The 54,590-nt window shown below is 62.8% G+C and carries 54 protein-coding genes, 1 tRNA gene and 2 pseudogenes; 21 read left to right on the top strand and 36 right to left on the bottom strand.

The genetic code is table 11. The features are described from left to right. Positions 1-78 precede the first annotated feature (78 nt). Positions 79-1,650: a recombinase family protein gene (locus tag NKI22_RS07705; RefSeq protein ID WP_352642751.1), complete on the top strand. Its 1,572-nt coding sequence runs from the start codon at positions 79-81 to the stop codon at positions 1,648-1,650. Here NKI22_RS07705 and NKI22_RS07700 read toward each other — a convergent pair. Next, positions 1,645-1,721, bottom strand: a tRNA-Met gene (locus NKI22_RS07700). The two genes, NKI22_RS07705 and NKI22_RS07700, sit on opposite strands and share 6 nt — an antisense overlap. A 236-nt stretch (positions 1,722-1,957) precedes the next feature. On the opposite strand from NKI22_RS07700, the gene NKI22_RS07695 reads away from it, so the two are divergent. After that, the gene (locus tag NKI22_RS07695) at positions 1,958-2,917 is read left to right on the top strand and encodes a Gfo/Idh/MocA family protein (protein WP_352482033.1); all 960 of its coding nucleotides are present in this window, start codon (positions 1,958-1,960) and stop codon (positions 2,915-2,917) included. 14 nt (positions 2,918-2,931) lie between these two features. Here NKI22_RS07695 and mnmA read toward each other — a convergent pair whose 3' ends face one another. Then, complete coding sequence (gene mnmA / locus NKI22_RS07690; RefSeq protein WP_023719279.1) at positions 2,932-4,122, bottom strand: tRNA 2-thiouridine(34) synthase MnmA; 1,191 nt, start codon at positions 4,120-4,122, stop codon at positions 2,932-2,934. A gap of 260 nt (positions 4,123-4,382) precedes the next feature. Between mnmA and sciP the strand changes: the two genes are divergently transcribed. After that, positions 4,383-4,658 (top strand): CtrA inhibitor SciP, encoded by a 276-nt coding sequence (sciP, locus tag NKI22_RS07685; protein ID WP_023679563.1) that lies wholly within the window; start codon positions 4,383-4,385, stop codon positions 4,656-4,658. Between the two features lie 57 nt (positions 4,659-4,715). On the opposite strand, the gene NKI22_RS07680 is transcribed toward sciP, so the two are convergent. Next, positions 4,716-5,642 carry an NADP-dependent oxidoreductase gene (locus tag NKI22_RS07680; protein WP_023719277.1) on the bottom strand — a complete coding sequence of 309 codons (927 nt, stop codon included), beginning with the start codon at positions 5,640-5,642 and terminating at the stop codon, positions 4,716-4,718. 94 nt (positions 5,643-5,736) lie between these two features. Between NKI22_RS07680 and NKI22_RS07675 the strand changes: the two genes are divergently transcribed. Then, positions 5,737-6,132 carry a winged helix-turn-helix transcriptional regulator gene (locus NKI22_RS07675; RefSeq protein ID WP_023719276.1) on the top strand — a complete coding sequence of 132 codons (396 nt, stop codon included), beginning with the start codon at positions 5,737-5,739 and terminating at the stop codon, positions 6,130-6,132. A 62-nt stretch (positions 6,133-6,194) separates the two neighbouring features. Here the strand turns inward: NKI22_RS07675 and NKI22_RS07670 are convergent, their stop codons facing one another. Further along, positions 6,195-6,572 (bottom strand): flagellar export protein FliJ, encoded by a 378-nt coding sequence (locus tag NKI22_RS07670; protein ID WP_023719275.1) that lies wholly within the window; start codon positions 6,570-6,572, stop codon positions 6,195-6,197. A gap of 450 nt (positions 6,573-7,022) precedes the next feature. On the opposite strand from NKI22_RS07670, the gene ctrA reads away from it, so the two are divergent. Further along, a complete protein-coding gene (gene ctrA, locus NKI22_RS07665) occupies positions 7,023-7,718 on the top strand; it encodes a response regulator transcription factor CtrA (RefSeq protein ID WP_006203583.1) in 696 nt (231 codons plus the stop codon). Positions 7,719-7,812: 94 nt separating this feature from the next. Here the strand turns inward: ctrA and NKI22_RS07660 are convergent, their stop codons facing one another. Continuing rightward, a complete protein-coding gene (locus NKI22_RS07660; protein WP_352817924.1) occupies positions 7,813-8,181 on the bottom strand; it encodes a response regulator in 369 nt (122 codons plus the stop codon). A 236-nt stretch (positions 8,182-8,417) separates the two neighbouring features. Then, positions 8,418-9,047, bottom strand: a complete 630-nt coding sequence (gene chpT, locus NKI22_RS07655; RefSeq protein WP_023719273.1) for a histidine phosphotransferase ChpT — start codon at positions 9,045-9,047, stop codon at positions 8,418-8,420. Between the two features lie 385 nt (positions 9,048-9,432). On the opposite strand from chpT, the gene NKI22_RS07650 reads away from it, so the two are divergent. Together NKI22_RS07650 and NKI22_RS07645 are read left to right on the top strand one after the other, a co-directional pair. Then, positions 9,433-9,969: a DUF1134 domain-containing protein gene (locus NKI22_RS07650; RefSeq protein ID WP_245278600.1), complete on the top strand. Its 537-nt coding sequence runs from the start codon at positions 9,433-9,435 to the stop codon at positions 9,967-9,969. Positions 9,970-10,137: 168 nt separating this feature from the next. After that, positions 10,138-11,301: a coiled-coil domain-containing protein gene (locus NKI22_RS07645; RefSeq protein ID WP_352817927.1), complete on the top strand. Its 1,164-nt coding sequence runs from the start codon at positions 10,138-10,140 to the stop codon at positions 11,299-11,301. A gap of 137 nt (positions 11,302-11,438) precedes the next feature. On the opposite strand, the gene NKI22_RS07640 is transcribed toward NKI22_RS07645, so the two are convergent. Continuing rightward, positions 11,439-12,236, bottom strand: coding sequence for a TrmH family RNA methyltransferase (locus NKI22_RS07640; protein ID WP_023719270.1), 798 nt, complete (start codon positions 12,234-12,236; stop codon positions 11,439-11,441). Positions 12,237-12,536: 300 nt separating this feature from the next. On the opposite strand from NKI22_RS07640, the gene NKI22_RS07635 reads away from it, so the two are divergent. Next, on the top strand, positions 12,537-13,541 hold the full coding sequence (locus NKI22_RS07635; protein WP_352817930.1) for a L,D-transpeptidase family protein: 1,005 nt from the start codon (positions 12,537-12,539) through the stop codon (positions 13,539-13,541). Between the two features lie 122 nt (positions 13,542-13,663). On the opposite strand, the gene NKI22_RS07630 is transcribed toward NKI22_RS07635, so the two are convergent. The 4 genes from NKI22_RS07630 to NKI22_RS07615 all read right to left on the bottom strand — a co-directional run bounded on the left by NKI22_RS07630 (position 13,664) and on the right by NKI22_RS07615 (position 16,315). Then, on the bottom strand, positions 13,664-14,002 hold the full coding sequence (locus NKI22_RS07630) for an ArsR/SmtB family transcription factor (protein ID WP_023719268.1): 339 nt from the start codon (positions 14,000-14,002) through the stop codon (positions 13,664-13,666). A 173-nt stretch (positions 14,003-14,175) separates the two neighbouring features. Continuing rightward, positions 14,176-14,982, bottom strand: a complete 807-nt coding sequence (locus NKI22_RS07625) for a HugZ family pyridoxamine 5'-phosphate oxidase (protein ID WP_198030492.1) — start codon at positions 14,980-14,982, stop codon at positions 14,176-14,178. Then, complete coding sequence (locus NKI22_RS07620) at positions 14,954-15,715, bottom strand: 3-hydroxyacyl-CoA dehydrogenase (RefSeq protein WP_352642757.1); 762 nt, start codon at positions 15,713-15,715, stop codon at positions 14,954-14,956. The genes NKI22_RS07625 and NKI22_RS07620 overlap by 29 nt, the downstream gene beginning before the upstream one ends. A 63-nt stretch (positions 15,716-15,778) precedes the next feature. Continuing rightward, positions 15,779-16,315 (bottom strand): GNAT family N-acetyltransferase, encoded by a 537-nt coding sequence (locus tag NKI22_RS07615; protein ID WP_352642759.1) that lies wholly within the window; start codon positions 16,313-16,315, stop codon positions 15,779-15,781. 272 nt (positions 16,316-16,587) lie between these two features. On the opposite strand from NKI22_RS07615, the gene NKI22_RS07610 reads away from it, so the two are divergent. Further along, on the top strand, positions 16,588-17,577 hold the full coding sequence (locus NKI22_RS07610) for a glutathione S-transferase family protein (RefSeq protein ID WP_352642761.1): 990 nt from the start codon (positions 16,588-16,590) through the stop codon (positions 17,575-17,577). A gap of 10 nt (positions 17,578-17,587) precedes the next feature. On the opposite strand, the gene NKI22_RS07605 is transcribed toward NKI22_RS07610, so the two are convergent. Next, positions 17,588-18,061: an ABZJ_00895 family protein gene (locus tag NKI22_RS07605; RefSeq protein WP_352642763.1), complete on the bottom strand. Its 474-nt coding sequence runs from the start codon at positions 18,059-18,061 to the stop codon at positions 17,588-17,590. Positions 18,062-18,154: 93 nt separating this feature from the next. After that, positions 18,155-18,652, bottom strand: a complete 498-nt coding sequence (locus tag NKI22_RS07600; RefSeq protein ID WP_352642764.1) for an NUDIX domain-containing protein — start codon at positions 18,650-18,652, stop codon at positions 18,155-18,157. A gap of 53 nt (positions 18,653-18,705) precedes the next feature. Here NKI22_RS07600 and NKI22_RS07595 point away from each other — a divergent pair, with 53 nt between their 5' ends. After that, positions 18,706-19,650: a metallophosphoesterase family protein gene (locus tag NKI22_RS07595; RefSeq protein ID WP_352494797.1), complete on the top strand. Its 945-nt coding sequence runs from the start codon at positions 18,706-18,708 to the stop codon at positions 19,648-19,650. A 76-nt stretch (positions 19,651-19,726) separates the two neighbouring features. On the opposite strand, the gene NKI22_RS07590 is transcribed toward NKI22_RS07595, so the two are convergent. The 4 genes from NKI22_RS07590 to leuA all read right to left on the bottom strand — a co-directional run bounded on the left by NKI22_RS07590 (position 19,727) and on the right by leuA (position 25,076). Continuing rightward, positions 19,727-20,344: a hypothetical protein gene (locus tag NKI22_RS07590; protein ID WP_352494772.1), complete on the bottom strand. Its 618-nt coding sequence runs from the start codon at positions 20,342-20,344 to the stop codon at positions 19,727-19,729. A 133-nt stretch (positions 20,345-20,477) separates the two neighbouring features. Then, on the bottom strand, positions 20,478-21,281 hold the full coding sequence (locus NKI22_RS07585; RefSeq protein ID WP_352817932.1) for an alpha/beta fold hydrolase: 804 nt from the start codon (positions 21,279-21,281) through the stop codon (positions 20,478-20,480). Between the two features lie 185 nt (positions 21,282-21,466). Then, the gene (locus NKI22_RS07580; protein WP_352640741.1) at positions 21,467-23,257 is read right to left on the bottom strand and encodes a tetratricopeptide repeat protein; all 1,791 of its coding nucleotides are present in this window, start codon (positions 23,255-23,257) and stop codon (positions 21,467-21,469) included. Between the two features lie 142 nt (positions 23,258-23,399). Beyond that, positions 23,400-25,076, bottom strand: coding sequence for a 2-isopropylmalate synthase (gene leuA / locus NKI22_RS07575; RefSeq protein ID WP_352640817.1), 1,677 nt, complete (start codon positions 25,074-25,076; stop codon positions 23,400-23,402). Between the two features lie 591 nt (positions 25,077-25,667). Between leuA and NKI22_RS07570 the strand changes: the two genes are divergently transcribed. Then, positions 25,668-25,982, top strand: coding sequence for a nuclear transport factor 2 family protein (locus NKI22_RS07570; RefSeq protein WP_352640743.1), 315 nt, complete (start codon positions 25,668-25,670; stop codon positions 25,980-25,982). A 19-nt stretch (positions 25,983-26,001) separates the two neighbouring features. Here NKI22_RS07570 and NKI22_RS07565 read toward each other — a convergent pair whose 3' ends face one another. The 4 genes from NKI22_RS07565 to NKI22_RS07550 form a co-directional block, all read right to left on the bottom strand. After that, positions 26,002-27,090, bottom strand: coding sequence for an AbrB family transcriptional regulator (locus tag NKI22_RS07565; protein ID WP_352640745.1), 1,089 nt, complete (start codon positions 27,088-27,090; stop codon positions 26,002-26,004). A 166-nt stretch (positions 27,091-27,256) separates the two neighbouring features. Beyond that, positions 27,257-27,562, bottom strand: a complete 306-nt coding sequence (locus NKI22_RS07560) for a putative quinol monooxygenase (RefSeq protein WP_352640747.1) — start codon at positions 27,560-27,562, stop codon at positions 27,257-27,259. Between the two features lie 49 nt (positions 27,563-27,611). After that, a complete protein-coding gene (locus tag NKI22_RS07555; protein WP_023719253.1) occupies positions 27,612-28,409 on the bottom strand; it encodes an SDR family NAD(P)-dependent oxidoreductase in 798 nt (265 codons plus the stop codon). A gap of 72 nt (positions 28,410-28,481) precedes the next feature. After that, positions 28,482-28,934, bottom strand: a complete 453-nt coding sequence (locus NKI22_RS07550; protein ID WP_023719252.1) for a DsrE family protein — start codon at positions 28,932-28,934, stop codon at positions 28,482-28,484. A gap of 102 nt (positions 28,935-29,036) precedes the next feature. On the opposite strand from NKI22_RS07550, the gene NKI22_RS07545 reads away from it, so the two are divergent. Further along, positions 29,037-30,137: a hypothetical protein gene (locus NKI22_RS07545; protein WP_352817936.1), complete on the top strand. Its 1,101-nt coding sequence runs from the start codon at positions 29,037-29,039 to the stop codon at positions 30,135-30,137. 24 nt (positions 30,138-30,161) lie between these two features. Further along, positions 30,162-30,410 (top strand): antitoxin, encoded by a 249-nt coding sequence (locus NKI22_RS07540; protein WP_023719250.1) that lies wholly within the window; start codon positions 30,162-30,164, stop codon positions 30,408-30,410. Positions 30,411-30,626: 216 nt separating this feature from the next. Here the strand turns inward: NKI22_RS07540 and NKI22_RS07535 are convergent, their stop codons facing one another. Beyond that, positions 30,627-31,556, bottom strand: a complete 930-nt coding sequence (locus tag NKI22_RS07535; RefSeq protein ID WP_502897685.1) for a cation diffusion facilitator family transporter — start codon at positions 31,554-31,556, stop codon at positions 30,627-30,629. A 32-nt stretch (positions 31,557-31,588) separates the two neighbouring features. Then, entirely contained in the window at positions 31,589-33,778 is a 2,190-nt protein-coding gene (locus tag NKI22_RS07530; protein WP_352494779.1) for an anthranilate synthase, read from the bottom strand. A 319-nt stretch (positions 33,779-34,097) separates the two neighbouring features. Between NKI22_RS07530 and NKI22_RS07525 the strand changes: the two genes are divergently transcribed. Further along, positions 34,098-34,868, top strand: coding sequence for an isocitrate lyase/PEP mutase family protein (locus NKI22_RS07525; protein WP_023719246.1), 771 nt, complete (start codon positions 34,098-34,100; stop codon positions 34,866-34,868). 14 nt (positions 34,869-34,882) lie between these two features. Here NKI22_RS07525 and NKI22_RS07520 read toward each other — a convergent pair whose 3' ends face one another. The 3 genes from NKI22_RS07520 to NKI22_RS07510 all read right to left on the bottom strand — a co-directional run bounded on the left by NKI22_RS07520 (position 34,883) and on the right by NKI22_RS07510 (position 37,907). Continuing rightward, on the bottom strand, positions 34,883-35,932 hold the full coding sequence (locus NKI22_RS07520; RefSeq protein ID WP_352817939.1) for a M14 family metallopeptidase: 1,050 nt from the start codon (positions 35,930-35,932) through the stop codon (positions 34,883-34,885). Positions 35,933-36,072: 140 nt separating this feature from the next. After that, positions 36,073-37,449: an FAD-containing oxidoreductase gene (locus NKI22_RS07515; RefSeq protein WP_352494781.1), complete on the bottom strand. Its 1,377-nt coding sequence runs from the start codon at positions 37,447-37,449 to the stop codon at positions 36,073-36,075. Then, positions 37,446-37,907 carry a DUF4126 domain-containing protein gene (locus tag NKI22_RS07510; protein ID WP_352482058.1) on the bottom strand — a complete coding sequence of 154 codons (462 nt, stop codon included), beginning with the start codon at positions 37,905-37,907 and terminating at the stop codon, positions 37,446-37,448. Before NKI22_RS07510 ends, NKI22_RS07515 begins: the two co-directional genes overlap by 4 nt. 146 nt (positions 37,908-38,053) lie before the next feature. On the opposite strand from NKI22_RS07510, the pseudogene NKI22_RS31440 reads away from it, so the two are divergent. Together NKI22_RS31440 and NKI22_RS31435 are read left to right on the top strand one after the other, a co-directional pair. Continuing rightward, positions 38,054-38,131, top strand: a pseudogene (locus tag NKI22_RS31440) (maltose acetyltransferase domain-containing protein); the annotation flags it as partial. Positions 38,132-38,490: 359 nt separating this feature from the next. Further along, positions 38,491-38,598 (top strand): annotated as a pseudogene (locus NKI22_RS31435) (sugar O-acetyltransferase); the annotation flags it as partial. An 18-nt stretch (positions 38,599-38,616) separates the two neighbouring features. Here the strand turns inward: NKI22_RS31435 and NKI22_RS07500 are convergent. Continuing rightward, positions 38,617-39,603 (bottom strand): helix-turn-helix domain-containing protein, encoded by a 987-nt coding sequence (locus tag NKI22_RS07500; protein ID WP_352817941.1) that lies wholly within the window; start codon positions 39,601-39,603, stop codon positions 38,617-38,619. Between the two features lie 128 nt (positions 39,604-39,731). Between NKI22_RS07500 and NKI22_RS07495 the strand changes: the two genes are divergently transcribed. Continuing rightward, positions 39,732-40,379 carry a cysteine hydrolase family protein gene (locus tag NKI22_RS07495; RefSeq protein ID WP_352958336.1) on the top strand — a complete coding sequence of 216 codons (648 nt, stop codon included), beginning with the start codon at positions 39,732-39,734 and terminating at the stop codon, positions 40,377-40,379. Positions 40,380-40,450: 71 nt separating this feature from the next. On the opposite strand, the gene NKI22_RS07490 is transcribed toward NKI22_RS07495, so the two are convergent. From NKI22_RS07490 to NKI22_RS07450, 9 genes are all read right to left on the bottom strand, one after another. Continuing rightward, positions 40,451-42,130, bottom strand: a complete 1,680-nt coding sequence (locus tag NKI22_RS07490) for a formate--tetrahydrofolate ligase (RefSeq protein ID WP_352494783.1) — start codon at positions 42,128-42,130, stop codon at positions 40,451-40,453. A gap of 303 nt (positions 42,131-42,433) precedes the next feature. After that, entirely contained in the window at positions 42,434-43,558 is a 1,125-nt protein-coding gene (locus NKI22_RS07485; RefSeq protein ID WP_023719239.1) for a DUF2333 family protein, read from the bottom strand. A 15-nt stretch (positions 43,559-43,573) separates the two neighbouring features. Further along, a complete protein-coding gene (locus NKI22_RS07480) occupies positions 43,574-44,878 on the bottom strand; it encodes a DUF6638 family protein (protein WP_023719238.1) in 1,305 nt (434 codons plus the stop codon). Positions 44,879-44,987: 109 nt separating this feature from the next. Further along, positions 44,988-45,404, bottom strand: coding sequence for an endonuclease domain-containing protein (locus NKI22_RS07475; RefSeq protein ID WP_084642682.1), 417 nt, complete (start codon positions 45,402-45,404; stop codon positions 44,988-44,990). 137 nt (positions 45,405-45,541) lie between these two features. Further along, on the bottom strand, positions 45,542-47,452 hold the full coding sequence (locus NKI22_RS07470; protein WP_352591707.1) for an AAA family ATPase: 1,911 nt from the start codon (positions 47,450-47,452) through the stop codon (positions 45,542-45,544). A 24-nt stretch (positions 47,453-47,476) separates the two neighbouring features. Then, a complete protein-coding gene (locus NKI22_RS07465; RefSeq protein ID WP_352591710.1) occupies positions 47,477-48,622 on the bottom strand; it encodes a hypothetical protein in 1,146 nt (381 codons plus the stop codon). A 35-nt stretch (positions 48,623-48,657) separates the two neighbouring features. Then, positions 48,658-49,746, bottom strand: coding sequence for a hypothetical protein (locus NKI22_RS07460; RefSeq protein WP_352715467.1), 1,089 nt, complete (start codon positions 49,744-49,746; stop codon positions 48,658-48,660). A 213-nt stretch (positions 49,747-49,959) separates the two neighbouring features. Next, positions 49,960-50,349, bottom strand: a complete 390-nt coding sequence (locus NKI22_RS07455) for a c-type cytochrome (protein ID WP_352640760.1) — start codon at positions 50,347-50,349, stop codon at positions 49,960-49,962. 120 nt (positions 50,350-50,469) lie between these two features. After that, complete coding sequence (locus tag NKI22_RS07450) at positions 50,470-51,081, bottom strand: thymidine kinase (protein ID WP_023719232.1); 612 nt, start codon at positions 51,079-51,081, stop codon at positions 50,470-50,472. A gap of 93 nt (positions 51,082-51,174) precedes the next feature. On the opposite strand from NKI22_RS07450, the gene NKI22_RS07445 reads away from it, so the two are divergent. From NKI22_RS07445 to choV, 4 genes are all read left to right on the top strand, one after another. Next, positions 51,175-51,303, top strand: coding sequence for a hypothetical protein (locus tag NKI22_RS07445; protein WP_280940418.1), 129 nt, complete (start codon positions 51,175-51,177; stop codon positions 51,301-51,303). Positions 51,304-51,318: 15 nt separating this feature from the next. Continuing rightward, positions 51,319-52,254, top strand: coding sequence for a choline ABC transporter substrate-binding protein (choX, locus tag NKI22_RS07440; RefSeq protein ID WP_352591725.1), 936 nt, complete (start codon positions 51,319-51,321; stop codon positions 52,252-52,254). Positions 52,255-52,371: 117 nt separating this feature from the next. Then, positions 52,372-53,226 carry a choline ABC transporter permease subunit gene (gene choW, locus NKI22_RS07435; protein WP_352640762.1) on the top strand — a complete coding sequence of 285 codons (855 nt, stop codon included), beginning with the start codon at positions 52,372-52,374 and terminating at the stop codon, positions 53,224-53,226. Next, the gene (gene choV, locus NKI22_RS07430) at positions 53,223-54,404 is read left to right on the top strand and encodes a choline ABC transporter ATP-binding protein (RefSeq protein ID WP_023719229.1); all 1,182 of its coding nucleotides are present in this window, start codon (positions 53,223-53,225) and stop codon (positions 54,402-54,404) included. The genes choW and choV overlap by 4 nt, the downstream gene beginning before the upstream one ends. Positions 54,405-54,590 lie beyond the last annotated feature (186 nt).

Raw genomic sequence — 54,590 nt, 5'->3', positions numbered from 1 at the left:
CGGCGCTGGCGCGCCTCGTCGAGGCCCTTGCGCGTCAGGCGGCGCGCGACGCTTATGAGCGCCGCCAGGAGAACACCCATGAAACGAGCGGCACTCTATGCCCGCTATTCAAGCGACCTGCAGACCGACAGGTCGATTGAGGACCAGGTAGCGCTCTGCTCGGACTATGCCGCCAAGCAGCAGCTGACCGTCGCCACCGTCTTTCACGACCGCGCCCGCTCCGGCGCCTCGATCATGGGCCGCGACGGCGTGCTGTCGATGATGGACGCCGCGCGCGACGGACTGTTCGACGTCCCCATCGTCGAGGCGCTTGACCGCCTGTCGCGCGACCAGGAAGACCTCGCCGGCATCTACAAGCGGCTCACCCATCTCGGCATCGAAATCCGCGCCGTGCATGACGGCCGGGCAGACATCGTGCAGATCGGCATCCGCGGCCTGGTCGGCGCGCTATATCTACAGGATCTTGCGCAGAAGGTGCGGCGCGGCATGGCCGGCGTGGTGCGCGACGGCCGCAGCGCCGGCGGCAAGGCCTATGGCTATGCGCCGGTGCCGGGAAAGCTTGGCGAACTGTCGATCTTGCCGGAAGAAGCGGCGATCGTGCTGCGCATCTTCGAGGAGTATGCGGCCGGCCGAACGCCGCGCGACATCGCCGGCGGGTTGAACGATGACAACATTGCCCCGCCGCGCGGTCGCTACTGGTCGGGTGGGACTATCAACGGCAACCCAAAGCGAGGCTACGGCATTCTGCAGAATGCCATCTATGACGGCCGCATCGTCTGGAACCGTGTCCACATGGTCAAGGATCCGGATAGCGGCCGGCGCCAGTCGCGCGTCAATCCGAAGTCCGAGTGGCAGGAGCATGCCGCCGAGCATCTGCGCATCGTGCCGGCCGAGCTGTTCGCCGCGGTCAACAACCGCAAGCCGCGCAATCGTTGCGAGACGCCGCAGCGCAAGAACACGCGGCTGCTTTCAGGTCTGCTTCGCTGTGGCGCCTGCGGCTCGGGCATGTCGGTGAAGGACAAGATGGGACGGCTGACCCGCATCGTCTGCACGCGCGCCAAGGAATCGCGCTCGTGCACCAACACGCGGCCCTATGCCGTCGATCATATCGAGGCGACGGTGCTGGACGGTTTGCGCGCCAGGCTGAACGACAAGGCGCTGATCGACCACTATGTCGCCGCCTACAATGATGAGCATCAAAAGCTCTATTCGGGGCAGGGCGCCTCGCGCGAAAAGGCAGCGCAACGGCTTGACGCTGCCAAGCGCGAATATGGCCGGGTGCTGAACGCCTACGTCAAAGGTATGATCTCCGAAGCCGAGGCCGAGCAGCGCCTGCCCGAGCTGCGCGCTGAGCGCCAGCGCCTCGAGGGCGAGCTCGCGGTGACGCCGCAGCCGCCCAAGGTCGTTACGCTGAAGCCGGCGCTGGTCACCCGCTATATCAGAGATCTCGAAGCGCTCGCCGCGGCGATCGGCGACAACGGTTTCGTCTCTGAAGAGGCCAAGAAGATCGTCCGCGACGTCGTGACCACAGTGACGGTCTACCCGCCAAAGGCGGGTGAGCAGCCGTCGATCCTGATCGATGGATATCTGTCCAACATGGTCGACCAGGGCCTGAGCCACCGCGTCTCCGTTCGGGGGGAGCGATGGTAGCGGGAGAGGGACTTGAACCCCCGACCCCAGGATTATGATTCCCGTGCTCTAACCAACTGAGCTACCCCGCCAGGGCGGCGAAGGCCCGAAATCCAGCTTAAATCGGCAGGCATATCGGCGCGTTCGCCAAGGTCGCGCGGATATAAGGTTGCGAGGCCAAGCCTGTCAAGCATCGAAGTGGCTGCCGCGCCGGCATATTGCTGGCGCCTAAAGCTTTGCCGGGCAGACATTTGGGCGCACAGGCCGGGGTTGAGTTCGGCGAGGCACGTCGCTATGTCTCGCCCACGAAAGCCATGGTCAGAAATTGATGAAACCGCGCATTGCAGTCCTGGGTTGCGGATACTGGGGAAGCAACCACATCCGCACCCTCAAGGCGCTCGGCGCGCTGCACGCGGTTTCGGACGTCAACCCTGCGCGTGCGGAAGGTTTTGCCAGCGAGCAGGATTGCCTGGCGATCGAGCCGGAGGCGCTGTTTGCCCGCGACGATGTCGACGCCATTGTCATGGCGCTGCCGCCGCAGTTCCATGCCGACATGGCGGTGCGCGCCGTGCTCGGCGGCAAGGACGTGCTGGTGGAGAAGCCGATCGCGCTGACGGTGCCCGACGCCGAGCGCTCGGTGCAGGCTGCCGCCGACAATGGCCGTGTCTTCATGGTCGGCCATGTGCTGCGCTTCCATCCCGCATTCGAGACGCTGAAGGCGCTGATCGACAATGGCGAGCTCGGCGAGGTCCGCTACATCCATTCGCACCGGCTCGGCCTCGGCAAGTTCCACACCGAAAACGATGCGTTGTGGGATCTGGCGCCGCACGATCTGTCGATGATCCTCGCCATCACCGGCACCGAGCCGGTCGAGGTGCGCGGCGAAGGCGCTGCCCTTCTCGACAATCTCAGCGACTTTGCGCATCTGCACATGCGCTTTCCCAACGGCCTGCGCGGCCATCTGTTCGCCTCGCGGCTCAACCCTTACCGCGAACGGCGGCTGACCGTGGTCGGCACCAAGGCGATGGCGGTGTTCGACGATGTCGAGCCGTGGGAGCGCAAGCTTGCCGTCTACCGCCACGCGGTGTGGCAGGACAGCGGCCAATGGGCGTTCACCGCCAACGAGCCGTCCTATGTGGCGGTCGGCGAGGGCATGCCGCTGACGCGCGAGCTGGAGCATTTCATCCACTGCATCGAGACGCGGGCCGAACCGCGCACCAGCGGCGAGGAAGCCATCCGAGTGCTGCGCATCCTGACCGCCGGCACCGTCGCCCACACCAGGCCCTAAGCGAAAAACGCCGTCTATTCGGCGGGAACCCGCGCCGGCTGGACGGCAAGCCGCGTCAGCATCGCCTCGGCTTCGGCGCCGCGCTCGGAGCGCTCGATGAAGCCGCCGCCGAACACGCGCGCCTCGTTGCCGTCGTCGGAATAGAGCACGCAGGCCTGACCGGGCGCGATGCCGGACTCGCCGTCGACCAGCTCCACCGAAGTGACGCCCGCGCGGTGATGCAGCACGGCCGGGCGCGGCGGCCGCGTCGAGCGCACCTTGGCGAAAAGCTCGAGCCCGGCCGCCAGGATCTCGGTCAGCGGGCCATCGCCCAGCCAGTTCATGTTGCGCAAGAAGATCTTGTGGGTTTCCAGCGCCTCGCGCGGGCCGACGACGACGCGGGCCCGGTCGGCGTCGAGATGGACGACGTAGAGCGGCTCGCCGGAGGCGATGCCGATGCCGCGGCGCTGACCGACGGTGTAGCGCAAAATGCCTTCGTGGCGGCCAAGCACGCGCCCGTCTATATGGACGATGTCGCCCGGATTGGCGGCAGCCGGCTTCAGCTTGGCGATGATGTCGGAATATTTGCCCTGCGGCACGAAACAGATGTCCTGGCTGTCCTGCTTGGCGGCGACCGTCAGTCCCATCTCCTCGGCGATGGCGCGAACCTCAGGCTTCGACAGGCCGCCGAGCGGAAAACGCAGATAGTCGATCTGCGCCTGGGTGGTGGCGAACAGGAAGTAGCTCTGGTCGCGGTCGGCGTCGACCGGCCGGTAAAGCGCGCGGTGGGCGCCATTGGCGCCGGAACGGATGTAGTGACCGGTGGCCAGCGCGTCGGCGCCGAGTTCCTTGGCGGTCGCGAGAAGATCGGCGAATTTCACCGTCTGATTGCAGGAGACGCAAGGGATCGGCGTTTCGCCGGCGACATAGCTCTCGGCGAACGGGTCAATCACCGCCTTGCGGAAGCGCTCCTCGTAATCGAGCACGTAATGCGGGATGGCGAGCGTCTCGGAGACGCGGCGGGCATCGTCGATGTCCTGGCCGGCGCAGCATGAGCCGGCCCGGTGCGTTGCCGCGCCGTGGTCGTAAAGCTGCAGCGTGACGCCGACGACGTCGTAGCCCTCGTGCTTTAAGAGACCGGCAACAACCGACGAATCGACACCGCCCGACATGGCGACGACGACACGGGTGTTTTCGGGGCGTCCGGGAAGATCGAGGCTGTTCATGGTTCTTTCGTTCTGCGCGGCGCTTCAATGCCAATGGCCGGAATATAGGTCAAGCGTCCCGGCCGCGCCAGCTTTGCAGGCCGGCTCATTTTTCCAGCCGGGTTCAATGCGCGTGCCGGCAGATATCTCAAATGCCGATGAAAAGACTAACGCGGCGTTCATGATCCTTACCTATCCATTAGGGTCTGCTTAGCCAAATTTTAAAGCTGTGGCGGTAATGTGGTGGGGATTGGGTCTTTGAGTTTTTTGTAGAGAGTACGATGACCGATCTAATTAGACCGCGAGTCAAATACGTTATCGGGCCTGACGGCAGCCCACTTACCATCGCCGATCTGCCGCCGACGAACACACGTCGCTGGGTTATCCGGCGCAAGGCGGAAGTGGTGGCGGCGGTGCGTGGCGGGCTTTTGAGCCTGGAAGAGGCGTGCCAGCGCTACAAGCTCACCACCGAGGAATTCCTGTCCTGGCAGGCGTCGATCGACGAATACGGCCTTGCCGGGCTGCGCACCACGCGCATCCAGCAATACCGGCATTAGTCCGATAAGGGCGCTGATCCGCGCCCTTAAAGTTTGCCGGAGCGACGATCTGGGATTTCAGACCGTCAGCACCACCTTGCCGATCGGCCTGGTGGCGAGAAAGGCATGGGCGGCACCGGCCTGTTCGAGCGGAAACGCCTTTGCCACGTGGACGGCCAGCTTTTTCGCGTCGATCAATTTGCCGAGTTCCACCAGAGCGGCACGGTCGGGCACCACGGACATGCGCTCGACGCGGATGCCTTGCGTCCTGGCCTTTGCCTTGGTGGCATCGCTGACATCGAGCAGCGACACCAGAACACCGCCGGCCTTGAGCACTTTTAGCGATTGCTCCGCATGCTCGCCGCCGAACGGCTCCAGAACGAGATCGATGTCGCGAGCCTTTCCGGTGAAATCATCCTCTGTGTAGTCGATCACCTCGTCGGCGCCGAGCGAGCGGACGAAATCGAGCTTTTCCGGGCTGGCGGTCGCGACGACGTAAGCACCGCGCGCCTTGGCGATCTGCACCGCCAGATGGCCGACGCCGCCGGCTCCGGCGTGGATCAGCACGCGCTGGCCAGGATTGAGCCGGCCATGGCGGACAAGGCCTTGCCAGGCCGTCAGGCCGGCCAGCGGCAGCGCGGCGGCTTGGGCGTGGTCTATGCCTTCAGGTTTCGGCGCAAGCTCATCAGCCGGGACAGTGGCGAGTTCGGCGTAAGCTGCCGCCTGTTTGGGAAAGCGCGACATGCCAAAGACGGCATCGCCGACCTTAAGGCCGGACAGGCCGGAGCCCAGCGCCTCGACAGTTCCCGAAACGTCCCAACCAAGGATGAAGGGCGGCTCGCCAAGCAGCGGATAGTGGCCGCCGCGCACTGCGCCGTCGACCGGATTGATGCCGGCCGCCTCGATGCGGACCAGCACTTCGCCGGCCTCGGGTGATGGCGCGGGACGATCGGCAATGACGAGGACGTTGGGTGCGCCGAAGGAATTCTGGATAATGGCACGCATGGGAGGCTCTCTCCTGCTGGTTTGATATGCCACTATCATTTGGATAGTAATATTCTCTTGTCTAGTATGTACCTTTTTGATATATACGCACCTCATGGATAGCGAAGATTGTTTCCCTTCCGGTTATGACGCGTTCCGACGGACGTGCCCCTCGCACGCGGTGCTTGAGACGCTCGCCAGCAAATGGGTCCACCTGGTGATTTGTGCGTTGCGCCGGGGCCGGCTCCGCAACGGCGAATTGGCGCGCAAGCTCGAAGGCATCACCCCGAAAATGCTGACGCAGACGCTGCGTATCCTGGAACGCGACGGCCTGGTGCGGCGCGAGGTGTTCCCGGTCATTCCCCCGCGGGTCGAATACGAGCTGACCGAACTTGGCCAGAACCTGGCAGGACTGCTCAATCAGATCAGGGCCTGGTCGGAGCAGCATGTGCCCGACATCAAGGACGCCCGCGCGCGGGCGGCCGAACAGCAAGAAGATCTGGATGCCTGAGGCCGGCACCGTTCGGTGCACAGCAATAGCGCTCAAGCGCGACGCGCGTTAAAGCCTTGTTTTCAGCCGATCATGGCGCTGCGGCCGCCGGCTTCCGTGTCGCGCGCCTTGGTGTCGCGCGATTCGAGCATCTCGGCCTTGGAAAGCTCCGCTTCGGCTTCGCTCAGCAATGATTCGGCGACATTTCGCTGCTGGGCGAGGTCGCTTTGCGAATTTCTGAGGTTGTCGCGGCGCAGGCGTGCCGCCTTGGCGAAGGTCGGATAGGCAAAATGATTGATGTCGGTGATGCCGGCCTTCTTCTCTTCGGCCGCGATCTGAAGTTCCAGCTCGACGGCCATGCGCTCGAACTCGGCGATCATCATGTCGAGCTGCAGCAGCTGCCGCCGCTTCTCGCTCACCTGAAATTGCTTCAGCCGAACGAGGTTTTCACGTGACTTCATGATTCGGTACTCCCGGAAACGCACACCTGCACATATCGTCCAATTCACCCGGCAAGGCCCAGGCTTCACCCGTTTCCACCGGCTTTCCCGGAACTATGGGAAACAAACTCCTAAAGTTTTTTGCCGGCGGTAACCATTCGTTTACGGGCATTGTTAATCATACGGCTCAGGACTTAAGGGCGGGTAAAAATTCTGCTACTCGTCGCGAAACCCGGCCAACGAGTCCGAAGAGTCACTTAGTCTGGCTTATTAATGTGCTGCATTAATGGTTTGGGTCTGTGATTCATTATTGGATTCAACAAGGTGTAGAAAGGGGTTAAAAAATCTGATACCGTCATGGACGGGGAATTAGGTTTTATTAACCATTCGATGGCAGCCTCTGCTCAGGCAATCACTGCTCCGGTCCTGGACGGGTCGTGAAATGGTCCGGCAGCAGAAAAGGGGAATGAAATGCGCGTTCTGCTGATAGAAGACGACAGTGCAACCGCACAAAGCATCGAGCTGATGCTGAAATCGGAAAGTTTCAATGTCTATACGACCGACCTTGGTGAAGAGGGTGTCGATCTAGGCAAGCTTTACGATTACGACATCATTCTCCTCGACCTCAATCTCCCCGACATGTCGGGTTATGAAGTTTTGAGGACACTTCGCCTGTCCAAGGTGAAGACGCCGATCCTCATCCTCTCCGGCATGGCCGGTATCGAGGACAAGGTGCGCGGCCTCGGCTTCGGCGCCGACGATTACATGACCAAGCCCTTCCACAAGGACGAACTGGTCGCCCGCATCCATGCCATCGTGCGGCGTTCCAAGGGCCATGCCCAGTCGGTCATCACCACCGGCGACCTGGTGGTCAATCTCGATGCCAAGACCGTTGAAGTCGGTGGCCAGCGCGTGCATCTGACCGGCAAGGAATATCAGATGCTGGAGCTGCTCTCGCTGCGCAAGGGTACCACGCTGACCAAGGAAATGTTCCTCAACCATCTCTATGGCGGCATGGACGAACCGGAGCTGAAGATCATCGACGTCTTCATCTGCAAGCTGCGCAAGAAGCTCGACGCCGCGTCGGGCGGGCAGAATTACATCGAGACCGTCTGGGGCCGCGGCTATGTGCTGCGTGAGCCGGAAGATATCCGCGTCAGCGCCTGATCCCGAAAAGTGGATGCCGGTTTTCGGAAAAGAACACAGTAAAACAATAAGATAGAGCCTCATCCCGATTTCATCGGAATGGAACGACCCCTGGTCAGGCGGCAATCTTCAAGGCGCGGAAGCACTCGAGCAATTGCGGCCGGTTGAACGGCTTCAGCAGGTAACCCTGGGCGCCGGCGCGTTTTGCCCGCATGATCGCCCCGACGTCGACCTCGACCAGCGAAATCAGAACTTGCGGCAATACCGGGCTTTCCATGGAGCGCACGCGGCGGATGAGGTCCTGCGCCTGCATGTCCGGCAAGGCGCCGTCGACGACGATGATGTCCGGCATGTCGGCACTGCACATCTCGATCGCCTCATGGCCGCTGGCGGCTTCGATCACCATCATGCCGGAGCCGCCCAGGATACGCTTTGCAACCTTCCTGATGACGCTCGAATTGTCGACGAACATGCAGCGTTTCATTCCCGGACCCTCTTTGCCATGCGGCGAACCGGCAGCGTCGTGGCATCTGCAGGGGAACATAGGCCGATCTGGTAAAGAAGCCGAAAAGCCGTTAGGTAAAATTTTCCTGAAGGTGTTGTAAGCGAAATCTTCTTTCGCAATGCTTCATCCAATCAATCTGCAAGCCCGTCTGACAGATGTTAGGACGGCGCCGCAAATATGACCTGGAGAAATACTTCGCGCTCTTTTGGAGAACTTCAGGCTACGGAAAGGACGATCTCGTCGGCGGTCGCATGGATCGATATCGTCATGTTGGCTTCGCGGGCCAAAAGCAGCGTGTAATAGGGTTGCACCGAATGCGCGTCGATCGGCTCTTCCGGTCTGTGGCCGGAATGCAATTCCAGGAATTTGGGCGGCACGCGCAGCATCGGGCCGCTCGCCGCGAGCGCAAAGCGCGGCTCGGTCTCGAGGTTCTCCAGCGTGACCACCAGCCTGCCGCCGCGCGGAATGGCGGCGTTGGCGACGAGGATGAGGTTGAGCAGCAGCTTGACCTTGTTCTTGGGCAATAGGGCGCGGGTTCCGTTCCAGACCAGTTCCGGCTTCTCGTTCTTCAGGAAGGCGATGGCCACGGCCTCGGCGTCCCCGGTGTCGATCAGCATGCCGGCCGAACCGGCGGCGCCGAAGGCGATGCGGGCGAATTGCAGGCGGGCGGAGGCGTTTTTGGCGCTTTGGCGGATCAGCTTCATGGCGTCTTCGTCGGCGCCGCCTTCGTCGAGCAGCTCAAGCCCGTTGTTTATGGCGCCGACCGGCGAAATGATGTCGTGGCAGACCCGGCTGCACAGCAGCGCTGCCAGGTCGGGTGCGGAAAGGGTGAAAAGCTCGGCCATCGGCAAAAATCCCTGCAAATTTCACAACAAAATGACCGGGCGATCATGATCACGCCTGTCCACACGAATCACCCTCTCTCCCAAGCATTGTGAATACACAGCGCTTGTGCGTGCAGCAACAAATCCAAAATTATCATTGTCGAAAATGGTGTGTTCACGCAGCCTGGGTGCTGCGCGGGCATGCGAAAACAGCCTTCGAACCGCCATGTTCATGTGAGAGTTTAATGGTTGAAAAAGGATTACGGCATAGTTTGCCCCTAACAGTCATCCTTAACGGCCGCCAAAGAGCCGTACGGGTGCGAGGCGTCGGCGAAAGTGCTCCCTGACGGAGATTGGAAGCATGGTTTCCCGATTCTACGACCGGACTTTTTTCCGTGTCATCTCAATGACGATCGCGCTCATCGGCCTTGTCGCCTTTTCGACATCGGCCGCGCGGGCGCAAGAGTACACCGCCCAGGAGATCGTTGATTCCGGTCATAAATTCTTCGGCGCGACATCGGGTGGGCTGGCCACGGTCGTCGAGAAGATTTTCGCCACCTATGGCCTGCCGAACGGCTATCTGCTCGGCGAAGAGGGGTCCGGGGCGCTGATCGGTGGCCTGACCTATGGCGAAGGCACGCTCTACACCAAGAATGCCGGCGATCACAAAGTGTTCTGGCAAGGCCCGTCGCTCGGCTGGGATTTCGGCGGCGAGGGCTCGCGCGTGATGATGCTGGTCTACAATCTCGACGATGTGAGCAGCCTCTATAACCGCTTTGGCGGCGTCGCCGGCTCTGCCTATGTCATCGCCGGCGTCGGTTTCAACGTGCTGAAGAACAACAATGTGCTGCTCGTGCCGATCCGTACCGGCGTCGGCGCCCGTCTTGGCGTCAATCTCGGCTACCTCAAGCTCACCCAACGCGCGACCTGGAATCCGTTCTGACCTGCACGATGGCGCCACTGCGGTTGGCCCTGTGATCCCACGGTCTGAGCTTTGCCGCGGCAGACCCTTGCCGCGGCGCCGGATTTCCGTCATGCGAAGATGGCAAAGTCGAACTTTGACCATTGCCTGCCGCCCATAACGGCCGGCCATGCATAACGGATAGTCATCTTGGTCCAGTCGATCCTGTTCTTTGTCCTCGGCTTTCTCTGCGCGGGCTTTCTGGCGCTGATGATTGCCCCGGCCGTCTGGCGGCGGGCGGTGGCGCTGACGCGCAGGCGCGTCGAGGGTTCGATGCCGCTGACGCTGGCCGAGATCCAGGCGGACAAGGATCGCGTCCGCGCCGAGTTCGCCGTTTCGGCGCGCCGGCTCGAAATGACCATCAAGTCATTGCGCGAGAAAGCCGCCGAACAGCTGGTCGAGATCGGCCGCGACCGCGAAGCCCTGAAGGAATTGGCGGCCGAGCGGCAGGACAAGAACCGGGTCGTCGCCGACCTCACAACCAGGAGCGAGGAGCTTCGCAAGCGCGATGGGCAGCTGCAGCAGCTGTCGGAGAGGCTTGCGGAGACCGAGCGCGCGCTCGAAAAGCGCGGGCTCGAACTGCGAAAACTGGAGCACATGTATGACGACGCCAGTTTTTCGTCCAGCAGCCGGCAGATCGAGTTGGTGGCGCGCGAATCCGAGCTGCAGAAGCTGGCAAGCGACATTTCGCTGCTGCGCGGCCAGCGCAAGGAGGCGGACAGGCGCAGCCAGGAATTGACAGCCGAAAGCAAGGTTTTGCGGGACGCGCTGAAGGCCGAGAAGAAAAGAACCGGCGACTTGGAAAAGAAGGTCGAACGCCTGCTCGCCACGTTGGCCGATCGCGAGGACAGGCTGGAGCGCCGCGAAAAGGAACTGGTGCGCCTTCGCGAAAGGGCGAAAGGCGCTGAAAGCCCGCCTGCGGCGGCCCTTGCCGGCATGCCAGGAAGCCAGGTCAATGCGACCGCCAACGGCGACATCGAAAAGGCAAGCGCCAAGCTCGATGCCGACCGCGAGCGGCTGGAGGCCAGGCTGACATCGCTGGCACGCGAGAACAGGAGGCTGAAGACAGATCTTGCTGCCGTCGAAACATCGAAATCACACGCCGGAGACGATACCGGCAGCGCCAGCGCGGCATTGCGCGAAGAGATGAACGATCTGGCAGCGCAAGTCGTCGCCTTGACGGCCAAGCTCGACGGCCCGGATTCGCCGATCGCCCAGGCGCTTGCAGCGCCTGAGGATGCGCGGCCGGAGAGCGGCGGACGCAGCCTTGCCGATCGCGTGCGGGCGCTGCAGAAGGCCGCATCGACCAACTGAGACGCCGCAAGCGCAAGAGCGAGACGCCCGGCTCTAAAGCGCGTCGTGTTCGACCGGCCTCATGCGACGCGCTTTATGTTCTTGTTTTGATGCATGTCGTTACCGCAAAACCGCTGCACACTTTTGCGCGACATGCATCAGGCCCCGGAAAAATGATGAAGTGCGATGGCTGACGCCGCTGCGACATTCAGGCTGTCGAAATCCTGCGCCATACCGATCCGCAGCGTCTGCAGGCGAGCAAGCAGGCTTTCCGGCAGGCCTTCGCCCTCGGTGCCGAGATAGAGAGCCAGCCGCTCGTTTCTCTTGGCATCGCGAATGTCGATTTGCCCGTGCGGCGACAACGCGAATTGGCTGAAGCCTTGCTGGTCGAGTATGGCGATGCAGCCGGCGGCGTCGGCAAAGGAGGCGAAGGGGACTTTCAAGGCGGCGCCCACCGAGACGCGGATTGCCTTGCGGTACAGCGGATCGCAGCAGGTCGGATCGAGAAGCACGGCATCCGCGCCAAAGGCGGCGGCATTGCGGAAGATCGAGCCCATATTGTCATGATTGGCGATGCCGACCAGCACAACGATCAGCGCGCGGGCGGGCAGCGCGCCGAGCAAGGCCTCAGCGGAGATGGCCGCACCTTTGCGGCCGATCGCCAATATGCCGCGATGCATGTGGAATCCGGCGATCCTGTCCATGATTTCGCTGGATGCGACATAGATCGGGAGCCCGGCAGGCGCCTTGCGCAGGACGTCATCGAGGCCGGCCAGCCGGTTTTCGAGTACCAGCACCGATTCTGCCTCGAAGCGCCGGGCGGCGAGCAGCGTGTCGAGCACCACCTTGCCTTCGGCGACGAAACGGCCTTGCCGGCCGGCAAGATCTCGCTCCCGGATGTCGAGATAGGCGGCGACGCGGGGATCCTGCGGGTCGTCTATGCGGATCGGATTCATGGCTTCCTCGGCCGACCATGGCATCGGCCGCGAATCGGGATTCGGTTTCGGAAGGCATGATGCCGGATCCGAAGCTCGGACCGTATCTCAGCGTCCAAATGGATGCACGCCGTTCGAACGGTCAAGCCCAATCACTGGACGCCGGGCCGAGGCCCCCTGGCGACGAGAAATACTTGATTCCCGCGGCACGGCCCTTCGGCCAAGCCGCTTCAATTCAGAATTTCGATCGGGCGAAGGAACCACACAGGGCCATGCCGCGTCATAGAAGCGGGCTCCTGCTGCAGTCCTGGGAGGACATCGATGATCAGGCTCCTCCTCGTCTTCGCCGCCACGCTTGCCCTCGCATGCGGCGTGGCTCGCGCAGCCAAGCTCGATCCAGCCACCGTCAATCAGGCCCAATTCACTATCGGCGAACCGAAGGGTGTCGATCCGATGCTGCTGAAGGCGCAGATCCTTCTGGATCGCGCCCGCTTCTCGCCGGGCCTGATCGACGGTCGTCTTTCCCAGAACTTCGCCAAGGCCGTCGCCGCGTTTCAGGCGGCAAACGGACTTCCGCCCGACGGCAAGCTCGATCCACAGACCTGGAGCAAACTCATCGCAACCTCCGCCAGGCCGGTGCTGGTGACCTATGAGGTGATGCGCAAGGACGTGCGCGGACCTTTCACCAAGCGTATTCCGGCCCGCTTGGAGAGGATGGCCCGCTTGCGGCGGCTCGGTTACCGCAATGCGGTGGAGAAGTTGGCCGAGCGCTTCCATATCAGCGAACAATTGTTGAGAATGCTTAATCCTGGCACCAGTCTCAGGAAACCAGGCAGGACGTTGGTGGTGCCTGATGTCGGCAGGGGCGACCCTGCCGCCGGGGTTGCCGCCGTCGAGATCGACAAGGGCGCTCGCCTGGTGCGTGTGCTCGACCGTGCCGGCAAATGGCTGGCGGTCTACCCCGCCTCGATTGGGAGCGACCAGAAACCGGCGCCAAGCGGCACGGCAGAGGTCAAGCGCGTGGTGCACAACCCTACCTATCACTATGATCCGGACTTCGCTTTCAAGGGGGTCAAGACCAAGCGGCCCTTCACTATCGCTGCCGGGCCGAATAATCCGGTGGGATCGGTCTGGATCGATCTTTCCATCGAAAGCTACGGCATCCACGGCACGCCGGAACCGGGCAAGATCGGCACGACCTTTTCCCATGGCTGCATCCGGTTGACCAATTGGGATGCCGAAGACCTCGCCTCCATGGTGCAGCCTGGCACGAAGGTCGAGTTCAAGGACGAGATTGCGCAGGCCGCCGAAGAGCGCGCTCAGTAGCAGGCGGACTTGGCAGCAAAGCGGACTTGCCGGCCAAACGGACTTGCCGGCCAAACGGACTTGCCGGCCAAACGGACTTGGCGACCAAACGGACTTGGCGGGGCGTTCTCCGCCCCGGCCAATCAGGTCCCGGCGCGACGCAGCCGGTGAGCCATCTGCGACAGTTCACCTTCGCCGAAAATGCCGTCCAGCATGTGCAGCAGTTCGCGTACCGCGCCGGATTTGCAGGAATAATAGATCATTTGCCGGTCGCGACGGGTCTCGACAAGGTCGGAAGCCCTGAGCTTGGCCAGATGCTGCGACAAAGCGGATTGGCTGAGCGACACTTTCTCGGCTATGGCGCCGACCGACATTTCGCCCTCGGCCAGATAGCTCATGATCAACAAACGTTTTTCGTTGCCCATCAGCGTCAGAAACGCGGCCGCGGCTCCGGCGTTGGCGACTAGCTTGTTCGAGACCATAGATCCCCCATGCCTTCCTGCTCATCCGCCGCTATGGGGGCAATAGCGTCGGATTCCATAGACTTTCCCTATAGATGCACGCCAGCGATTCAGCGTCACTCGCAAAGGTAGAACATTTCGCTCAAATCTCAAGGCTTGCTTTCCATGCAAGCCGATTAACTGTGCGGCTGTGATCAATTTGCCGATCGGGCAGCCTTTGCCATGTCGACCAGGACAGGCCTGAGGTCGCGTGCCGCCTGCAGCGGATTGGGAAAAAAGACCCGGCAGACATTGTCGCCGGATACGAGATCCATCCCGTCGGCGTCGAAGCCGGTGACGATCCAGCCGTCGCGCTCGGCCCCGCCGAAATGACTTGCGTAGAGGGCAATCGCATCGAGATGGTCGGCGTTCATGTGGTCGAGTGCCGATTGCTCGCCGGCGGCAAGCTCTTCAACGATTGCTCCCGTCGCGACCAGATCGGCGCGTTCGAGCAGATAGGCCTTGCCGAAGCCGCCGTTCAGGCTGGCGCGCTCCGGTTCGAGCCGGAAGATCGAGAAGTCGCCGAGCCCGGCATAGAGCTTCGCCTTGGGATTGCGGTTGAGGTAGCGCCGCTCGGCGCGGGCGTGTTCGTTCGATCCGCGTTCGAGCCGTACGGCGCGGCAGACGAGCGTCAATCGCGGATGCGCCAGCGGATCGCCCTTGCCGGGTTCGCCGACGAGCAGCGAGCAGCGCGGGTCGGCAAGGATAGCGCCGGTATGGGCGGACAGCATCGACACCAGGATCAATGGCGTGCCGTCGATGTCGGTGGCGACACCGACCCTGCTGGCCAGCGGCGAACCGGTTCCTGGCTCGAGCACTGCCAGCGCGCCGAAACGGGCGCTGCGGATCAGCGTCTTTGCCAGCCTGATCGCCTCGGCGTCGGTCGCGCGGATCACGTCTTTCCTGGGTTCGTCCAAAGCACCACCGTCGCGTTTACTTCGGCGCCATGCGGATGGCGCCATCGAGGCGAATGGTCTCGCCGTTGAGCATCTGGTTCTCGATGATGTGCAAGGCAAGTGCGGCATATTCCGAAGGCTCGCCCAAACGGGAAGGGAAGGGCACTGCCGCACCGAGCGAATCCTGCACCTCCTGCGGCATGCCGGCCATCATCGGCGTCCTGAAGATGCCGGGCGCGATGGTGCAGACGCGAATGCCGGAGCGGGCGAGATCGCGCGCCACCGGCAGCGTCATGCCGACGACGCCGCTTTTGGATGCCGAATAGGCCGCCTGGCCGATCTGGCCGTCATAGGCGGCGACCGATGCGGTGTTGACGATGACGCCGCGCTCGCCGCCCTGCAGCGGCTCGAGCTTCGCGGTCCGGTCGGCAACCAGGCGGATCATGTTGAAGGTGCCGATCAGATTGACCTCGATCACCTTGCGGTATTGGTCGAGCGGATGTGGTCCGTCCTTGCCGATCGTCTTCATGCCGATAACGATGCCGGCGCAATTGACCAGGATGCGCGGCTCGCCGAGCGTCTCAGCCACTTCCGCGACAGCAGCGGCACCGCTTTCCGCGTCGCTCACATCACATCGGACGGCGATGCCGCCGATGTCGGCCGCCACCTTGGCCGCCCGCTCGATGCCGAGATCGAGGACGGCAACCCTGGCGCCGCCGGCGGCAAGTGCGCGCGCCGTCGCCTCGCCAAGGCCGGAGCCGCCACCGGTGACGATCGCAATCTGGCCGTTCGGGTTCATCTCGACATCCTCCTCCGTGCCCAGACTATGCTGCCAAGCCACCGTGCGACAGCACCGGCATGGTCACGCCATCGCCACGATGTGCCCGCCAATCCTTGCCTGGTCGGCGTGGCAAACCTCGCCCACCAGCCTTGCCACTGCGCCCGGCACGATCTCGTGCGCCAAAAGCCGGTCGGGGTCGACCGGACGCGGCATCGAGATCTGCCCGCGCGGCAGCCTCTTGAAGCCGAGCGGGCCGTAATAGGGTTCGTCGCCGACCAGCATCACGGCCGGCGCGCCGGCGCTGGCGGCGGCTTCCAGCGCGATTGCCACCAGCCGGCGGCCGATGCCGAGGTTCTTGAAGGCCGGCTGCACGGCGAGCGGCCCGAGCATCAGCGCGCGGCCGGCGCCCGCGGCGATGCGTGTCATCCGTACCGAGGCGACGACGGTTGCGCCGTCGACGGCCACGAAGGACAAAGCCCGTTCATGCGGGCCACCTTGGCGGATCCTGTAGGCAGCAAGCACGAAACGGCCCGGCCCGAAGGCTTCGTCATTGATGGCTTCGATTTCAGGATCATGCGCCGGAGTTTCCGGCAGGTATTTCACGTCGGCAAGGCTCATGGTCTTTGCGTTCCGGTATGCGAGGAAAGGTTTGCTGCAAGCGGCAGCGTTCGCCAGTCAGCGCTTCATCAAGCGCGGGCGCTCTTTCGTCGTCGGTCGAACCGGATCAGGGCAAAGTCGAACATGCGGATTGTCCGCTAGCACCAATTTTCAGCCGCCGCAATCGGCCGGTTGCGCTCGACGACGCAGCTGTTGACGATCTGTTCAGCGCTGGCGATTTCGGCAGGTCCATTTCATGCCCTACATCAGGCAGGAACGCGAAAGGACATTTCATGGGATTGCTAGTCGAAGGCCAATGGCAGGACCGCTGGTACGATACCGGGGAGAGCGGCGGCAAATTCGTGCGGGCGCGGTCGCAGTGGCGCGACTGGGTGACCCGCCACGGCTTCCCGGCCGAAGGGCGAAAACGTGGCTTCAAGGCCGAGCCCGGCCGCTACCACCTCTATGTCTCGCTCGCCTGCCCGTGGGCGCATCGGACGTTGATCTTTCGCGTGCTCAAAAAACTCGAGGACGTGATTTCCGTCGCGGTCGTCCATCATTTCATGGGAACCGACGGCTGGACGTTCCTGGCCGAGGACGGCGCCACCGGCGACACGCTCTACGGCCTCGATTTCCTGCACCAGATCTACACCAGGGCCGATCCCGGCTATTCGGGCCGGGTCACCGTTCCCGTGCTGTGGGACAAACGCGAGCAGACCATCGTTTCCAACGAATCCTCCGAGATTATCCGCATGCTCAATTCGGCCTTCGACGAATGGGGCGATGCCAAGCTCGATTTCTATCCGCAACCGTTGCGCGGCGAGATCGATGCGGTCAATGCGCTGGTCTATCCCGCGGTCAACAACGGCGTTTACCGTGCCGGCTTCGCCACCACGCAGGCAGCCTACGAGGAGGCGTTCGGCGAATTGTTCTCGACCCTCGACATGCTGGAGGACCGTCTGTCAAGGCAGCGCTATCTCGTCGGCGGCCGCATCACCGAGGCGGATTGGCGGCTGTTCACGACATTGGTCCGCTTCGACCCGGTCTATGTCGGCCATTTCAAGTGCAATCTGCGCCGCATCGCCGACTATCCGAACCTGTCGAATTATCTGCGCGACCTCTACCAGGTGCCAGGCGTCGCCGGCACGGTGAATTTGCACCACATCAAGTCGCACTATTACGGCAGCCACGAGACCATCAACCCGACACGCATCGTGCCGGTCGGGCCTGAGCTCGACTATGGCGCGCTGCACGACCGCGACAGGTTCAGGAAGGCGGCGTGAGACCGGCGCCCTAGCGGGAGGTTTCTGAGTCCATCTTTGCCCTTCTGACGAGATCAGCTTTCAATGTGGTATTTCCAAATCGATTGGAGTAGCCGAGCGACGTTGCCAGGAACGCCACGATGCCGCCGATCATGACGATCTGGACCGACATCTGGAGCGGGATTGCGCGAAACGATCCCGACAGCAGAAGCACGGCCATTCCCAAACCCATTTCTATCAGGCTTGAGAAGCCGACCATTTTCCAGAATTCAGTGCGAGTAAAAAGCCGAGCATGTCGCTTTATAAAAACGAAATATGTCACGAATGCCGCAAAAAGTTGTATTGCGAACTGGATGCCTCTTCCACTTTTTTCCAACCTTGATGGATCTATCCCAAGGACCATTGTCGAAATTAAGGCTGTAGCAAGAATTGTTGTCACAGTAATTACCGTGTAAAGTGAGATATATAGTACGATTCTAAACCTGTCGTTTTGGCTATGTTTCATTTTTCTCTTATCGCCTAATATATATATTTCTCTCGGAGAACAATGGATGTTGCCGGCCTAAACCGAAGCAGCCAAAGCTGTTGGAGAGATGATCTACCAGTAAGGCGATGCCGAATTCCCCTCAAAAACTTCGGCAATCCGCCGCAGCGTCGCCGGTGTCGTGCCTTCCGGCAAGCGGTCGAGCGGAAAGAAGCCGGCTTCGGCGATCTCGCGGTCGGGCAGCTTGGGTGCTGGCTGGTCGAACTCCTCGACCAGATAAAGGCCGACATGATCGCGGCGGCTGGCGCGGCGGTTGAAATGCAGCGATTTCAGCACCGGCGGTCCGGTCAGCGCGATGTTGCCTTCCTCGAAGACTTCGCGCGTCAGCGCCTCGATCATCGTCTCGCCCAACTCGACGCCACCGCCGGGCAGGTGCCAGCCAGGGACATAGGTGTGGCGGATGAGGAAGACGGAATTGGAAGGGCGGTCGTGGATCAAGCCGCGCACGCCGAGCGTCATCGGCCGCCGCAGTACGAAGTACAGGTGAAACAGCCTTGCCCTGAAGCCCGGCCAGCCGGTCTGGCGCAGGGCTTGCTCCGGATCCGGCGTCATCGTCCGCGAAACCGTGAGTGGAAAGCCGCGCGCGCCTCGCCTATGAAGAAAAGATGTTCAGGCTCGCGCATATTTCCGATGTCCACCTGGGGCCGCTTCCCGATGTAACCTATCGCGATCTCGCCTCCAAGCGCGTGGTCGGTTACGTCAATTGGCAGCGTAACCGCCGCCGCCACATGCACGACGCCGTCATCGACACGATCGTCGCCGACATGAAGGCCAGCGGGCCGGACCATCTCGCCATCACCGGCGACCTGGTCAATCTGGCGCTCGACGGAGAGATCGAGATGGCCAAGCACTGGCTGGAGACGCTGGGCTCGCCCAATGACGTGTCGGTCGTGCCGGGAAATCATGATGCCTATGTGCCGGGCGCCTTCGACAAGACCTGCCGGTCCTGGGCAGCATGGATGACCGGCGACGGCGTCAATACGCCGGTCGACCGCAACACCTTTCCCTATCTGCGCGTGCGCGGCGATGCTGCGCTGATCGGCGTCTCCACGGCGCGCGCCACGGCTCCGTTCATGGCCAACGGCTTCTTTCTGGAAGGCCAGGCGGAAAGGCTGCGCGACATGCTCGACGCCACAGGCAAGCGCGGCCTGTTCCGGGTGATCATGATCCACCACCCGCCGGTGCGCGGCGCCGTTTCGCAGAACAAGCGGCTGTTTGGCATCTCGCGCTTCCACAAGGTTCTTCACCGGCACGGCGCCGAGCTTGTGCTGCACGGCCATTCGCATGTGCCGTCGCTCTTCTTCATCGGCGCCCGCAAGGCCAAAATCCCGGTGGTCGGGGTCGCCGCCGCCGGGCAGGCCCCCGGCAGTTCGCATGCGCCGGCGCAATACAATCTGCTCGACATCGACGGTGAAAAGGACAATTGGCGGATCAAGCTGACGCGCCGCGGCCTGACCGGGCCGGCATTGCCGCCCAGCGACCTGCAGACAATGGAGCTTGGCGTCGAGGCCGAGGCGTCGATGGCTAGAGTAATTCCAGGAAAAGTGTGAAACGGTTTTCCGTCCGGAATTGCGTCAAAACAAAGAGATAGAGCCGTTCAGCGTTTCCGTGAAACGCTGAACGGCTCTAGAAGCTGATTTTCATTGCGACGATGCGGTCCCAGAACAGCACGAGCGAAATCGCCAGGCCGACCAGGGCGCCGGCGGCGATCAGGCCCAGGCCCGAGAAGAAGGCCGACCAGCCGTTGCTGCGCGCAGGGACATGCAGCGGCGGCTCGGCCTCCGCCACCAGGGCGCGTTTCAGGCCGGCGACGGCCTGCTCGATGCCGCCTTCCATCATCCTCTGGCGTTCGACGACGCGCTCGGCGACATAGCGCGTCACCTGATCGGCAACGACCTTCATCTCGGTCGACTCGGCGAGCACGACGCGGCCGATGCGCGTGTCCTTGAGAAAGCGGTAGGTGCGGCGGTCGCGTCCCATGGCGACATGGCTGACGGCGTCGATCCACAGCCTTGGCTGCAGGCCGGACGAGACGGCGAAGTCGAAACTGTCCATGTCGGTGGGTACGTCGCCGAACACCGGGGCGAGTTCGGCGGCAAGCAAATCGAGCCGCATGCGATGCGCTTCGCGCATGTCGACGACGACGTCGTCGCGGTCGGCGAAGGCGTTCTTGACGTCGCGAATGGCATCGGACAGTTTTCGCGACTGATCGATCTGAGTGATGTTCTCGCCTGCATCCTTCATCGGCGTTGCCTCGCGGGTTTGGTTAACACCGAATTAACACAGCCGCCGGCAAAATGCACTTGCGAGATCGATGGGTGGGCAAGGGTTCGCTGGAGCAGCACCAGCGCCGCCGCCGTGCCTGTGCGAAGACCGATCAGCTCGCCGCAGCGGCGAATCCCGGACGAAGCCGCCTGCTGCGGCGTCGCATATTGCGACGGATGGCCTCGGCGATCAGGCCGGGCGCTTCCTCGACCAGCATATGGCCGGCTTCCAGCACGTGGTGCAGATGAAAACGCTTCGGCAGGCCGTCCGCTTGGCTGACAGGCAGCACCGCGTCGTCCGTCCCCCAAACCACCATCACCGGCATGTTCAGCGTTTCAAGCCGCTCGCTCGGGATGACACCTTGCCGATCATCCCTGGTCATTGCAGCTGCGAGCTCGACAAGTGTCCCCAACTGGCCGGGACGCTGGCGCATCTCGTTGAGGAGATCGACCCGGTGCTGCGGGGGGTGGCTTTGCGGTCCCGACATGGCGGCAAGGCAGGCGCGGATTTCGTCGGTGCCGGCAGCGGCGGCGTAGCGGCGCAGCAGCGGGCCATTGATCTCAGGACCAAGACCGCCCGGTGCCAACAGCGTCAGCGAGGCCATTCTTTCGGGCTCGCTCAATGCCATCAGGGCGGCCACGGCGCCGCCCATCGAATGGCCGACGAGATGGGCCCGCTTTATCCCGCGTGCGGAAAGGTCCGCAAGGACGGCACTGGCTGCGATCCTGGCCGGACCGCTGTCCGGAAAATCGAGCGACAGCCCGTGAGCCGGCAGATCATAGGCCAAGGTCCGCGCGCCGGGCGCCAGGGACGCGACCACATCGCGCCAGTCGTCGTGGCAGCCACCGAAGCCATGCAGGAAGACAATCGTCGTCGGGCCGGTGCCCCGTTCGGCAGCGTAAAGGGATCGGGTCATGCAAACTTAATGGGTTTGTGCCGGGATCAGTCCGGATGCCGGGGGGATCAGTCTTTGTGCCGCGATTGGTCTTTATGCCGCGATGGGTTTGGGCCGGTTCAATCGTGTCTGAATTGCGCTTTGGCCGTGCGGATGGCCAGTAAAATTTTCGCGATCAGCTGACGTCGTTCGCGCGCCGGAAGACGTCAGCTGGCACCGCCAAGCCCGGCGGCGCGCAGGGCCTCTACCAGCCGGTTGGTCAGATCGGCGGGATATCTTCGCTCGACGAACGTTGCACGCGGATCGGCTGCGAATTTCGGGAATTTGGTCGTCAGTTCCTGCAGCAGCCTGCTTGCCAGCTTTTCGCGGCCGGCAGCGTTGGCACCGATCAGCCGCGCCGCCAGATAATGCGATTTCATTTCCGTCGTTCGCAAGCCGTCGCTGGCAAGCGTCGCCTTGTTCATGTCGCCCATCATGAACTCTCCTGCGAACAGCCCGTAATCCCACCATGTCGGATGGGCGCTGGCGATATCCACCGCGTGAGCAAGGATCGGGGTGCCCTCGCTGTACCTGCCGGCGAAAACGAGCCCGTAGCCATAGGCGGCGGCCATTGCGAGATCGTAAGGATTGAGTTCGTAGGCCTTGCGCATCCAGCGGATCGATTCCTCGGAATTGCCGATGCGCGAATTGAGATAACCAAGGGCGCGGTGCGCATAGGGGCTGGTGGGGCCCATCTGGATGGCGCGATGGGCAAACATCATCGCCTTTTCCATTGTCGCGTCGGCGGGGTAGGGGTAATGGTCGGTGACCGCCTCCAGATGCAAGGACGCGAGTTCCGAATAGACGAGCGACGACTTCGCCTCCCGGTTGGCAAGATCTTCGAGGCAGCGGTAGGCGGCTTCGTGCGTCTGCGCGTTCTGGTCGAGATAATATTTGCCGTTGAGCACCAGACACGCCGTCAGCCCGGTCTGGATGCCGCTCTGCTCGATGTAATTGTAGATCGTGCCCGAGGCGGGAAGAGCCGAGCTCAAAATGCCGGAGATTTGGTCCTCGATAGCGGTGTTTGCGCTGTCGCCGGCGGTCAGGTTGCGTGACAGCAGCACGCGGCCGGTCGCCACGCTCTGCAGCTCGAGCATAGTGTCGCCGCTGCGCGGCCCGGGCAGGACATCGAACACGAAGCTGGCGGCGTCGGTAAGTGGATCGGGCGGGCTGTCGGCATCACGACCGATGAAGTTGATGGTATCGAAGCCGCTAAGGCCGGCGCGCAGCGATGCGGCAACGCGGCGAGCCAGGTCGCTGTCGGCCTTGATGGTGATGTAGATTTGGGGGAGGTTTTCAACTGGAGGGGCCGCTATGCTGCCGGTCGCCACCGCGGTCTCGACCGCCGTGTCGCCGCCGGTCAGCAATACCACGCTGCCCTGGCGAAGGATCAGCACACCCAGCATGAGGATGACCAGCGCGATCGCCAGCCAGAAGAACTGCAAATGGCGCTGCAGTGACGGTGCGGCGGGGGTGAGCGCTGGAACGCTCAGCAACGCAGCCGGATGTGCCCGGTTGCGGGCATCCTCGAGCGATCCGGGCGGGGCGGTTGTCGCCGCGTCCTCTGTCGCCGGCTGCGGCTTGCTCTCTGCCTCGGCCTCCGCCGGCAAGCGAATGGCATTGAGTTCGTAGGATGGAACATAGCCGCCGCGCGGAATGGCGATGCGAACCGGTTCGGCAACGCCCTCGTTGGCGAAGTACTGCTGCAGCAGCTCGCGCAGCCTGCCGGCCTGCACCCGCACCACCGCATCGGTCGACGGATCGAAATCGCCGTCCTTGCCGAAGACGTCCATCGCTATAGAGAAGCCCTTGAGCCTATCGGCTTCGCCTGCCTGCTCGCGCTCGACCAGGTAGCGGAGCAGCTTGCGCGCGCGCTCGGATCGTCCGAACGTTTCGCTGGCAAGCAATCGCTCCAACGTTTCGCGCACTGCGGGGGCGGCAGGCGTGGTATGCTGCAAGTGTCGATCCCTTCGAATTCGGCACAGGTTGAGGTACGATCATATAGCGCTGGCGCCGCCTTACAAGCATGTGCTTATGGTGCGATAGCGTACCCACCGGATAAATATCCGGTGGCTGATGGCGCGGGCCTGGCAGTTTCGGCTAGCCGCCCTTCCGGCCGACGATGCGGTTGGCGGCCGAAACCACGGCTTCGAGCGAGGCGGCGACGATATTGGTGTTGATGCCGGCGCCGAACAGCTTGCCGCCCGGATGTTCCATCTCGACATAGGAAATGGCCGAGGCATTCGAGCCGCGCTGCATGGAATGCTCGGAATAATCGAGCACCGACATCGGCACCCCGACGTGGCGCGACAGCGCATCGACGAAGCCGTCGATCGGGCCAGTACCGGTGCCGGATATGGTCACCTCCTTGCCCCCGTCGAGGATCACCGCTTCGACCACACGCCGGCCCTTGACCTCGGTGTCGGGGTAGGTGTGGTGGTCGAGGAACTTCAGCCGCGCGCCGGGCTGGTCGACATAGGTGTCGAGAAAGCGCTCGTAGATGCGCTTGGCCGGCACCTCCTTGCCTTCGGCGTCGGTGATCGCCTGGATGGCCTGGCTGAACTCGATCTGCAGGTTGCGCGGCAGGTTGAGGCCGTAATCCGCATGCAGCACATAGGCGATACCGCCCTTGCCGGACTGCGAGTTGATGCGGATGATGGCTTCGTAGCTGCGGCCGACATCGGCCGGGTCGATCGGCAGGTAGGGCACCTCCCAGTGCGGCGTGTTGGCCTTGCGCAGCGCCTTCATGCCCTTGTTGATGGCGTCCTGGTGCGAGCCGGAAAAGGCGGTGTAGACGAGCTCGCCGACATAGGGATGGCGCTCGGGGATCTTCAGCTGGTTGGAGTATTCGTAGACGTCCTTCATGCGGTTGATGTCAGAGCAGTCGAGCCCGGGATCGACGCCTTGCGTGTACATGTTGAGCGCCAGCGTGACGATGTCGACATTGCCGGTGCGCTCGCCATTGCCGAACAGCGTGCCTTCGACGCGGTCGGCGCCCGCCATCAGGCCGAGTTCGGTGGTGGCGATGCCGGTGCCGCGGTCGTTGTGCGGATGCAGCGAGATCAACAGGTTCTCGCGGTTGTCGAGATTGCGGCACATCCATTCGATGCGGTCGGCATAGATGTTGGGCGTCGACATCTCGACCGTGGAGGGCAGGTTGATGATCAGCTTGTTTTCCGCCGTCGGCTGGACGATTTCGGTGACGGCGTTGCAGATCTCCAGCGCCACTTCGAGCTCGGTGCCGGTAAAACTCTCCGGCGAATATTCAAAACGATAGCCGCCGCCGGCCTTCGCCGCCATGTCGGTGATCATCTTGGCCGCATCGGTGGCGATCCGCTTGATGCCGGCGACGTCTTTCTCGAAGACGACGCGGCGCTGCAGCTCGCTGGTCGAATTGTAGAAATGGACGATCGGGTTGGTGGCACCCTTGAGCGCCTCGAAAGTGCGGGTGATCAGTTCCGGCCGGCACTGCACCAGCACCTGCAGCGAGACGTCGGTGGGCACGTTGCCTTGTTCGATGCACCAGCGGGCGAAATCGAAGTCGGTCTGCGAGGCCGACGGGAAGCCGATCTCGATCTCCTTGAAGCCCATGTCGAGCAGCAGGGCGAACATGCGCGCCTTGCGTTCCTGGCCCATCGGATCGATCAGCGCCTGGTTGCCGTCGCGCAGGTCGACCGAGCACCAGATCGGCGCCTTGTCGATCACTCTCGAAGGCCAGGTGCGATCGGCAAGGCCGACGGTCGGATAGGGCTGGTATTTGCGGGCGGCGTCCGGCATGCCCTTTACCGCAGGCTTGCTGATTTCCTCTACATTCAGGCGGATATCTTCTCGTGCGTTCATCGTCGTTTCTCCCGGCGGCTCGCGGATCCAGCTTCAGGCGGATTGGTGGCGAGCGGCGCCTTTACCAGAATTTCGTTCGCTTGATGTGACGTGCCAATTTGTGACTGGCCAAGGAGCGTGCGCGTGAGCGGCAATTCGACCGCCGGGCGCTCCTTCAGCGAACCCGGCGATCGCCGATAAGGCCGAGAAGCAGCAGGGTGGAGGCAAGCGCGCGAACGGTCTGGCCGGCAATGCCGGTCGGGCGGGACGCAAAAGAGGTGGCGCGCGGGCTCATGGCGGATTTCATACAGGAGCGGGCAAAGCGAGGCAAGTGGGAGCCTCGCCGTCGCAGAAGCTGCCGATCTCCCCCCGCAAGGGGGAGATTGGATGTCGCCTTGGTTTTCGCCAACATTCAAAGTTGAGGGTGGGGCAACTTTGTTCTTGCTTTGTGCCGGCAGCTATGCTACTAATCTGGCTATGGTGCTGATTGGCGCCGAGGACCCGCCGTCGAGGCGGGTTTTTTATTTCCGGCACCTCCCAGGAGGAAACATGACCACACCCGATCCGATCCGCCGCTTTGTCGAAGCCACCAATGCCGGCGATAGCGAAGCCTTCCTGGACAGTTTCACGCCCGACGCCTTCCTGAGCGACTGGGGCCGGTCGTTCAAGGGCCGCGAGCAGATTGCGCGCTGGAACCAGTCGGACAATATCGGCGTGCAGTCCAGGCTCAGCATCGTTCGCGTTGCTCCGGCGGGCGAGAGCTATCACGTGCGCATTGCCGTCACAGGCAACGGCTTCAACGGCGAGGGCGACATGGCGTTCACCCTGGACGGCGAGCGCATCTCCAGCCTGGTGATCAGCTGACGCGCTGCCCGGCTGGTCTTTACTCCCGAAGGCTTCTCGCCACCAGCCGCGCCACGCTTGGGCCGACCAGAAGCACAATCAGGAAGCGTGCCGATTGCAGCGCCATGACGAAGGAGATGTCGACATGCTGCGCGGCGGCGGCGATGATAGCGACGCTGTCCATGCCGCCGGGGCTGGTCGCCAGATAGGCGGTCAGCGGATCGATGCCGAGCAGGCGGCTGATCAGGAAGGCGAGGCCGCCGCAAAAGACGATCAGGGCAATGATCGAGCCGACGATCTGCGGCAGCGCGCGGGCCGCGTGGCGCAAGATGGCTCTGGTGAAATTCAGGCCGATGCTCCAGCCGATTATCGTATAGCTCAAGGCGAGCAGCCAGGGCGGCAGCTGCATGGTCACGCCGAGCCCGAGATGGATCACGGTGCCGAAAATGAAGGTGCCGAGGAAAAACGGCGACGGCAGCCGGAAAAGCTTTCCGGCGAGGCCGCCGACCAGCGCCACGCCGAATGTTGCGGCCAAGCCCTGCGGGTCGACCGGCGGGAACCAGACGATGGCCGGCACCTCGATGCCTGAGGTGTCGACCCAAAGCTTGGCCACCAGGGCTGCCGTCATCGAGACGCAGATGACGCGCAGATAGAGCATGAAGGCGACGAGGCGCTGGTCGGCGTCGAAGGCACCGGCCATCAGCACCATGGCGGTGGCGGCGCCCGGCGACGAGCCCCAGACCGCGGTGGTGCCGGGCAGGATGCGCCAGCGGCTGATCAGCCAGCCGAGCAGGCTGGATGCCGCGACGGTCGCCATCACGACGCCGAGGAATAGCGGCCATTCCTTGTAGAAGACGGGAAAGATATCGGCCGAGATGGAACTGGCGATCAGGCAGCCGACGACCGCCTGGGCGGAGCCGAACAGAACCCGCGGCACGCGCACCGTGGCGCCGTTGGTGCCGGCAGCGATGGCAGCCAGCATCGGCCCGATCAGCAGTGCGGCGGGCAGGTTGGCGAGTTCCAGCGCGCCGGCAAACAGCACCGAGACCACCACCAGGACCGGCCACTGCCAGCCCTTGTGGATCCGCGCCAGATGCTCGATGGCCGGCGGGTTCGGGGAAGAATCCATAGATCGGCTCTTAGACCGGTCGCGAAAAAATGCGAACCCTTTTTGCGGGGGGAAAAGGGCTTGGGTGGTAATAGGACCACGAAGGCCGAAGTGACATTCAATCTCCCACTTGAGGGGGAGATGGCCGGCAGGCCAGAGGGGGGCGCTGTCCCGCCGGCCTCTCCCTCTATTCCGCCTTCGCCGGCAACCCAAACCCACCAACAGGATGCGTCTCCACCTGGAACTCGAACCCGGCGATGATCGGCCGTGCCTTGGCGATTGCCGCCTGGACTTCGGGCAGCTGCAGCGAAGCCTTGTGGCTTTCGGCGTCGGTCCACACTTCGGTCACCCAGATCGCGTCGGCGTCGGCCGGGTCGGTGGCGATGATGTAGTTCAGGCAGCCGGGCATGGCGCCGGTGCTGGCGAGCAGGACCTCCATGACCGCGTCGCGCTGGCCGCGCGTCGCCCGCATCTTGCCGATCAGTCCGTACATTCGCTTTGCTCCGTTGAGATTACGCAACCAGGAGTATGCAGTTCGCCGTCTACGGCATCAACTGGCCGCCATTCACCTCGATCACCTGGCCGGTGATGTAGCCGCTCAACAGATCGGAGGAGAGGAACAGATAGGCGCCAACGCAGTCCTCGGCGGTGCCGGCGCGGCCCTGCGGGATGGTGGCGATCATGCCTTTCATCTGGTCGTCGGTCGAGTAGCGCTCGTGGAAAGGTGTCGCGATCGTGCCGGGCGCCACCGCGTTGACGCGGATGTTGAAACCGATCAGCTCCTTGGCCATGCCGCGCGTGACGTTGGAGACGAAGGCCTTGGCGGAGCCGTAAAGGCCGGCGCCGCCACCGGCGCCGTTGCGCGCGGCGATCGACGAGGTGTTGACGATGAAGCCGCCCTGCCGCTTCAGCCATGGGATTGCCTTGCGCGAAGCTGTCAGCACGGAACGCGCGTTGAGGTCCATCACCGCGTCGTAATGCGCCTCGGTCTGCTCGGCATAGGGCACGCGGCCGAGCATGCCGCCGGCATTGTTGACGAGGCCGTCGAGCCGGCCGAAATGTTGCGCACTGTCCTCGACGACGCGCTCGACATCGGCGGGGATCGAGAAATCGCCCTGGGTCAGGAACACGTCGCCGCCACCGTTGCGAATGGTCGCCGCCAGGTTTTCGGCAGCCACCCGGCTCGAATTGTAGTGCAGTGCGACGCGACATTTCTGCGCGGCGTAGGCAAGTGCAAGCGCCGCGCCGATGCCGGTCGACGCGCCGGTGACCAGCACCGCCTTTCCGGCAAGGTCGGGGATGACCAGAGAGGGGCTGACAAGGGTGGTGGTGGCTGGCACGTCTATTCCTCCGGGGGACTCGGCCTGCTCTTCGTAGGCCCTCGCAGTCCTCGCGTTCAAGTCCGTAAAAGCCTATGGCCTGAGATAGGCGTAGCCCTGGCGCTGCAATTCGGCGAGCTTGACGACACCGCCTCTGTCGGCGGCATGGAAGCCGTCGAGCAGGTCGGCCAGGCCGATATCCATGCCGTGCATGGTGTTGGCGCAAGCGTGCGGGCTGAGCCCATCCTGGACAAGGCCGGCGAAACGCCCGGAAATGGCGGCGGATATGCCCTTCGACTTGAAGGCGGCAAGTGCTGGGCCGTGCACGACAAGCGCGATGTCGACCTTGCCGTCGGTGCCTTCGAAGTGGTTCTTGATGTTGCCGAGCACGAAATTGACCTTGTCGAGATCGCTGAGGTGATAGGCGACCTTTTGCCTTTCCTCTTCGACGGGCTTGACTTCAATGGCTGCCGCCTTGGTGGGGCGCAGCCCAAAAAGCCCGGCGGCCCCGGCAAGACCGACGCGGAAAATATCGCGGCGTCGCATGGCTTCATCTCCCATTTAGCCGGCCCGCGCAAATTGCGTGGCCTCGGCCTCGATCCTAGCATAAATTGAAGCCACGTCTTGTCGGGGCAATGGAGGGGTAGCATGACGTCGAGAACCATAATGGGGACCATTGTGGGCGCCGGGCTTGGGGTTGCCTTGCTTGCCGCCGTCGCCGGCACTGCTTTCGCCGACGACACGCTCAAACTCACCGAGCTCAGCCCCGACGGCAAGGACGCCTGTTTCGGCCGCGTCTACGACGCCGCGCATCTCAAGTCGCATCCGCACCAGAAGGTGGCGCGCATCTTCTTCTATTACGGCCGCGATCCGGTCAGCCGGCCAAACGAGGAGCCAAGCACCGGCATCGATTCCTCCTACAATGGCTTCATGGCGACGACGGTACGCGGCGCCGAGGCGCCGGAATGGCTCGGCGGCTGGTGCAGTCATGAGTCGGAGGACGGCAAGACCGGCCCGATCCGCTGCGGCATGGACTGCGATCGCACCATGGCTTCGCTGAAGGTCGACGACAAGGGCCGGCTGATCGTCTCGGACGTGCAGCCCGACCTCTATCTCGACGCCGGATCGGAAGACGAGCTCGGGGAGGCGGAGTACGAACGGCAGGCGTTGGGCAAGGACGACAACGGCTTCAGGCTCGATCCGATGCCGGCCGCGACCTGCAAGGCGGAGTTCGCCCGCATCGACCCGATCGATCCGGCACTTGGCCCGCCATTGCGCGAGCGGCTGAAGCCGGACCAGGCCTTCTGCTACGGGCGTGACTACGATGCCGCGCATCTCGGCTCGCATCCCGATCAGCTGACCCAGACGATCCGGGTTTTCCGCGGACCGGTCGAGCTGGCATCCTTCGCCAAGGGCGGCGACCTCGCCAATTGGCCGAGCGGCGCAGACATCGCCGTTTCGGTTACCACGCGGCAGAAATCGGCCAAGGTCACGCAGGTCTATAACTGCCAGGGCGAGGGCGACCAGTGGCGCTGCGCGGCGAGCGCGAAGACGGGTGGTGCCTCCTGCGATATCGCGCAAAAGGAGATTTTCCTCCGCCGCGGCGCCAACGGCACGATGATGCTGGCCAACCCAAACAGCGGCCTGCCGATCGTCGATCTGTGCTCGAAGGCGGCGGAAGGCGACACCAGCTCCGACGACAAGGTCTACCGGCTGGAGCCGATGCCGCAGGCCGCCTGCGGGCCTTGATCATGTGACGAGGAGGTGGATGCCATGCGCAAGACAAGGGTGTTTTGGTCCGGCCGCTCGCAGGCGGTGCGCTTGCCAAAGGAGTACCGTTTCGACACCAAAGAGGTTTTCATCAGCCGCCACGGCCAGAGCGTCATTATCGAGCCTCTTGCGCAGGATTGGGCTTGGCTGGACAGAGTGATCGGTCCGCTTGATGACGATTTCGCGGAGGCGGCTCTGGAAAGTCCGTCGGATCAGATCCTCGAATCCATGGCGCGCAGCGGCTCGGAATGAGGGCTACAGCGATCCTTCGCGCCCCCCTCTGTCCTGCCGGACATCTCCCCCACTTGGGGGGAGATCGGTAGCTTCCTCGCGTCACTCACTCCTGCGACTATGGCTATTGGCAAAAGCCGCGGTGACGGCCAATCTCCCCACTTGTGGGGGAGATGTCCGGCAGGACAGAGGGGGCGCGAAGGATCACGACTGAGCGATTTTTCTGCGCGAATTGCTTCACGCGAACGGCACGGCCGTCGTGCCCTTGGGCAGTTTCGCTTCGTCGTCGGGCTCGACATGGATGATGACGCGAAGGGAAGGGATCTCTGCCCGCAGCGCGTCCTCGATGCGGTCGCAGATGACGTGGCTGGCGCCGACCGACATGTCGGCGTCGACGACCAGATGGAACTCGATGAAGGTGGCGCGGCCGGCGATGCGCGTCTTCAGGTCGTGGACCTCGAGCGCGCCCTTGCAATTGGCAGAGATGATGTCGCGGATACGGATATGTTCCTGGGTGTCGACGGCGCGGTCCATCAGCCCGTTCATCGACGAGCCGATGACGTGCCAGCCCTGCCACAGGATGTTCAGCGCCACGATCACCGCAAGAGCCGGATCGAGAACCTGCCAGCCGGTCAGCACGGCGCCGACCAGGCCAATGAACACACCGACCGAGGTCGCTACGTCGGTCATGATATGCCTGCCGTCGGCAACCAGCGCCGGTGATTTTTCACTCCGTCCGGTGCGGATCAGCGTCAAGGCCCAGACGGCGTTGATGACGGTTGCGACGCCGTTGACGGCAAGGCCGGTCCATGGCTGTTCGAGCGGGGCCGGATGCTGCCACGACCACCAGACCTCGTTGAGGATGAGCAGGGCGGCAAGCACGATCAGCACGCCTTCCAGGACGGCCGAGAAATACTCGGCCTTGTGGTGGCCGAACGGATGGTCCTGGTCGGCTGGCTTGTAGCTGACCTGGATCGCCCAATAGGCGGCGGCCGAGGCAATGACGTTGACGATCGATTCCAGCGCGTCCGAATAAAGCGCAACCGAACCGGTGACGTACCAGGCCACCAGCTTGAGGCCGAGCACGACGAAGGCGACGACGATCGACCAGAAAGCGAGGCTGGCGACCTTCTGCCTGGCGGCTGCTTTGATTTCTGCCGCGGTCACTGGGGAAGAAATCCCAACACTGAGCCCTCGAATTAAGCGGCCTTTTCCTTGGCCTTGCGCGGCAGGTGCGCGACGATGTTCTCGATGATGCGCATGCCGGCATTGTGGCCGAGCGTCATGATCGATTCCGGGTGGAACTGCACAGCGGCGATCGGCTCCTTGCGGTGCTCGAAGGCCATGATGATGCCGTCCTCGGTCTCGGCGGTAACGACAAAACCATCGGGCAGCCGCACCGGATCGGCGAAGATAGAATGATAGCGGCCGACCGTCACCTCCTTGGGCAGGCCGGAGAAGATGATGCCCGGCTTCGACACGCGGATGCGCGACGGCTTGCCATGCATCGGGATGTGCAATTGCCGCAGCTCGCCGCCATAGGCCTCGGCCAGCGCCTGCAGCCCGAGGCAGACGCCGAAGATCGGCAGGTCGCGCGCACGGGCTCGCTTGATGGTGGCGGCGCAGTCGAAGTCCTTCGGCGTGCCGGGGCCGGGCGACAGCACGACCAGGTTTGGCTTCAGCCGGTCGAAGACCTCGTCCGGCACCGGCGTGCGCACCGTCGAGACATTGGCGCCGGTCTGGCGGAAATAGTTGGCCAGCGTATGGACGAAGGAGTCCTCGTGGTCGACCAGCAGGATGTTGACGCCATCGCCGACCCGCGCGGTGCTGCGTTCGGTGCTGGCGGCATTGCCTGACTTGGCGTCGCGGATGGCGGAGATCATGGCGGATGCCTTCAGTTCGGTTTCGGCTTCTTCTTCTTCGGGTATGCTGTCGAAGAGCAGCGTGGCGCCGGCGCGCACCTCGGCAATGCCGTCCTTGATGCGGATGGTGCGAAGCGTCAGGCCAGTGTTCATGTCACCGTTGAAATTGACCATGCCGATCGCCCCGCCATACCAGGCGCGCGGGCTCTTCTCGTTCTGCTCGATGAAGCGCATGGCCCATAATTTCGGCGCGCCGGTGACGGTGACGGCCCAGGCATGCGACAGGAAGGCGTCGAAGGCGTCCATGCCTTCGCGCAGCCGTCCCTCAATGTGGTCGACGGTGTGGATCAGGCGCGAATACATCTCGATCTGGCGACGGCCGATGACGCGCACCGAGCCCGGCTCGCAGACCCTCGACTTGTCGTTGCGGTCGACATCCGAGCACATGGTGAGTTCGGACTCGTCCTTCTTGGAATTGAGCAGCTTGAGGATCTGCTCGCTATCGGAAATGGCATCGTCGCCGCGCTTGATAGTGCCGGAGATCGGGCAGGTCTCGACGCGGCGGCCGTTGACGCGAACGAACATTTCCGGCGAGGCGCCGATCAGATATTCGCCCTCGCCGAGATTGATGAAGAAGGAATAGGGCGAGGGATTGATGCTCTTCAGCTTGCGGGAAATCTCGGAGGGCTGGGTTTCGCAGCGTTCGTAGAACATCTGCCCCGGCACCACTTCGAACAGGTCGCCGCGCTCAAAGCTCTTCATCGCCTTGCGCACCAGCTTGGCATATTCGCCGGGCTCGTGGTCGCCGCGCGGCGGGATCCGGTCGGCGGTCCTGAACGGCTCGACGATTTCGTCGCGCGGCAGGCCTTCGGTCGAAAAGCCGTCGCCGGAATAGTCGTAGCGGTCGGTCCAGGCCTTGGTGGAATAGTGGTCGACGACGAGGATCTCGTCGGGCAGGAACAGCACGAGATCGCGCTGGCTTGGCTTGCGCTCGAGCTTGTAGTCGACCGGATCGAACTGGAAGGCGAGGTCGTAGCCGAAGGCGCCATAGAGGCCGAGATTGGCGTCTTCCTCGGTCTTGAACAAAGCAGTGATGGCGCGCAGCACGGTGAACACGGAGGGAACGCGGCTGCGTTCCTCTTCGGTGAAGACACGGCCGGGCTTGGCGACCTCGAGGCGGATGAGTTTGTTCGACGTCTCGGCGATCGTGACATCGTCAAGGCCGGCAAGCACCGTACCGATCACCGGCAAAAGCACCTCGCCACGGCGGTTCAGCGCCTCGATGCGCATGGCGCGGCCGCGTGCCGAGATCACCAGCGGCGGATCGATGATGGCGGTATCCCAGCGCGTATAACGGCCGGGATATTCGTAATTCGAGGAAAACACGGCGCCGCGGCGCGAATTCAGGCCATCGACATAGCCGTCGATCGCGCCCTCATATGGCCGGTCATGGCGCTGGCGGGTAATCGCCACGCCACCCGCGGTGACGAAGCGCTCGGCGCCATTCTCCAGAATTTTCGTCGTCATTGCCGTCTCCATCAGCGTCTTTGGGGCAACGGACCCGGGAATGGCTTGAAAAAACAAATGGCCGCCCGGACATTCCGCTGCGGCCACCTTCTATTGTCACGCGAACGCGTTCGAACAGGCCGCTGTCAGCGAGCCCACCACCAAATGGTCTTGATCGAACGCATATTCATGGCGAAATCCATAGCCGCGAAAAGCGGTATGCGCAACAGGTTTGAAAGTCTGTGGGGTGGCTGCTGCTTTCGCAACCCATGGCACATGGCCAAGACCGGCAGTCCTGCCTAGACTCTGCATCAAACAGCAGGAAGACGGGAAAACATCGATGACCGAGCAGATCGACCGCGCACGGACGTTCCATTCCCTCCATGTCAAGGGCAACCCGATTGTCCTCTACAATGCCTGGGACCCAGGCTCCGCCAAGATCATCGCGCAAGCAGGGGCCAAGGCCATCGCCACCGGAAGCTGGCCGGTCGCGGCCGCTTTCGGATTCGCCGATGGCGAGAAAATCCCGTTGGAACTGGCGCTCGAAAACATCAAACGCATCGTTGCGGCGGTGGATCTGCCGGTAACCATGGACCTCGAGGGCGGTTACGGGGTCGCTCCGGAGGTTGTCGCCCGCAGCGTAGGGCTCGCCGTGCAGGCTGGAGCCGTCGGCTTTAATTTCGAGGATCAGATTGTCGGCGGCAGTGGGCTGCACGACATCGCCATACAGGTGAGGCGGATCGAAGCCGCCGCGGCGGCCGTGAAGACCTCGGGTATTCCGGCCTTCATTAACGCCCGAACCGACATTTTCCTGAAGGCGAAACCGGATGCGCACGACAAGGCTCTCCTCGATCAGGCGATCGAGCGGGCGCACGCCTACGAAAGGGCCGGAGCGCATGGCTTCTTTGCGCCGGGGCTTGCCGATGAAGGCCTGATCGAGGCGCTCTGCCAGGCAACGGCATTGCCGGTCAACATCATTGCACTGGCGCATGTGCCGCCGCGCCAGAGGCTTGCCGAACTCGGCGTCGCCCGCGTGAGCCATGGTCCGGTGCCTTACCGGCAGATGGCCGAATGGCTGGAGTCCAAGGCGCGACAGGCGATTTCGGGGTAGCCTGGCGGGTTGCGTCAGTCCTCCAGCGTCCCCGACCTTGCATCGGCACTCTTCCTGTCGCCGACCAGCTTCAAGAGGTCCTCGCCGGCGCGAATTATGCGGCGCGAGCGGCGTGTCAGGATGAGGCCGGCCTGGGGCGCCAACACTTCCGTGCGGCCGTCGGGCTCACCCGGCGCGTGGACGATGGTGGCAAGGCGCGCACCCTTGGTGACGCGGTCGCTCGGCTTCACGTGGTAGAGGATCGCGCCCGAACGGGGCGCCGGCATCATCTCGATATTTTCGATCGGCGCGACGAGTCCTCCGAAGCTGCCAGACGCGGGCAGCGCCTGATCCCGGATGACGCCGCGCGCCACCAGCAGCCGGTAGAGCCCTTCGGCGTCGGCGCTGGCGAGGGCGCCGTCGACGTCGAGTATGCCGCGATATTCGACGGTGGTGGCGACGCGCCGATCGAGGCGCGCGACGTCGGCGGGAACGTTCTGATACGGCATGATCGAGGCGCCTTCGAAGGTGCCGTCGGGATCTTCGTGCCACAGCATCACCGCATCGACGCCCATAGCCGCCGCACAATCCGCCATGGCCGGCCACAGGCTGGTGTGGACGTAGAGGTAGGCGAGGCCTTCATCGTCGCAGTGCAGGTCGAGCACGATGTCGTGGCCGATGGAGAGCTGCAGCAGCCGCGTCTTCAGCCGCTGATCGACCGTGCCGTGCGCCGGCAGGAGCGTGAGGTCGGGCGCGGCGAGCCGCGGAAAGCCGCGATTGAAATTGGTGCGCGTCCCCAGATGGAAGCGGCCCTGATGGTCGCCATAGAGATATTGCGCGCGGCCGATCGGATTGGCCCAGGGCACGATGGTCATATTGCCGCTGATGCGGCCTTCGGCTTCCGCCCTGCTGAGCATCGGCATCAGCGCATCGATGGCAACGACGCCCGGCAATTCGCCGGCATGAAGTGCCGCCTGCAGATAGGCCGAAGGCGCTGTCTTGTCCGTTCCGGTGAAGCGGAAGACGGGGAATTCGTAGGAAACGCCCTCGCTGTCGCCGGCGATGCGTTCGATGGATTTCTGCATGGACTGTCTCCAGGAAACGAGACCGAACACATGCCCTTTCGCCAATACACTGTCGATTGGTCCAGCTTTTCGCGCTATGGGCGCACGGCTCTATCCGGGCTTGGCGCTCAAAGGATCGCGAGATAACGCCTGCGCCCGGCCTATGCCAGCGGCTTCAATTCCTGGGCGATGGTCGGCAGAAGCTCCGAGACGTTCGGGTGGATGTGCACCGCGCGCGCCAGCGTACTGACTGGCGCCTTGGCATACATCAGATCGAGCACGCAGTGCACTGCCTCGTCGCCACCCGGGCCGAGCACCGAACAGCCGAGGATTTCCTTGGTGTCGGCATCGACCAGGATCTTCATGAAGCCTTGCGTCTCACCTTTTTCGACGGCACGGCTGACGCGGGTCATTGGCCGCTGGCCGACAAGGGCGCGGCGGCCGGATTTCCTTACCGCGGCTTCGGTCATGCCGCAGCGGCCGAGTGGTGGGTCGATATAGAGCGCATAGGCCTCGATGCGGTCGCTGACCTTGCGCGGATCGTTGTCGAGCAGGTTGGCGGCGACAATCTCGTAGTCATTGTACGAGGTGTGGGTGAAGGCGCCCTTGCCGTTGCAGTCGCCCATCGCCCAGATGCCGGGCACGCTGGTGCGCAGCTGGTCGTCGACGACGATGAAGCCGCGTTTGTCGACCTCGACGCCGGCTTTGTCGAGGCCGAGATCGTCGGTGTTTGGCGTGCGGCCCAGGGCCAGCAGCACATGCGAGCCGACCGCAGCCGCCTTGCCTGGCGAGAAGGTCACGGCGATTTCGTTGCCTCGCCTGGCGAAGCGGATATCGTCGGCGCCGAGATGGACGGCAATGGCTTCGTTTTCGAGGATCGACAAAATGGCGTCCGAGACGTCATCGTCCTCGCGGCCGATCAGGCGCGGGCTCTTTTCGATGACCGTGACTTCGGAACCGAAGCGGCGGAACATCTGCGCGAATTCGAGCGAGACATAGCTGCCGCCGACGACGATGAGATGGCGCGGCAGCACGTCGAGATCCATCATCGACGAATTGGTCAGGTAAGAAATGCCGTCGATGCCGGGCAGGTCGGGCACCGAGGCGCGGCCGCCGGTGTTGAGGAAGATCTTTTCGGCGCTCAGCAGATCGTCGCCGACGCGCACCGTATTGGCGGTCACGAAGCGCGCATGGCCGCGATAGAGCGTGCATTTGTCCATGCCGGCAATCCAGTCTTCGAGATTGCCGCGGGCATCGTTCGAGACTTTGTCCTTGCGCGCCTTGATCGCCTTGTAGTTGACGCCGATGGGACCGGAGAGCGTCACACCGTAGTCCGCGGCGCAGCGGGCGAGATGCGCGGCATAGGCGCTTGCCACCATCGTTTTGGTCGGCGTGCAGCCGGTATTGACGCAAGTGCCGCCGACCAGCTTTCGCTCGATCAGCGCCACGCTCATGCCGGCCGCATTCAGCCGGCCGGCGAGCGGTGGGCCGGCCTGCCCGGCACCGACGATGATGGCGTCGAATGTCTTTGCCGTCATGCCACCGCCGCCACGATCAGAAGCCCGCCGACGATCGCCACCGCGTCCTCGATGAAGGCGGCGGGCGGGTCCTTGCCGAAGGCGGTGGCCAGGCGTTTACGCGCCTCGGCGCCGCCCAACGTGCCGATCACCGCGCCGACGGCGCCGGCGATCAGGCCGCCGATGGTGGCGCCGCCGGTGGCGCCGATCACCGCGCCGGTGAAAGCGCCCAAGACGATGCGCGTGCCGAATTGCTGCGGCACCTTGCGGCTCGGCGCCGATGGCAGCTGGTCGGTGACCAGTTCGGCGATGGCCAGGATGGTGAAGATGCCGACGGCGATCCAGTGACCCATGAAACTCGCCCAGGTGCCGGTGACCGGCAACCAGCCTAGCCAGGCGCCCCAGGCGACCGCGGCGGGCGCAGTCATGGCGCGAAGCCCGGCAACGATGCCAATCAGGAGTGCAAGAATGTACAGCATGATTGATCCCTCGATGGCCGGCTTGGGACAGGTCCGAGAGAGCAAGCTACCATAGGTCCGGTATTTGACCAGAGGTGGTGTCGCCGCCGGCGCTTCCGTATTTTCACCAGTTGTGCTTGGCAAAGATTGAGACTGGAGTTGCGGCCATGACGGGGAGCGAACGCACGAAAATGGCGGCGGGCGAGTGGTATTGCTGCCTCGACCCGGAACTGGAGGCGCTGCGGATCACGGCACGCGACGCGGTGTTCGAGCACAACAGCCTGCCACCACGACAGCGCGGCGATATCGGCCTGCCTTGCGGGCGCTGCTCGGCGCTGCAGGCGAGGGCGCCCGGATCGAAGCGCCGTCCCACTGCGCTTATGGCTTCAACATCTTTCTCGGCGACCGCGTCTTCCTCAATGCCGGCTGCACCATTCTCGATACGGCGCAAGTCCGCATCGGCAAGGGAACGCTGCTCGGCCCGAATGTGCAGATCTATTGCGCCGAGCACCACAAGCAGGCTGCCGGGCGGCGGGCAGGGCTGGAGATCGCCAGGCCGGTCGAGATCGGCGACAATGTCAGGATCGGCGGCAGTGCCATCATCCTCGGCGGGGTCAGGATCGGTGATGGCGCCATCGTCGGCGCCGGTGCCGTGGTGACGCGCGACGTGGCGGCGAACACCACGGTGGTCGGCAATCCGGCACGGGTAATCAGGAGCGGGTGAGCCGGATCAGCGTGAAGCGCCGCGTCTATCCAAATCGACACTCCTCGAGAATTCGCGCCGGTATTGCACGGGCGAGGTTCTGAGCCGCGCTGCGAAATGCTGGCGCAGCGAGGTGGCGCTGCCGAAGCCGGCCTCGAAGGCAACCGTATCCATCGATTTTTCCGTTGCTTCCAGCAGCCGCTGCGCCAGTTGCACACGCTGGTCGGTCAGCCAGTCGCCGAAACTGGTGCCGATCGTTTTCTGGAAACGGCGCGTGAACGTCCGGCGAGTGAGGCCGGCGAGACCGGCAACGCTGTCCAGACTGTGCGGATCACTCAGGGTTTTGCGCACCGTTTCGAGAGCCTGGGTGAAGCGGTCCGCATTGCCGGTCCTGGCGATGGGACGTTCGATGAATTGCGCCTGCCCGCCCTGCCGATGCGGAGAAAGCACGATCTGCCGGGCAAGGCGAAGCGCTGCCTCCGCGCCGTAACGAGCCCGTACGACGTGCAGGCAGCAGTCAAGCCCGGCGGCTACGCCGGCGGATGTCACGACATCGCCATCGTCGATGTAGAGCACTTCTGGTTCGACGAGAATGTCGGGATAGAGTTCCTGCAGCTGATCCGCGTAGGCCCAGTGCGTCGCGGCTCGCCGCCCCGAAAGCAATCCGGTCGCCGCGACAGCGAACGTTCCCAAGCACAGTCCGACAATCAGCGCGCCGCGCTCGTGCGCGCCAAGCAACGCCTCGATCAGTGTCGTCGGCGGTGAGATCCCGAGATTCTTCCAACTCGGCACGATGACGATGTCGGCATCATCGAGCGCTGAAAGCCCGTGCGGGACGCTGATGGTCAGCCCGGCATCAGTGCGGATCGGCCCGTTCTCAATCGCGCAGACCCGGAAGTCGAAGCGCGGCAGGCCGAGCGTCGTGCGATCCGCGCCGAACACGAGACACGGCACGGAGAGATGAAACGGGCTGATGCCATCGAAGGCGATGGCGGCAACGACAGGATCGGCCATGGGAGCTCCAGCAAAGGGTGACACCGATTGTCCCAATTCTTTCGAACAATGTCAATCGGGACACTTTTTGCGATCCGGCGCCGCGCTTATCGTCCACCCATCAATGCCAAACGGGAAAGGAAAACCCCATGTCGGACCCAGCCAAAGGCAAAGCTCCACGCCGCGCCCTCATCGTCATCGATGTTCAGAACGACTATGACGGCGGCAACCTCGCCATCCAGCATCCGCCGTTCCGCGAGAGCGTCGTCAATGTTGCGCGAGCGATGGACGCGGCCACCGAGGCAGGCGTCAAGGTGGTGGTCATCAAGCAGTTGGCACCGGAAACCTCATCGGTCTTCGCCAAGGGCAGCCATGGCGCCGAGTTGCACCCGGAAATCGCCAGGCGAAACCGCGACCACTACATCGAAAAGAACTTGCCCAGCGCCTTCACCGGCACGGATTTAGAGGAGTGGCTGCGCGCCAACTCTATCGATACGATCACGGTAATCGGCTACATGACGCATAATTGCGATCTGTCCACGGTCATCAATGCCGTGCATATGGGTTTTGAGGTCGAGTTCCTGTCGGACGCGACGGGGTCGTTGCCCTACGCCAACAGCGCCGGCTACGCTTCGGGCGAGGAAATCCATCGCGTCGTGACGATCGTATTGCAGTCGCGCTTCGCGGCCGTTCTCAAAACCGCCGAATGGATCGATTGCCTGAAGACCGGCGTGGTCCCCCAGCACGACACACCCTATGCCTCCAACCAGCGCGCGCTGGCGCGAAGCGCGGCGTAGGAGACTATTGCGAGCAGGCAGAAGGGCGCCGCAGCGTTGCGGCGCCCTTTGCCGTTCGAGCGTTGATATCCTTAGAACAGGCCCTCGATCTGGCCCATTTCGTTCAGGAAGATCTTTTCCGAGGATGGCGCTTTGGGCAGACCGGGCATGGTCATCACCTCGCCGCAGATGATGACGACGAAGCCGGCGCCGGCAGACAGCCTGACCTCGCGCACCGGCACGGTGTGGCCGGTCGGCGCGCCGCGCAGATTCGGATCGGTGGAGAAGGAATATTGCGTCTTGGCCATGCAGACCGGCAAATGACCGTAGCCGGCGTGCTCCCAGGCGTGGAGCTGGTCGCGCACCGATTTGTCGGCGATCGCTTCGGAACCGCGATAGATGCGCTGGACGATGGTGTTGATCTTCTCGAACAGCGGCATGGCGTCGGGATAGAGCGGGGCAAATTGCGACGCGCCGGATTCGGCCAACGCCACGACTCTTTTGGCCAGTTCCTCGATGCCGGCCGATCCCTGAGCCCAGTGCTTGCACAGGATCGCCTCTTCGCCCATCGAGGCGACATAATCCTTCATCGCCTGGATCTCTGCCTCGGTGTCGGAGTAGAAATGGTTGATGGCGACCACGGCCGGCACACCGAACTGGCGGATGTTCTCGATGTGGCGGCCGAGATTCGCACATCCCTTCTTGACCGCCTCGACGTTCTCCTTGCCGAGTTCCTCCTTCTTGACGCCGCCATTCATCTTCATGGCGCGAACCGTGGCGACGATGACCGCCGCTGCCGGCCTCAGGCCGGCCTTGCGGCATTTGATGTCGAAGAACTTTTCGGCACCGAGGTCGGCGCCGAAACCGGCTTCGGTGACGACGTAATCGGCAAGCTTCAGCGCCGTCGTGGTGGCAACGACGGAGTTGCAGCCATGCGCGATGTTGGCGAAGGGGCCGCCATGGACGAAAGCCGGGTTGTTCTCCAGCGTCTGCACGAGATTGGGCTGCATGGCGTCCTTCAAGAGTACGGCCATCGCGCCGTCGGCCTTGAGGTCGCGGGCATAGACGGCCGACTTGTCGCGACGATAGGCGACGATGATGTCGCCGAGGCGCTTTTCCAGGTCCTTCAGGTCGGTCGACAGGCACAGGATGGCCATGACTTCCGAGGCGACTGTGATGTCGAAACCGGCCTCGCGCGGGAAACCGTTGGCGACGCCGCCGAGCGAACAGATGATCTCGCGCAGCGACCGGTCGTTCATGTCCATGACGCGGCGCCAGACGACACGGCGGGTGTCGATGCCGAGCTCGTTGCCCCAATAGATGTGGTTGTCGATCAGCGCCGACAGCAAGTTATGGGCGGTGGTGATGGCATGGAAATCGCCGGTGAAGTGGAGGTTCATGTCCTCCATCGGCACGACCTGCGCGTAGCCGCCGCCGGCGGCACCGCCCTTGACGCCGAAATTCGGTCCGAGCGAAGCCTCGCGGATGCAGACGATGGCCTTCTTGCCGATGCGGTTGAGGCCATCGCCCAAGCCCACCGTCGTCGTCGTCTTGCCTTCGCCGGCCGGTGTCGGGTTGATGGCGGTCACGAGGATCAGCTTGCCGTCCTTGTTGCCCTTCACCGACTTGATGAACTCGGCCGAGATCTTCGCCTTGTCGTGGCCGTAGGGCAGAAGATGTTCGCTCGGAATGCCGATCTTCTGGCCGATCTCCTGGATCTGCTTCTTCCTGGCGCCGCGCGCGATCTCGATGTCGGACTTCACTTCGGCCATGACGGCTTCCCTCTGAATTGAACGGATTCGATTACTGTGGTCGCAAGCCCGGCACTGCAGGCGCGGGCATGTTCTACCCCTGTCGCTGCCGCGGCGTCAACTTTCATGCAACTATGTTTCCTACGAAGAAAGTGCCTCTGCGGTCGGCTGCCCTGCTACAGGTTCTTTTTTCGCGCCGGTCGCCGCGCCGTATAGAAGCCAGAGCAGGCGCGGTTCCGCCGTCTCAAAACAGCCGCGTAATACGCGAAAAGCGACAGAAGCAACGGCGCAAATTCACCAGCGCCGGCTGCGCGGAACAATCCGCTACTGCGTCAGCACGTTGCTGATCTCGACCATGTTCGAGCGGACCCTGAGTATGTAAAACCCCATCGTCGTCAGATGTGTCGGCAACAGCCAGCCGTCCTCGCGGCCATTGGCGATGATGAAGGGCTGGATGCGCAGCGCCGAGACGAATTGCGCGTCCATCGTATCCCACAGGTTCTGCAGGTGCTTTTCCTTGATGACGTCCTCGAAGTCGGCCTGCGCGCCCTTCATCAGCCCGTAATAGGCATAAAGCTGGCCATAGGCGAACCAGAAGCGGTCGTCGGCACGGGTGTCGAACCAGCCATTGTTGTGGTTTTCGGCACGCTCCTTGAGGATCGCCGAGGTCGAGCCGATGTCGGACGAGATGCGGTCGATATACTGCTTGAGATTGTCGGCGCGGGCATCGAACGTGGCCTGGCAGGCTGCCAGACGGGCGTTGAAGGAACGCAGCTTGCGCACCGCGTCGCGATAATAGCTCGGCGTCGGCGTCTTGGGACCAAACGGGTTCAAGCCGAAGTACCAGGTTTCCTCATCGAACTGCAGATTGCCGCGGGCGTCCTGCAGGTCGGCGTCGATCTGCGAGGTGGTGCGGACGCGGCCGAGATTGTCGGCAAGCTCGGTCGCCGTGCGCCGCACCGCCTGGTTGATGCCGCGCTGGAACGAAGCCTTGTTGTCCATGAACGGCGTGTGGTCCCAGTCGATGCCGAACAGGCCGAGCTTGTAGAGGATCATCGACGACACCCAGGCATTCTGGTTGACGTTGAAGTCGGTCAGGTCGGCCGCAACCTGGGCAATGGCTGAATTTCCGCAGGTCTTGGCCGTGTCGGTGCCGGCGCCTGCAGAGACCTGTTCACCGGCGGAGCTGTTGCGCTTTTCGAACGTGTATTTGTCGACGTAATTCGGGTCGAAATTGTTCCACCACTGGGTGGCGTAGAAGAAATTAATGTAGAGGCCGATCAGCACGACGACAGCCAGGCCGAGCACCGCCTTCAGGATCCAGCCGCGTTGCGTGTACCAGCGCCCCGCCCATAGGAACGGCCACAGGATCGCGCCGATGAGCAAGCCGATGCCGCGGCCAATCCACTGGAAAATCCGGGTGAAGAAATTCACGATCGGATCAAGCATGGCGATGTCACCCCCTCAGTCAGTCAAGCCGTAGAGGCGTGTGCGAAACGCCACCTTGTCCTTCAAATATGTGGTTTTCAGAACGTCCACAACATGCGATCGCCAAGCGTCGCTGAAGCCGTCATAATCCCTGTAGAAGCCCGGCTTGTTGAAGACGTAACGCGAGACGAAGTCCTGCGGCACGAAGTCCGAGATCAGCTGGTTGGTCAGCCAGGCGTCTTGATGGTCCGGCTTGGCGCGGATCACCAGGAAGCGCTGCTGCGGGAACACATCCTCTATCTTGAGATGGCCAAGTTGGGCGATCTCGCGCTTGGCGGCGTTGAGGAAGGGAAAATTGCCGTCCCTGGTGATCAGATCGGCGTGGCCGTGGATCCAGGTCTGCAGCCAGACCTTATCGACGTCGGTCAGATTGCGGTCGGGCTCGGCGTCGCGGATCAGGGCGCGCACCACCATTTCGGCGCGATGCTCGAGATAGCCGGAGGTTTCGATCCATGAGGCGCGAGGCAGCTCGATGCGGCCGGTCGAAGCGAGGAACTTGAACACCTTGTCGGCGTCATGGATCGAGAGATAGCTCACCTGCCACGGCCGCGAGCGGCGGAAGCCGGGCGCTGCCGGGTCGCTGATCACCGTCGTCACGTCGGGATCGACGAACACATAGAGCCCGCCGAAATGGCTGGTCCAATAGGCGTTGTGGCGGAAGATCACCTGGTCCGGCACCAGCGCATTCTCGCGGATGTCGCCGCAGACCTTCGCCAGCTCGACCATGTGTGCAAGCATGGCATTGTCGCGCCAGGCATCCGGTTCCTGCTTCAGCCGGTCGACCAGCTTGCCGAGCTCGGCGGCCTTGCCCAGCACGTCCTCGGCCGACAGCACCTTGAACTCGACCTGATTGATCGACAGCAGATCCTCGATGTCGTCGACCTTGGGGACTGAATCCTCGATCTCGCCGTAGATGACGTCCTTGATTGTCAGCGCATCGATGGCGCGCTGGTTCTTCGACATGAACTCGTACATCAGCAGCGAGGTGTTGGAGAAAGCCGTGTGCACCACCGGCAGGTCGATCTGCGACGGCGTCAGGATGATGAAGCGGCGGTTGACCTCGTTCGGATCGAGGTAGCTGTAGTCGCCGCATTCCTCGGCGACCTGCGGCGAAAAGCCGGTACGGTCGATCTCGAAGCTTTTCAGCTTGGTCGGCTTCAGCCCGAAGGCGACCATCGCCTTGTTGTAGCGCTGGATCAGATGCGGCTCGTCGACCGTCAGCAGCCGGCCGTAGATCAGCTCGTTGTCGCGTAGCAGGTCGGGTTTCTTGGCAGGGCTCATGCGCGTAGTCCCAACGGATCTTGCGCTGGATGACCGAGCTCCAACGCTGACGCCCCCCTCTCCCCGTTCTTCACGGGGAGAGGGTAAGGGTGAGGGGCAGCGCAAACGGTCAAGGACATGTCTCTCCATAGCCTTTGGCGGCGACAAATCGAAGATCACGCGTTTCGATATGGCGTTCGAGGCGCCCTTCGATCGCAGCCACCACTGTTTCAAGGACTGCTTCCCGCTCCTTCAATACGTCTACGTTCCAAAAGCGAAGGATAGACCAGCCATCGGAGACGATGAAGCGATCTCGGATTCGATCATATTGGCTGCCGACATGCTGACTGCCATCGACTTCGACGACGAGCTGGCAGTCTCTGCAGGCGAAATCGACGAAGTAAGAGCCTATCGGCAACTGCCGTACGAATTTATGGCCGTTCAGTCTGCGGTCGCGCAACTCCAGCCAGAGCGCGGTTTCTGCATCGTTGTCGGATTGACGCAGGCGCCTTGCGCGCTTGGTTGTGTCTATTTCTGGCCCACGCATGCGCTGCCCCTCACCCTTACCCTCTCCCCGTGAAGAACGGGGAGAGGGGGGCGTCAGCGTTTGAGCCACGTCTTTCAGCGTTGCTGTGGGAGCTTATGCATCGCACCGGAAACAGTGCTATCCGGTGAGAAGGAAGATCACGCATTCCACATTCCCTTCTTCTTCAACTCCTCGATCTCGCGGACGGCACGCTCCCGCAGACGGGTGTCGCGGATCATCTTGGTCACCGCCGCATCGTCCGACTTGTCGGAATAGCGGAATTCGGAATCCGCATAGCGGTTGATCTCCTGCATGACCATGTCCATCGAGAACGGCCCGCGCAGTTCCTCGATCATCGCCTTCTTGTCGTCGTAGCTTTTGTGCATGAAGGCTTCCGGCTTTTCGAACCACTCGTCGGGCAATTCGATGTCCATGGCGCGCATCTTGATCGCGTCGGTGACGTTCTTGATGGCGCGGCCGGTGAAACGCGGCTCGGCATCCTTGATCAAGTGCAGATAGGTGCCGATATCGGCCATCGACTTCGGCGCGCCGTTCTCCTTCATGTAGCGCTCATAGACCTTCATCAGCCCGTCTTCCTGCGGCTTCTCATGCTCCTCGTAAGCCTCCATCACCGCGCGCTGGATTTCCTGAGCGGCATAGAGCTTGTGGTCGCCGAGCGGGATCTTGTGGTTCTTGCCGGCGAGCAGGACGAAGATGTCGATGTAGTCGTCGCGGCTCTGCGGGCCGTCGACCAGCCAGCGGGCGCCGGCGCGCTGGCGCAATGCGTCGTCAACGTTTTCGGGATAGTTGGAAAACATGCCGAACGAGCAATTGCCGCGCACCACGGTTGCCGCGCCGGCAAATGCGTCCATCAGCACACCGGTGATTTCCTGCTGGCCGGCCGAGGCGCGGTCGTCTGAGCGGCGTGCGGCGACCTGGTCGATATCGTCGATGGTGCCGAAGCCGATGACGCGCGGGTTCAGCACATTGTTGATGAACTGGCGGCAGTTCTGGCCGGACTTGCCCTGGTAGGAGGAGATCTGGTCGACGCCGAAATTTTCGTAGGCGAAGGGATAGCCGGCGACTTGGCAGTAGCCGTTGAGAAGGCCGGCGATCATCTGGATCAGCGTCGTCTTGCCGGTGCCGGGCGCGCCGTCGCCGATAAACGTGAACAGGAAGCCGCCAAGCTCGACGAATGGGTTCAGCTCGCGCTCGAAGTCGTACGCCATCAGCATCTTGGCGAGCTTTACCGACTGGTACTTGGCGATGTGGTTGCCGACGACCTCTTCCGGTTTCTTGAAGGTCATCACCAGCGGTTTTGCCCGCTTGCCAGGGGCGACGTCGAAACCATCGAGGGTAAAATCGTCGACGTCGATGCGGATATGGGCGTTCTCGAACGGGCCGATGCCGTCGAAGCGGCCCTTTCGCGCCAACAGCCCGTCGATGGCTACGCGGGCAAAGGCGCGGGCCCGGGTCATCAGGTCGGCGTCGTCCTTCGAACCTGCTATCGCCCTGTCGAGCCCGGCCACGATCGACTTCACCGCATCCTGCGGGGTGTCGAACAGAAAGTCCGGCTCGGGCGTGTCGTTCGGCGCCTCGCCGTCGCTGTCGATCAGCTGGAACAAATAGGAGGCGAGGCTGAAGGCGGAGATGTAGGCAGAGGCCGACAGCAGCTTCTTGAAGGTGGCAGCTTCGTCGCCTTCGAGCGGCGCGCGGGCGTTTTTCGCCTGCAGGCTTTCGAGGTCCGAGCCTTCGGCGAAGACATCCGATATGGCTAGCGCTATTGCCGCCCCGCGCCGAGCGCGAAACAACAGCATGTGCTGCGGTATGGTCAGCAATTGGTCGTCGGGATGGACGGCGGCGACGGTTTTGGCGAGCTCGACCTCGCGCGTGCGGCGAACCGAGCCGACCGAGACGGTCGAGACGAAGCGGCGGTTGGTGCCGGCAAGCGCTGTGCCGGACTCGCGCGATGGGTCTTCCAGCACGACGATGCGGGTGATGAAACTTTGCGCAGTGGCGCGGTGCTTTTCAATTGCCGCTTCCGGGATGGTGGTCAGGCCGGTGTCCATGGAAGATGCTCCGCGATTTGACGGTCAGACGTCGCTGATGACCTGCCCTTTGGACAGGATGTGGACCTTGTAGCCCGAAAAGATCTTCTGCGCCTCGCCGGCGGCATAGAGCGCCTGATAGGCCTCGTGCGGGATCAGCGCATGGTTCTCATAGCTCGACACGCCCTGGCGCGCGGCCTCGAGATCGTCGGTATTGATGAAGAATTCCTGCGTCGTCTTTTCGCTCGAGAACAGCCCCTTGCGGCCTGGCTTCTCGGCCTTGGAAAAGACCTCCTGGATGGTCCAGGTCAGCAGCCAGGCGTTTTCCGGCTTGCGCACCTTGGCCAGCACTTCGCTTACCGTCGAATTGTTGTCGGTAATCCCTGCAGAATAGAACGGGCCGAGCACGACGCGACGCAGCTGCTTGGGATGCAGCGGTTCGAAATCCTTGTCGAGGTTGACCGCGATGGTCGCCGGCGACAGCGTGTAGGCGGAATTCTTCTCGGTGAAATCGTCGAAACGGTGGGCGAGCTCGGGATTGAGCAAGCCGTCGACCGGCAGCGGAATGTCGACCCTCTCATTAAGCTTGCCGCCGGAGTCGACCAGCTGCCGGATCATGTCGTCGGAGGAATCCTCGACCGTCAGCATATAGACCAGCGGCAGGTTGGCGCTGCCGTCGAAGCAGGCCCAGTGGACCAGATAATAGGGCCGCAACGTCTTCGGATTGACCGAAACCTTGGCCGTCTGGGCCAGCGTGAACGGGCCAAAGGTGGTCTCGCTCTTGACGTCTTCGAGGTAGAGCCGCTCGGCCATCGACTTCTGCAGCGCTTCGGGGAATTCCTTGTGGCGCAGGATGAAGTCCGCCATTTCCTCGCGCAGCTCGTCGGCCAACGGGAGGTTGGCGAGGCGCGCATCGGCCTGGCGGCGGTCGTTTTCCAGCTCGAGCAGGTTCTGGAAGACCGGAAAACCGCTTTCGGCGCGCGAGATGCGGAACGTCTCGGTGAAGCCCAGCCGGTTGCGCCAACACGAGAACGACTTGTCGAGCCGCGCGATGTATTCGGCGACGATCTTGGCGACGATGCCATGCCGGTAGAGCGGCGAGCGATCGTCGCGCATGAACACTTCGAGGCCGCCAAGTGCCGCCGCGATCGCCGAGAAATAGCGCGCCGCCGCTTCGTTTTCGGGGGTCATGCTGCCAGCCCTTGGGAGCAGTGCACGTGCAGCAATTACGACTGCACGTAATTTGCCGAATTGTGCTTCTTCATCACGTCGTCGAAGCGGCGGGCGAAGGCATCGTCGGCGAGCTTCTTGCGGCGCTGGATGTCGGCGGTGGCGACCATGTTCTTCTCGTGCATTTCAAGCAGATCGCCAATGTGCTTCTGCGAGGCAGCACCAATGCCGGCCATCGTCTCTTCGGCGGTGTTGTCGACCTGGCTGCCCAGCGTGTTGATCTTGTGGGCGACATCCTGTTGGGCGGCGGTCTTCAGCGAATCTTCCAGCGCCTTGTACAGCACGATGCGCTGCTCGGTATCGATGGTCAGCTTGTTGATCAGCGTCGATTGCGCCGCGATCTGGTTGTTGAGCGAATCGACGAAGGTCTGGAACATCGAGGTGTAGCGCTCCAGCGTCTGGCTTTCGGCCAGCAATTCTTGCTCCTTGGCCTGCTTCTCGTTGTATTCCGTGGCCAGTTTCGAACGCTCGCCTTCAAGCTGCGTGCGCTCCTTCTGGCTGGTCGAGGCGGCGATCTTGTTCTCGATGTCGAGCAGCATCGGGTTGAGCTCCTCGATGCGCTTCTGCACGGTCTCGAGATTGGACATCGTGGTCTTGCGGCGCTCGATCACCTGCGACAGGCTGGCCTCGGAGGTTTTGTAGCGCGTGTCGAGAACCTGCTTCTGCGCCTTGAGGATGCCGACGATGGTGTCGGACTTCGCCAGCAGTTCCTGCAAATTGCCGGCCAGCGACATGTTGCGGACGCGGTCGGTGCGCATGCGCTGCTTGCGCTGGCTGGAGAAGACGCCGACGAAACTTTCCCAGCCGGTGTAGTTCTTCATGCTCTCGAATTCGGCGCCGAAGACGTTGGTGGCGTCCTCGAGGCCGATGATCAGGTCGGCGATATTGCCTTCCATCACCTTCTGCTGCTTCAGCACATCCTCGATGCGGGCATTCTCGATGTCGAAATTGGCGTCGCCGATCCTCTTGTCGGCGGTGGCGAGCGTGTCGAGCACGGCACCGGACTGCTCAATCTTGGTGCGCATGTCCTGCACGACCTGCTTGGTCTTGGCAATCTCGGCATCGAAATTCTGCAATGTCGCCATTGGGGCCTCCCGCTTCGGCATCGGTTTCGTTTCGCAAACCGCCGCGAATATATGTGCCGGGTTTGGCGAATGAAAGACGGAAGACATGGGATTACAGGAAAACAAAGAATTTCAGGAGGCGACTGCAGGATAATCAAGCCATGATTACGCTGTAACTGCCGGCCGGTCAGGCACCGCTTCGACCTCGGCTGGACTTTTGCGCGGGAGCGACGCTCAGGGCTTGGGATCGGCTTTGAGGTAGGCGATGACGTTGGCGATGTCATCGTCGCTGGTCAGGCCGGAGAAGGCCATTTTGTTGCCGGGGATCTTCTGCCGGGGTGCGCGCAGGTATTCGGCAAGGTTTGCTTGGTCCCAGACCAAACCGGCGGCGCCGGCATCCTTCATCGCCTGCGAGTAACGGCTGAGATAACTGTCCGCGGTGCCGGCGGTGCGGCCGACGACACCCAGCAGATGCGGGCCGACCTTGTCGCGGTCGCTCGTTGCCTCGTGACAGACCATGCATCTGTTGAAGACCTTTTTGCCGAGAGCAGCATCGCCGTCGGCATGCGCGGCAACAACGCCGGCGATGAGGAAAGCAGTTGCAGACGAAATTACTCGAAGCATGGGAACTCCCGACGGCTCTGGCAGTGGATCAAAATAGGCGGCACGCTCAACAAAGGCTGCAATGGCGCGATTGCGGAACGAATGTCAGCCGGGAGGTCGGATGAAAGCAATAGCGCTGGTTTAGGCTTTGGTGAAGCCGATGAAATCGTCTGGGGCGGCGCGGCCCATTTCCTCTTCCCAATGGCGGCGGCAGAGCGAGACATAGACGTCCTTGCCGATCGCCACCTGTTCGCCCTGTTTGGCCACCTTGCCGTCGGCGCCGAGGCGCACCACCATCGTCGCCTTGCGGCCGCAGCGGCAGATGGTGCGCACCTCGCGCAGGTCGTCGGCGATCGCCAGCAGGGCGCGCGAGCCGGAAAACAGCTTGCCTTGGAAATCGGTGCGCAGGCCGTAGCACATGACCGGGATGTTCAGCCGGTCGGCGATGCGGGCGAGTTGCCAGACCTGCTCCTCTTCGAGGAACTGCGCCTCATCGATAAAGACACAATGGACCGTGGCGTGGTCATGATGCTCGGCGACCCGGGCGAATAGGTCGTCGCCGTCGCGGAACATCTCGGCTTCCGTCTCCAGGCCGATACGCGACGAGATCAGCCCGGTATCGCCCTTGCGATAGTGGCCGGCGATGAACAGCATCGTCGTCATGCCGCGCTCGCGGTAATTATACGAGGCCTGCAACAACATCGTCGTCTTGCCGGCATTCATCGTCGCATAGTGGAAGTACAGCTTGGCCATGCCGTCCTTTTAAGCCGAGTTGCAACAAAGCGGGGAGGGGGAGCGCCTACATTCCACCGGGAAAAGACGACTTCCATCCGGAAAGCGGCGGGCGTGTCGTTGATCGACCAGCCTGCGCCGTTGATCGTGGTTGCCTTAGTGCTTGAAACCGCAGCAGAATGGTGTTTGGCTGACGGAACAAAGGTGGAGATAAAACCGCCACTTCGCTTCACCGAGAACTGAAATGGGAGAATTTCTATGTCGCGCATGAATTCATTCGTCGCCGGTCTCGGCCTGGCGGCTTTTCTATCCACGACTGCGGCCTTCGCCGGCGATCCGGAAAGCTGCAAGGCGGTTCGTCTGTCGGATGTCGGCTGGACCGACATCCAGGCGACAACCGGTATAGCCTCGGTGCTGCTCACCGCGCTCGGCTACGAGCCGCAGGTAATCCAGCTTTCGGTGCCGGTGACGATGGCGTCGCTGAAGAACAAGGACCTCGATGTCTTCCTCGGCAACTGGATGCCGTCGATGACCAACGACATCAAGGACTACACCGCAGAAGGCTCCATCGAGACCGTGAGCGAGAATTTGAGCGGTGCCGGCTACGGCATCGTCGTGCCGACCTATGTCGCCGACGCCGGCGTCAAGACGCTGACCGATCTCGGCAAGTTCAAGGACAAGTTCGACGGCAAGATCTACGGCATCGAGGCCGGCAATGACGGCAATCGTATCATCCTCGACATGATCAAGAACCCGGCCGACAATCTCGAAGGCTTCGAGCTGGTCGAATCGTCCGAAGCCGGCATGCTCACCCAGGCCGAGCAGTCGATCAAAAACAATGAATGGATCGCCTTCCTCGGCTGGACGCCGCATCCGGTGATGGGCGCCATGAAGATCACCTATCTCGACGGCATGGGCGACACTGGCTTCGGCGCCGCCACCGTGCATACGATCGTGCGCAAGGGCTATACGACCGAGTGCCCGAACGCCGGCAAGTTCATCACCAACCTGAAGTTCAACCTGGACATGGAAGGCGAGATGATGGACGCGATCCTGAAGGGTGGCGACGCCAATACGGTCGCGACCGACTGGCTGAAGAAGCACCCGGACGCGGTTGCTCCCTGGATCGCCGGCGTCACCACCTTCGACGGCGGCGACGCGGCGGCAGCGGTGAAAACAGCGCTCGGAAGCTGACCTGACCGCTTGCACGACAAGACGAGGGGCAGCCACGGTAGAAATGGCTGCCCTTTTTCATATCCTGTGACAAGATGACCGTCCGGCAAAGGACGGCGCCGGCAGAAGAGGGGCTAGATGGATCCGATCTCCAAATTCCTGGTCAGCTACAAGATCCCCGTTGGCGCGTGGGGGAAGGCGTTTTTCGGCTTTCTCACCGACAATTTCGACACCGTCTTCAGGGCTTTCTCCAACAGCCTCAACTTCCTGCTCGACGGCATCGTCGACGGGCTGCTGTTGCTGCCGCCGGTTCTGCTGATCGCCCTGATCGCTTTGCTCGCCTATTTCCTGCAGCGTTCGAAAGGCCTGGCCCTAGCGGTGTTCATCGGATTGCTGTTCATCCTCAACCAGAACCTGTGGAAGCAGACGGTGGAGACGCTGGTGCTGGTCGTTGCCGCCGCCGCCGTCTCGATGGCTATCGGCGTGCCGCTCGGCATCTGGGCCGCGCACAAGCCGAAGATCTATCGCGTCATGCTGCCGGTACTTGACCTGATGCAGACGCTGCCGACCTTCGTCTACCTGATCCCGGTGCTGACCCTGTTCGGCCTCGGCAACGCGCCCGGCCTGATCGTCACCATCATCTTCGTCATCCCGACCTCGGTTCGGCTCACCCATCTCGGCGTCACCTCGGTGCCGAAATCGATCGTCGAGGCGGGCGAAGCGTTCGGCGCCACCAAGCGCCAGCTGCTGTGGAAGGTCGAGCTGCCTTCGGCACTGCCGACCATCATGGCTGGGCTGACCCAATCGATCATGTTGTCGCTGTCGATGGTGGTGTTCGCCGCCCTGATCGGCGCCGGCGGCCTCGGCACAGAGATCAACCGGGCGCTCGGGTCGCGCCGGATCGACCTCGGGCTTGAGGCAGGTCTGGCCATCGTCGTGCTCGCCATCGTGCTTGATCGAATGACGCGCATCGGCGTGGGAGGCAAGAAATGACCGTCGCCGTCGATTTCAGGAATGTCGACATCGTCTTTGGCGCCGACCAGGCCGGTTCGCTGGCGCTGATCGACAGCGGCGCCACCCGTGCCGAGATCCTCGAACAGACCGGTAACGTGCTGGGCTGTGCCGGTGCCAGCCTCACCGTGCACGAGGGTGAGATTTCGGTGCTGATGGGCCTGTCCGGCTCCGGCAAGTCGACGCTGCTCAGGGCCGTCAACCGGCTGAACGTCGTCTCGCGCGGCCAGGTGCTGGTCAAGGACGGCGATGGTACGGTCGACGTCGTCACCTGCGACGAGGCGACGCTTCGGCGGTTGCGGCAAAAGCAGGTGGCAATGGTGTTCCAGCAGTTCGGCCTGCTGCCTTGGCGCACAGTGGAGGAAAATGTCGGCCTTGGCCTCGAGCTCGCCGGCGTACCGGAAGCCGAGCGCAAGGAGCGGGTGAGCAAACAGCTGAAGCTGGTTCATCTCGACCAGTGGTCGAAGAAATACGCGCATGAGCTTTCCGGCGGCATGCAGCAGCGCGTCGGCCTGGCGCGCGCCTTCGCCACCGAGGCGCCGATCCTGCTGATGGACGAGCCGTTCTCGGCGCTCGATCCGCTGATCCGGACCAAGCTGCAGGACGAGCTGCTGCAGCTTCAGGCCGAACTGAAGAAGACCATCATCTTCGTCAGCCACGACCTCGAGGAGGCGCTGAAGATCGGCACCCACATCACCATCATGGAGGGCGGGCGCATCGTGCAGACCGGCGCGCCGGAAGACATCGTGCTGCGGCCTGCCAACGACTATGTCCGCGACTTCATCGCCAATGTGAACCCGCTCTCGGTGCTGACCGCCTGGAACGTCATGCGCGACCGCCGCGACCTCGAACATGGCGAAAACGGCTGGGTGTGGCTCGACCGCCGCAAGACGACGCGCTTCAAGATCGACGAGCATGGGCTGGTGGCGGCGGCCGAGCGCGACGGCAAGCCGGCGGTGTGGGTCTCCTGCGCCGACGTCGAGGCTCAGCCGGAGGAGACGGCGCAGGTGTTCTGGGCCAATCCCGGCACCTCGCTGAAGACGGTGATGCTGGCCATGCATCGCTCACAGACAGCACCCGTGGCGCTATTCGACGACCAATCGCGCTTCGTCGGCGCCATCGGCGTCAGGGATGTGCTGAGCGCGGTGTTGCGGCGGTAGTTTTTCTCCTTGGGGAGAGAACCAAGACCAACGCCGAGTTCTGTCGCGCCCCCCTCTGTCCTGCCGGACATCTCCCCCACTTGGGCAGGGCTATCGCATATGAGTGATGGCATTGATGAGATAGTCGTCGTTCCAGGCGCATTTCTTGATGCGATGGCTGATGGGAACTTTGGCAGCATCGGCGGC

The organism is Mesorhizobium sp. M0778 (genome assembly GCF_040320105.1).
In the GTDB taxonomy this organism is placed as follows: Bacteria; Pseudomonadota; Alphaproteobacteria; order Rhizobiales; family Rhizobiaceae; genus Mesorhizobium.
This window is presented reverse-complemented; position numbering and strand designations above follow the sequence as displayed.

Coding starts and splice junctions, on each gene's coding strand:
- chpT (WP_023719273.1), bottom strand. CDS start 9,047: ATGGCCGAGCTTTTCACCCTTTCCGCACCCGACCTGGCAGCGCTGCTG.
- NKI22_RS07490 (WP_352494783.1), bottom strand. CDS start 42,130: ATGGCCGAAGTGAAGTCCGACATCGAGATCGCGCGCGGCGCCAGGAAG.
- NKI22_RS07705 (WP_352642751.1), top strand. CDS start 79: ATGAAACGAGCGGCACTCTATGCCCGCTATTCAAGCGACCTGCAGACC.
- NKI22_RS07500 (WP_352817941.1), bottom strand. CDS start 39,603: ATGGCCGATCCTGTCGTTGCCGCCATCGCCTTCGATGGCATCAGCCCG.
- NKI22_RS07520 (WP_352817939.1), bottom strand. CDS start 35,932: ATGCAGAAATCCATCGAACGCATCGCCGGCGACAGCGAGGGCGTTTCC.
- NKI22_RS07585 (WP_352817932.1), bottom strand. CDS start 21,281: ATGACCCGATCCCTTTACGCTGCCGAACGGGGCACCGGCCCGACGACG.
- NKI22_RS07540 (WP_023719250.1), top strand. CDS start 30,162: ATGCGCAAGACAAGGGTGTTTTGGTCCGGCCGCTCGCAGGCGGTGCGC.
- NKI22_RS07640 (WP_023719270.1), bottom strand. CDS start 12,236: ATGAATCCGATCCGCATAGACGACCCGCAGGATCCCCGCGTCGCCGCC.
- NKI22_RS07660 (WP_352817924.1), bottom strand. CDS start 8,181: ATGAAACGCTGCATGTTCGTCGACAATTCGAGCGTCATCAGGAAGGTT.
- ctrA (WP_006203583.1), top strand. CDS start 7,023: ATGCGCGTTCTGCTGATAGAAGACGACAGTGCAACCGCACAAAGCATC.
- NKI22_RS07670 (WP_023719275.1), bottom strand. CDS start 6,572: ATGAAGTCACGTGAAAACCTCGTTCGGCTGAAGCAATTTCAGGTGAGC.
- choW (WP_352640762.1), top strand. CDS start 52,372: ATGGATCCGATCTCCAAATTCCTGGTCAGCTACAAGATCCCCGTTGGC.
- NKI22_RS07590 (WP_352494772.1), bottom strand. CDS start 20,344: ATGAAGGATGCAGGCGAGAACATCACTCAGATCGATCAGTCGCGAAAA.
- NKI22_RS07550 (WP_023719252.1), bottom strand. CDS start 28,934: ATGCGACGCCGCGATATTTTCCGCGTCGGTCTTGCCGGGGCCGCCGGG.
- NKI22_RS07460 (WP_352715467.1), bottom strand. CDS start 49,746: ATGGCGACATTGCAGAATTTCGATGCCGAGATTGCCAAGACCAAGCAG.
- NKI22_RS07475 (WP_084642682.1), bottom strand. CDS start 45,404: ATGCGTGGGCCAGAAATAGACACAACCAAGCGCGCAAGGCGCCTGCGT.
- NKI22_RS07680 (WP_023719277.1), bottom strand. CDS start 5,642: ATGCGTGCCATTATCCAGAATTCCTTCGGCGCACCCAACGTCCTCGTC.
- NKI22_RS07455 (WP_352640760.1), bottom strand. CDS start 50,349: ATGCTTCGAGTAATTTCGTCTGCAACTGCTTTCCTCATCGCCGGCGTT.
- NKI22_RS07485 (WP_023719239.1), bottom strand. CDS start 43,558: ATGCTTGATCCGATCGTGAATTTCTTCACCCGGATTTTCCAGTGGATT.
- NKI22_RS07620 (WP_352642757.1), bottom strand. CDS start 15,715: ATGAACCCGAACGGCCAGATTGCGATCGTCACCGGTGGCGGCTCCGGC.
- NKI22_RS07630 (WP_023719268.1), bottom strand. CDS start 14,002: ATGGTCTCGAACAAGCTAGTCGCCAACGCCGGAGCCGCGGCCGCGTTT.
- NKI22_RS07470 (WP_352591707.1), bottom strand. CDS start 47,452: ATGGACACCGGCCTGACCACCATCCCGGAAGCGGCAATTGAAAAGCAC.
- NKI22_RS07625 (WP_198030492.1), bottom strand. CDS start 14,982: ATGGCGCCATCCGCATGGCGCCGAAGTAAACGCGACGGTGGTGCTTTG.
- NKI22_RS07675 (WP_023719276.1), top strand. CDS start 5,737: ATGGATAGCGAAGATTGTTTCCCTTCCGGTTATGACGCGTTCCGACGG.
- NKI22_RS07545 (WP_352817936.1), top strand. CDS start 29,037: ATGACGTCGAGAACCATAATGGGGACCATTGTGGGCGCCGGGCTTGGG.
- mnmA (WP_023719279.1), bottom strand. CDS start 4,122: ATGAACAGCCTCGATCTTCCCGGACGCCCCGAAAACACCCGTGTCGTC.
- NKI22_RS07510 (WP_352482058.1), bottom strand. CDS start 37,907: ATGCTGTACATTCTTGCACTCCTGATTGGCATCGTTGCCGGGCTTCGC.
- NKI22_RS07525 (WP_023719246.1), top strand. CDS start 34,098: ATGACCGAGCAGATCGACCGCGCACGGACGTTCCATTCCCTCCATGTC.
- NKI22_RS07450 (WP_023719232.1), bottom strand. CDS start 51,081: ATGGCCAAGCTGTACTTCCACTATGCGACGATGAATGCCGGCAAGACG.
- NKI22_RS07650 (WP_245278600.1), top strand. CDS start 9,433: ATGACGATCGCGCTCATCGGCCTTGTCGCCTTTTCGACATCGGCCGCG.
- NKI22_RS07465 (WP_352591710.1), bottom strand. CDS start 48,622: ATGACCCCCGAAAACGAAGCGGCGGCGCGCTATTTCTCGGCGATCGCG.
- NKI22_RS07480 (WP_023719238.1), bottom strand. CDS start 44,878: ATGAGCCCTGCCAAGAAACCCGACCTGCTACGCGACAACGAGCTGATC.
- NKI22_RS07515 (WP_352494781.1), bottom strand. CDS start 37,449: ATGACGGCAAAGACATTCGACGCCATCATCGTCGGTGCCGGGCAGGCC.
- NKI22_RS07635 (WP_352817930.1), top strand. CDS start 12,537: ATGATCAGGCTCCTCCTCGTCTTCGCCGCCACGCTTGCCCTCGCATGC.
- NKI22_RS07565 (WP_352640745.1), bottom strand. CDS start 27,090: ATGGATTCTTCCCCGAACCCGCCGGCCATCGAGCATCTGGCGCGGATC.
- NKI22_RS07530 (WP_352494779.1), bottom strand. CDS start 33,778: ATGACGACGAAAATTCTGGAGAATGGCGCCGAGCGCTTCGTCACCGCG.
- NKI22_RS07605 (WP_352642763.1), bottom strand. CDS start 18,061: ATGAAACATAGCCAAAACGACAGGTTTAGAATCGTACTATATATCTCA.
- NKI22_RS07495 (WP_352958336.1), top strand. CDS start 39,732: ATGTCGGACCCAGCCAAAGGCAAAGCTCCACGCCGCGCCCTCATCGTC.
- NKI22_RS07595 (WP_352494797.1), top strand. CDS start 18,706: ATGTTCAGGCTCGCGCATATTTCCGATGTCCACCTGGGGCCGCTTCCC.
- choV (WP_023719229.1), top strand. CDS start 53,223: ATGACCGTCGCCGTCGATTTCAGGAATGTCGACATCGTCTTTGGCGCC.
- NKI22_RS07570 (WP_352640743.1), top strand. CDS start 25,668: ATGACCACACCCGATCCGATCCGCCGCTTTGTCGAAGCCACCAATGCC.
- NKI22_RS07600 (WP_352642764.1), bottom strand. CDS start 18,652: ATGACGCCGGATCCGGAGCAAGCCCTGCGCCAGACCGGCTGGCCGGGC.
- leuA (WP_352640817.1), bottom strand. CDS start 25,076: ATGCCGGACGCCGCCCGCAAATACCAGCCCTATCCGACCGTCGGCCTT.
- NKI22_RS07610 (WP_352642761.1), top strand. CDS start 16,588: ATGGGATTGCTAGTCGAAGGCCAATGGCAGGACCGCTGGTACGATACC.
- NKI22_RS07560 (WP_352640747.1), bottom strand. CDS start 27,562: ATGTACGGACTGATCGGCAAGATGCGGGCGACGCGCGGCCAGCGCGAC.
- NKI22_RS07615 (WP_352642759.1), bottom strand. CDS start 16,315: ATGAGCCTTGCCGACGTGAAATACCTGCCGGAAACTCCGGCGCATGAT.
- NKI22_RS07695 (WP_352482033.1), top strand. CDS start 1,958: ATGAAACCGCGCATTGCAGTCCTGGGTTGCGGATACTGGGGAAGCAAC.
- choX (WP_352591725.1), top strand. CDS start 51,319: ATGTCGCGCATGAATTCATTCGTCGCCGGTCTCGGCCTGGCGGCTTTT.
- sciP (WP_023679563.1), top strand. CDS start 4,383: ATGACCGATCTAATTAGACCGCGAGTCAAATACGTTATCGGGCCTGAC.